This window comes from Nocardioides cremeus (assembly GCF_030518195.1).
GTDB lineage: Bacteria > Actinomycetota > Actinomycetes > Propionibacteriales > Nocardioidaceae > Nocardioides > Nocardioides cremeus.
The window spans coordinates 1-56,581 of record NZ_JAULSC010000012.1 but is presented as its reverse complement, the minus strand read 5'-3'; the positions used below and the strand labels follow the sequence as shown (position 1 = coordinate 56,581).

The 56,581-nt window shown below is 72.7% G+C and carries 55 protein-coding genes (1 of these 55 cut by a window edge); 49 read left to right on the top strand and 6 right to left on the bottom strand.

The window, feature by feature from the left end:
* The 3 genes from QWJ41_RS12845 to QWJ41_RS12835 all read left to right on the top strand — a co-directional run.
* Positions 1-497, top strand: partial view of a TetR/AcrR family transcriptional regulator gene (locus QWJ41_RS12845; protein WP_302708743.1) — the 3' portion only. The gene continues 223 nt to the left of window position 1, outside the view; 497 of the gene's 720 nt are visible here — the last part of the coding sequence; its start codon lies off the left edge, out of view; the stop codon is at positions 495-497.
* Positions 498-629: 132 nt separating this feature from the next.
* Positions 630-1,244: a putative quinol monooxygenase gene (locus QWJ41_RS12840; protein ID WP_302708741.1), complete on the top strand. Its 615-nt coding sequence runs from the start codon at positions 630-632 to the stop codon at positions 1,242-1,244.
* Between the two features lie 24 nt (positions 1,245-1,268).
* Entirely contained in the window at positions 1,269-1,808 is a 540-nt protein-coding gene (locus QWJ41_RS12835; RefSeq protein ID WP_302708740.1) for an HIT family protein, read from the top strand.
* 15 nt (positions 1,809-1,823) lie between these two features.
* Here QWJ41_RS12835 and QWJ41_RS12830 read toward each other — a convergent pair whose 3' ends face one another.
* Entirely contained in the window at positions 1,824-1,958 is a 135-nt protein-coding gene (locus QWJ41_RS12830) for a hypothetical protein (protein ID WP_302708738.1), read from the bottom strand.
* 109 nt (positions 1,959-2,067) lie between these two features.
* Between QWJ41_RS12830 and pgsA the strand changes: the two genes are divergently transcribed.
* Both pgsA and pdxS read left to right on the top strand, forming a co-directional pair.
* On the top strand, positions 2,068-2,724 hold the full coding sequence (pgsA, locus tag QWJ41_RS12825; protein WP_302708737.1) for a phosphatidylinositol phosphate synthase: 657 nt from the start codon (positions 2,068-2,070) through the stop codon (positions 2,722-2,724).
* A gap of 20 nt (positions 2,725-2,744) precedes the next feature.
* Positions 2,745-3,662: a pyridoxal 5'-phosphate synthase lyase subunit PdxS gene (gene pdxS / locus QWJ41_RS12820; protein ID WP_302708736.1), complete on the top strand. Its 918-nt coding sequence runs from the start codon at positions 2,745-2,747 to the stop codon at positions 3,660-3,662.
* A 74-nt stretch (positions 3,663-3,736) separates the two neighbouring features.
* Here the strand turns inward: pdxS and QWJ41_RS12815 are convergent, their stop codons facing one another.
* Positions 3,737-4,516: a hypothetical protein gene (locus QWJ41_RS12815; RefSeq protein WP_302708735.1), complete on the bottom strand. Its 780-nt coding sequence runs from the start codon at positions 4,514-4,516 to the stop codon at positions 3,737-3,739.
* Between the two features lie 56 nt (positions 4,517-4,572).
* On the opposite strand from QWJ41_RS12815, the gene pdxT reads away from it, so the two are divergent.
* The 10 genes from pdxT (at position 4,573) to QWJ41_RS12765 (ending at position 14,694) form a co-directional block, all read left to right on the top strand.
* The gene (gene pdxT, locus QWJ41_RS12810) at positions 4,573-5,193 is read left to right on the top strand and encodes a pyridoxal 5'-phosphate synthase glutaminase subunit PdxT (protein WP_302708734.1); all 621 of its coding nucleotides are present in this window, start codon (positions 4,573-4,575) and stop codon (positions 5,191-5,193) included.
* A 12-nt stretch (positions 5,194-5,205) separates the two neighbouring features.
* Positions 5,206-5,979 carry a YebC/PmpR family DNA-binding transcriptional regulator gene (locus QWJ41_RS12805; protein WP_302708733.1) on the top strand — a complete coding sequence of 258 codons (774 nt, stop codon included), beginning with the start codon at positions 5,206-5,208 and terminating at the stop codon, positions 5,977-5,979.
* Positions 5,980-6,076: 97 nt separating this feature from the next.
* Positions 6,077-6,646 carry a crossover junction endodeoxyribonuclease RuvC gene (gene ruvC / locus QWJ41_RS12800; protein WP_302708835.1) on the top strand — a complete coding sequence of 190 codons (570 nt, stop codon included), beginning with the start codon at positions 6,077-6,079 and terminating at the stop codon, positions 6,644-6,646.
* Positions 6,643-7,254 carry a Holliday junction branch migration protein RuvA gene (gene ruvA, locus QWJ41_RS12795; RefSeq protein ID WP_302708731.1) on the top strand — a complete coding sequence of 204 codons (612 nt, stop codon included), beginning with the start codon at positions 6,643-6,645 and terminating at the stop codon, positions 7,252-7,254. Before ruvC ends, ruvA begins: the two co-directional genes overlap by 4 nt.
* Before the next feature lie 54 nt (positions 7,255-7,308).
* Positions 7,309-8,340, top strand: coding sequence for a Holliday junction branch migration DNA helicase RuvB (ruvB, locus tag QWJ41_RS12790; RefSeq protein WP_302708833.1), 1,032 nt, complete (start codon positions 7,309-7,311; stop codon positions 8,338-8,340).
* A 120-nt stretch (positions 8,341-8,460) separates the two neighbouring features.
* Positions 8,461-8,760 (top strand): preprotein translocase subunit YajC, encoded by a 300-nt coding sequence (gene yajC / locus QWJ41_RS12785; RefSeq protein WP_302708729.1) that lies wholly within the window; start codon positions 8,461-8,463, stop codon positions 8,758-8,760.
* Position 8,761: 1 nt separating this feature from the next.
* The gene (secD, locus tag QWJ41_RS12780; protein ID WP_302708728.1) at positions 8,762-10,534 is read left to right on the top strand and encodes a protein translocase subunit SecD; all 1,773 of its coding nucleotides are present in this window, start codon (positions 8,762-8,764) and stop codon (positions 10,532-10,534) included.
* Complete coding sequence (gene secF / locus QWJ41_RS12775) at positions 10,534-11,790, top strand: protein translocase subunit SecF (protein ID WP_302708726.1); 1,257 nt, start codon at positions 10,534-10,536, stop codon at positions 11,788-11,790. The genes secD and secF overlap by 1 nt, the downstream gene beginning before the upstream one ends.
* On the top strand, positions 11,787-12,359 hold the full coding sequence (locus QWJ41_RS12770; RefSeq protein WP_302708724.1) for an adenine phosphoribosyltransferase: 573 nt from the start codon (positions 11,787-11,789) through the stop codon (positions 12,357-12,359). The genes secF and QWJ41_RS12770 overlap by 4 nt, the downstream gene beginning before the upstream one ends.
* A 91-nt stretch (positions 12,360-12,450) precedes the next feature.
* Complete coding sequence (locus tag QWJ41_RS12765) at positions 12,451-14,694, top strand: RelA/SpoT family protein (RefSeq protein WP_302708831.1); 2,244 nt, start codon at positions 12,451-12,453, stop codon at positions 14,692-14,694.
* Between the two features lie 935 nt (positions 14,695-15,629).
* Here the strand turns inward: QWJ41_RS12765 and QWJ41_RS12760 are convergent.
* Complete coding sequence (locus QWJ41_RS12760; protein WP_302708723.1) at positions 15,630-16,871, bottom strand: DUF349 domain-containing protein; 1,242 nt, start codon at positions 16,869-16,871, stop codon at positions 15,630-15,632.
* A gap of 116 nt (positions 16,872-16,987) precedes the next feature.
* On the opposite strand from QWJ41_RS12760, the gene QWJ41_RS12755 reads away from it, so the two are divergent.
* From QWJ41_RS12755 to QWJ41_RS12625, 27 genes are all read left to right on the top strand, one after another.
* Positions 16,988-17,659: an MBL fold metallo-hydrolase gene (locus QWJ41_RS12755; RefSeq protein ID WP_193669356.1), complete on the top strand. Its 672-nt coding sequence runs from the start codon at positions 16,988-16,990 to the stop codon at positions 17,657-17,659.
* Positions 17,660-17,665: 6 nt separating this feature from the next.
* Positions 17,666-19,021, top strand: coding sequence for a histidine--tRNA ligase (hisS, locus tag QWJ41_RS12750; RefSeq protein ID WP_302708720.1), 1,356 nt, complete (start codon positions 17,666-17,668; stop codon positions 19,019-19,021).
* On the top strand, positions 19,018-20,862 hold the full coding sequence (gene aspS / locus QWJ41_RS12745) for an aspartate--tRNA ligase (protein WP_302708718.1): 1,845 nt from the start codon (positions 19,018-19,020) through the stop codon (positions 20,860-20,862). The genes hisS and aspS overlap by 4 nt, the downstream gene beginning before the upstream one ends.
* 233 nt (positions 20,863-21,095) lie before the next feature.
* A complete protein-coding gene (locus QWJ41_RS12740) occupies positions 21,096-22,079 on the top strand; it encodes an ABC transporter permease (RefSeq protein WP_302708717.1) in 984 nt (327 codons plus the stop codon).
* Between the two features lie 62 nt (positions 22,080-22,141).
* Positions 22,142-23,905, top strand: coding sequence for an ABC transporter substrate-binding protein (locus QWJ41_RS12735; protein WP_302708715.1), 1,764 nt, complete (start codon positions 22,142-22,144; stop codon positions 23,903-23,905).
* Between the two features lie 148 nt (positions 23,906-24,053).
* Positions 24,054-25,061, top strand: coding sequence for an ABC transporter permease (locus tag QWJ41_RS12730; RefSeq protein WP_302708713.1), 1,008 nt, complete (start codon positions 24,054-24,056; stop codon positions 25,059-25,061).
* Positions 25,058-26,116, top strand: a complete 1,059-nt coding sequence (locus QWJ41_RS12725; RefSeq protein ID WP_302708711.1) for an ABC transporter ATP-binding protein — start codon at positions 25,058-25,060, stop codon at positions 26,114-26,116. The genes QWJ41_RS12730 and QWJ41_RS12725 overlap by 4 nt, the downstream gene beginning before the upstream one ends.
* A gap of 188 nt (positions 26,117-26,304) precedes the next feature.
* On the top strand, positions 26,305-27,414 hold the full coding sequence (locus QWJ41_RS12720; RefSeq protein WP_439117326.1) for an ABC transporter ATP-binding protein: 1,110 nt from the start codon (positions 26,305-26,307) through the stop codon (positions 27,412-27,414).
* Between the two features lie 23 nt (positions 27,415-27,437).
* Positions 27,438-28,793 carry a replication-associated recombination protein A gene (locus QWJ41_RS12715; RefSeq protein WP_302708708.1) on the top strand — a complete coding sequence of 452 codons (1,356 nt, stop codon included), beginning with the start codon at positions 27,438-27,440 and terminating at the stop codon, positions 28,791-28,793.
* 11 nt (positions 28,794-28,804) lie between these two features.
* Positions 28,805-29,341: a hypothetical protein gene (locus QWJ41_RS12710; protein WP_302708707.1), complete on the top strand. Its 537-nt coding sequence runs from the start codon at positions 28,805-28,807 to the stop codon at positions 29,339-29,341.
* Positions 29,338-29,622: a DUF6167 family protein gene (locus QWJ41_RS12705; RefSeq protein ID WP_302708706.1), complete on the top strand. Its 285-nt coding sequence runs from the start codon at positions 29,338-29,340 to the stop codon at positions 29,620-29,622. The genes QWJ41_RS12710 and QWJ41_RS12705 overlap by 4 nt, the downstream gene beginning before the upstream one ends.
* Entirely contained in the window at positions 29,622-32,297 is a 2,676-nt protein-coding gene (gene alaS / locus QWJ41_RS12700) for an alanine--tRNA ligase (RefSeq protein ID WP_302708704.1), read from the top strand. Before QWJ41_RS12705 ends, alaS begins: the two co-directional genes overlap by 1 nt.
* A gap of 5 nt (positions 32,298-32,302) precedes the next feature.
* Positions 32,303-32,773 (top strand): Holliday junction resolvase RuvX, encoded by a 471-nt coding sequence (gene ruvX / locus QWJ41_RS12695; RefSeq protein WP_302708702.1) that lies wholly within the window; start codon positions 32,303-32,305, stop codon positions 32,771-32,773.
* Entirely contained in the window at positions 32,770-33,993 is a 1,224-nt protein-coding gene (mltG, locus tag QWJ41_RS12690) for an endolytic transglycosylase MltG (protein WP_302708700.1), read from the top strand. Before ruvX ends, mltG begins: the two co-directional genes overlap by 4 nt.
* Positions 33,994-34,001: 8 nt before the next feature.
* Positions 34,002-34,859 (top strand): shikimate dehydrogenase, encoded by an 858-nt coding sequence (locus QWJ41_RS12685; protein WP_302708698.1) that lies wholly within the window; start codon positions 34,002-34,004, stop codon positions 34,857-34,859.
* Between the two features lies 1 nt (position 34,860).
* On the top strand, positions 34,861-35,574 hold the full coding sequence (locus QWJ41_RS12680; RefSeq protein ID WP_302708696.1) for a prepilin peptidase: 714 nt from the start codon (positions 34,861-34,863) through the stop codon (positions 35,572-35,574).
* Between the two features lie 13 nt (positions 35,575-35,587).
* Positions 35,588-36,775 carry a chorismate synthase gene (gene aroC / locus QWJ41_RS12675; protein ID WP_302708694.1) on the top strand — a complete coding sequence of 396 codons (1,188 nt, stop codon included), beginning with the start codon at positions 35,588-35,590 and terminating at the stop codon, positions 36,773-36,775.
* A gap of 29 nt (positions 36,776-36,804) precedes the next feature.
* The gene (locus QWJ41_RS12670) at positions 36,805-37,287 is read left to right on the top strand and encodes a shikimate kinase (protein WP_302708829.1); all 483 of its coding nucleotides are present in this window, start codon (positions 36,805-36,807) and stop codon (positions 37,285-37,287) included.
* On the top strand, positions 37,284-38,402 hold the full coding sequence (gene aroB / locus QWJ41_RS12665; protein WP_302708692.1) for a 3-dehydroquinate synthase: 1,119 nt from the start codon (positions 37,284-37,286) through the stop codon (positions 38,400-38,402). The genes QWJ41_RS12670 and aroB overlap by 4 nt, the downstream gene beginning before the upstream one ends.
* Positions 38,399-38,836 carry a type II 3-dehydroquinate dehydratase gene (locus tag QWJ41_RS12660; RefSeq protein ID WP_302708690.1) on the top strand — a complete coding sequence of 146 codons (438 nt, stop codon included), beginning with the start codon at positions 38,399-38,401 and terminating at the stop codon, positions 38,834-38,836. The genes aroB and QWJ41_RS12660 overlap by 4 nt, the downstream gene beginning before the upstream one ends.
* 60 nt (positions 38,837-38,896) lie before the next feature.
* Positions 38,897-39,460, top strand: a complete 564-nt coding sequence (gene efp, locus QWJ41_RS12655) for an elongation factor P (protein WP_193669369.1) — start codon at positions 38,897-38,899, stop codon at positions 39,458-39,460.
* 7 nt (positions 39,461-39,467) lie between these two features.
* Positions 39,468-39,881: a transcription antitermination factor NusB gene (gene nusB, locus QWJ41_RS12650; RefSeq protein ID WP_302708687.1), complete on the top strand. Its 414-nt coding sequence runs from the start codon at positions 39,468-39,470 to the stop codon at positions 39,879-39,881.
* Between the two features lie 61 nt (positions 39,882-39,942).
* Positions 39,943-41,343, top strand: a complete 1,401-nt coding sequence (locus tag QWJ41_RS12645; protein WP_302708685.1) for a dihydrolipoyl dehydrogenase family protein — start codon at positions 39,943-39,945, stop codon at positions 41,341-41,343.
* Entirely contained in the window at positions 41,343-42,161 is an 819-nt protein-coding gene (locus tag QWJ41_RS12640; RefSeq protein ID WP_302708683.1) for a DUF1206 domain-containing protein, read from the top strand. The genes QWJ41_RS12645 and QWJ41_RS12640 overlap by 1 nt, the downstream gene beginning before the upstream one ends.
* Positions 42,158-43,531, top strand: coding sequence for a dihydrolipoyl dehydrogenase family protein (locus tag QWJ41_RS12635; RefSeq protein WP_302708681.1), 1,374 nt, complete (start codon positions 42,158-42,160; stop codon positions 43,529-43,531). Before QWJ41_RS12640 ends, QWJ41_RS12635 begins: the two co-directional genes overlap by 4 nt.
* A gap of 86 nt (positions 43,532-43,617) precedes the next feature.
* Positions 43,618-44,799: a MinD/ParA family ATP-binding protein gene (locus QWJ41_RS12630; RefSeq protein ID WP_302708679.1), complete on the top strand. Its 1,182-nt coding sequence runs from the start codon at positions 43,618-43,620 to the stop codon at positions 44,797-44,799.
* 38 nt (positions 44,800-44,837) lie between these two features.
* Positions 44,838-45,872, top strand: a complete 1,035-nt coding sequence (locus QWJ41_RS12625) for an NADPH:quinone reductase (protein WP_302708677.1) — start codon at positions 44,838-44,840, stop codon at positions 45,870-45,872.
* A gap of 1 nt (position 45,873) precedes the next feature.
* Here QWJ41_RS12625 and QWJ41_RS12620 read toward each other — a convergent pair whose 3' ends face one another.
* Positions 45,874-46,293 carry a PPOX class F420-dependent oxidoreductase gene (locus QWJ41_RS12620; protein WP_302708675.1) on the bottom strand — a complete coding sequence of 140 codons (420 nt, stop codon included), beginning with the start codon at positions 46,291-46,293 and terminating at the stop codon, positions 45,874-45,876.
* 45 nt (positions 46,294-46,338) lie between these two features.
* On the opposite strand from QWJ41_RS12620, the gene QWJ41_RS12615 reads away from it, so the two are divergent.
* The 7 genes from QWJ41_RS12615 to QWJ41_RS12585 all read left to right on the top strand — a co-directional run bounded on the left by QWJ41_RS12615 (position 46,339) and on the right by QWJ41_RS12585 (position 54,684).
* The gene (locus tag QWJ41_RS12615; protein WP_302708674.1) at positions 46,339-48,105 is read left to right on the top strand and encodes an ATP-binding protein; all 1,767 of its coding nucleotides are present in this window, start codon (positions 46,339-46,341) and stop codon (positions 48,103-48,105) included.
* Between the two features lie 63 nt (positions 48,106-48,168).
* Positions 48,169-48,768, top strand: coding sequence for a bifunctional pyr operon transcriptional regulator/uracil phosphoribosyltransferase PyrR (pyrR, locus tag QWJ41_RS12610; protein ID WP_302708672.1), 600 nt, complete (start codon positions 48,169-48,171; stop codon positions 48,766-48,768).
* A complete protein-coding gene (locus QWJ41_RS12605; RefSeq protein ID WP_302708670.1) occupies positions 48,765-49,697 on the top strand; it encodes an aspartate carbamoyltransferase catalytic subunit in 933 nt (310 codons plus the stop codon). Before pyrR ends, QWJ41_RS12605 begins: the two co-directional genes overlap by 4 nt.
* Entirely contained in the window at positions 49,697-51,001 is a 1,305-nt protein-coding gene (locus QWJ41_RS12600) for a dihydroorotase (protein ID WP_302708668.1), read from the top strand. The genes QWJ41_RS12605 and QWJ41_RS12600 overlap by 1 nt, the downstream gene beginning before the upstream one ends.
* 1 nt (position 51,002) lies before the next feature.
* Positions 51,003-53,507 carry an ATP-dependent helicase HrpB gene (gene hrpB / locus QWJ41_RS12595; RefSeq protein WP_336623293.1) on the top strand — a complete coding sequence of 835 codons (2,505 nt, stop codon included), beginning with the start codon at positions 51,003-51,005 and terminating at the stop codon, positions 53,505-53,507.
* A gap of 9 nt (positions 53,508-53,516) precedes the next feature.
* Entirely contained in the window at positions 53,517-54,011 is a 495-nt protein-coding gene (locus tag QWJ41_RS12590; protein WP_302708666.1) for a hypothetical protein, read from the top strand.
* A gap of 112 nt (positions 54,012-54,123) precedes the next feature.
* Positions 54,124-54,684 (top strand): hypothetical protein, encoded by a 561-nt coding sequence (locus QWJ41_RS12585; RefSeq protein WP_302708664.1) that lies wholly within the window; start codon positions 54,124-54,126, stop codon positions 54,682-54,684.
* On the opposite strand, the gene QWJ41_RS12580 is transcribed toward QWJ41_RS12585, so the two are convergent.
* Both QWJ41_RS12580 and QWJ41_RS12575 read right to left on the bottom strand, forming a co-directional pair.
* On the bottom strand, positions 54,675-55,244 hold the full coding sequence (locus QWJ41_RS12580) for a hypothetical protein (protein WP_302708663.1): 570 nt from the start codon (positions 55,242-55,244) through the stop codon (positions 54,675-54,677). The genes QWJ41_RS12585 and QWJ41_RS12580 overlap by 10 nt on opposite strands.
* Before the next feature lie 46 nt (positions 55,245-55,290).
* Positions 55,291-56,472, bottom strand: coding sequence for an HNH endonuclease (locus QWJ41_RS12575; protein WP_302708661.1), 1,182 nt, complete (start codon positions 56,470-56,472; stop codon positions 55,291-55,293).
* Positions 56,473-56,581: the final 109 nt, after the last annotated feature.

Below are 56,581 nucleotides of genomic sequence, written 5' to 3'. Positions count from 1 at the left end.
AGGCCGAGATCGTCGACGCGCTCTACGCCGAGCTGCTGCCCGAGGTCACCCTCGAGGGCACGATCCCGCAGATCGTCGAGCGGATCGTGGCCACCTACGTCGGCTGGGCGGTCACCCACCCCGCCCTGCACCGCCTCGCCGAGCAGGACTCCTCCACCAGCGGGCCCGGTCCGCTGCAGCACGGCATCGAGCGGATCGCGCTGGCCGTGGCCGAGCTGATCACCACCGCCTTCGACCTGCTCGAGGTCGAGCTCGGCGAGGACGAGCGAGCCTCGGTCGACCCCCTGGTCTTCGGGCTCGTCGGCGCCGTGTTCAGCGCCGTACGCCGCTGGATGTCGCGGCCCGACCGGGTGCCCCCGGCGCCGGTCATCGTCTCCCTGGTCACCGACTCGGTGTGGTACCTGCTGCAGGGCCACGCCCGCACCCTCGGGGTGCCGCTCGAGCGCGACGAGCCGATCGAGGTGCTGCTCGCGCGCTCCCGCTCGACGTCCGGCTGAGGGCCCACCGAGAGCCCGCCCGGAATCCCCACAACGGGGCATCCCGTCGGCCTTGCCGCGGGCCGGGTCGGCGAGGAGAGTCGAGAGGTGGCGTGCCACCCGGGTGCGCCCGTGGAGGAGTGGAGTCCAGTCATGCATGCACGTTCCACGACCATCACCGGTGACCCCGGTGCCGTCGACGCGGCGGTCGCGTTCGTCCGCGACGAGGTGATGCCCTCGTTGACCGGGATGGACGGCTGCGTGGGCCTGTCGCTGGTCGCCGACCGGGACCTGGGCCGGATCATCGCCACCAGCTCGTGGCGGGACGAGGAGGCGATGCACGCCGCCGACCAGCACCTCGGCCCGATGCGCGCCGAGGGCGGCAAGATCCTCGGGGGCAGTCCGCACGTCGAGGAGTGGGAGGTGGCGGTGATGCACCGTGACCACGCCACCCACGAGGGCAGCTGCTGCCGGATCACCTGGGCCCGGGGCAAGGACCTCGACCAGATGGTCGAGACCTGGCGCGAGCGGATCATGCCGGGCGTCGAGCAGTTCCAGGGCTTCTGCAGCGCCAGCCTGTTGATCGACCGGTCCACCGACCGCGGCTGCGCCACGGTGGTCTTCGACGACCGCAGCGCCCTGGAGGGCACCCGCGACCAGGCGATGGCGATGCGCCAGCGCGCCACGGACGAGATGGGGCTCGAGATCCTCGCCTTCGGGGAGTTCGACCTCGAGATCGCCCACCTGAGGCTGCCCGAGCTCGTCTGAGCGCGCGCTCCTAGGATCGGTGGGGTGAGTGACGAGACGCTGCACCAGGACGGCATCGGCCATCCCGACGAGCTCGACCGGCTGTGGACGCCGCACCGGATGGCCTACATCCGGGGCGAGAACAAGCCGGCCGACGGCTCGTCGGGGGAGTGCCCCTTCTGCAGGGTGCCGCGCCTCGACGACGCCGAGGGGCTGGTGGTCCGGCGCGGTGAGCTGGCCTTCGTGCTGCTCAACCTCTACCCCTACGCCCCGGGGCACCTGATGGTCTGCCCCTACCGCCACATCGCCGACTACACCGAGACCACCGACGAGGAGGCGGCCGAGATCGCCGACCTCACCCGGGCCGCGATGCGCACCGTGCGCGCCACCTCGGGCGCCGGCGGCTTCAACATCGGGATGAACCAGGGCCACATCGCGGGCGCCGGCATCGCCGCCCACCTGCACCAGCACGTCGTGCCGCGTTGGCCCGGCGACCAGAACTTCATGCCGATCATCGGGCGCACCAAGACCCTGCCCGAGCTGCTCGACCAGACCCGTGCGCTGCTCGCAGCGGCGTGGGCGTGACCGAGCAGCCCCGACCTAGCGCTTCTTGCCCGGCACCTCCAAGGAGGTCGCGGTGGCGCCCGACGCCTTGTCGCGCTTCTCCGCCCGCTTCTCCTTGATGGACTTGCTGGACTTGGGGGACTTGCCGTGCCGCGGCGACTTGTCGCTCATGTGCGGACTCCCTGATGGCGGGCCTGGATGGCCCGATCCGTCGACTGTACGCCCCGTTGCGTGCACCGGGCGCCGCGCCGAGCCGTCGTACCGATAGCCTGCGCCCACCATGTTGGACAGGTTCAAAGGCTTCTGGCAGGGCGTCGTGCTCGCCCCCTTCGTCACGCTCTTCATCAGGCTGGGCATCAGTCCCGACGCGGTGACCCTCGTGGGCACCATCGGCGTCGCCGCCGGAGCGCTCGTCTTCTTCCCCCAGGGCGAGCTGCTGATCGGGGTCCTGGTCATCACCGCGTTCGTCTTCAGCGACCTCATCGACGGCCAGATGGCCCGCCGGCTGGGGCGCTCCTCGAAGTTCGGGGCGTTCTGGGACTCCACGCTCGACCGGATCGGTGACGGGGCCGTCTTCGGCGGCCTGGTGCTCTACTTCGCCGGGCCCGGCGACTCGATGCTCTACCTGTCGCTGTCGCTGTACTGCGTGGTGATGGGCTCGGTGACCTCCTACGCCCGGGCCCGCGCCGAGTCCCTGGGCATGGACGCCAAGGGCGGCCTGGCCGAACGCGCCGACCGGCTGGTGCTGATCCTGGTGGCCACCGGGCTGGGGGCGATCTTCGGCGTCCCCGTGCTGATGTACGCCGCCCTGTGGATCCTCGCGTTCGCCAACACCGCCACCGTCGTCTACCGGGTCGAGAAGGTGCGCAAGCAGGCCGTCGCGGCCGACGCCGCCGTCGGTGACCAGGGCCCGACGCAGAATCGGTCGGTTGGGTAAACGCCCGTAGAATCGGGGGCATGACGCAGACGCCCCAGCAGCCCGCCACCGACCAGCCCACGACCGGCACCGACCGGGTCAAGCGGGGCATGGCCGAGATGCTCAAGGGCGGCGTGATCATGGACGTGGTGACCGCCGAGCAGGCGCGCATCGCCGAGGACGCCGGCGCCGTCGCGGTGATGGCCCTCGAGCGGGTGCCCGCCGACATCCGCGCCCAGGGCGGCGTCTCCCGCGCCTCCGACCCCGACATGATCGACTCGATCATCGATTCCGTCTCGATCCCGGTGATGGCCAAGGCCCGCATCGGCCACTTCGTCGAGGCCCAGGTCCTGCAGAGCCTCGGTGTCGACTACGTCGACGAGTCCGAGGTGCTCACCCCGGCCGACTACGCCAACCACATCGACAAGTGGCAGTTCGACGTGCCCTTCGTGTGCGGCGCCACCAACCTCGGCGAGGCGCTGCGCCGCATCACCGAGGGCGCGGCGATGATCCGCTCGAAGGGCGAGGCCGGCACCGGCGACGTCTCGAACGCGGTCACCCACATGCGCACCATCCTCGGCGAGATCCGCCGCCTGTCCGCGCTGTCGAAGGACGAGCTGTACGTCGCCGCGAAGGAGCTGCAGGCGCCCTACGACCTGGTGGCCGAGGTCGCCGAGCGCGGCAGCCTGCCCGTGGTCCTCTTCACCGCCGGCGGCATCGCCACCCCCGCCGACGCCGCGATGATGATGCAGCTCGGCGCCGACGGTGTCTTCGTGGGCTCGGGCATCTTCAAGTCCGGCAACCCCGCCCAGCGCGCCGAGGCGATCGTCAAGGCCACCACCTTCCACGACGACCCCGCGATGGTCGCCAAGGTCTCCCGCGGCCTGGGCGAGGCGATGGTCGGCCTCAACGTCGACGAGATCCCCGCCCCCCACCGCCTCTCCGAGCGCGGCTGGTGACCCACCCCGCACGCTGACCCGGCCTGTACTTCGCGCCGACCCGGCCTGAACTTCGCGCCGACCCGGCCCGGATCTCACCTGAGCTCGGGGCAGTCCAGCTGGTCGCGGTCGGCGGCGCCGAGGGCGTCGTAGTCGCCGACCAGGTCGAGCACCCGGCCCCGGGCGTCGAGGTAGGCGCGGAAGTCGTACTGGTCCTGGGCCCACCACAGCTGCGGCTCGCCGCCGTTGTCGAGGGTGTACTCGCCGGAGGGCTCGCCCATCCGCGCGACGACGTCGCCGCGCTCGGCGCCGACCTCGAGGTCGCACCACTCGCGCACCCAGCGCTGGGGCGCCCCGTCCGTCGCGCCGGGGCGGGGGTCGGTGCGGTTCGCCGTGCTCAGCAGTCGCCACTGCGCCCGGTGGTAGACCAGCTGCGCGGTCTCGGAGCCCCCGTCGAAGCGTGCGGCCACCGTCGCCTTCTCCTCGGTGGCCCGCGTCGTCTCCAGCTCGACCGGGTCGAGCTCGCGCAGCGGGTCCTCCCAGAGCAGCGCGACGAACCCGGTGCAGGGGTCACCCAGCTCGGCGCGGTCGAGCAAGATCGCCTCGTAGCGCAGCTCGATCGTCAGCTCGGGCGCGTGCTGCTCGCACGCCGCCTCGGCGTCCTGCGCCTCGAGCGCGTCGAGCCAGGCCAGGTACGCCGCCTGGGGCTCGTCGGTGGCCTCCACCGCGGCCTCGCTGCTGGTCGTGGTCGGCGAGGTGCTGCTGACCAGGCCCCTCGGCTGCTCGTCGCCGTCGCCGTCGCCGTCGCCGTCACCACAGGCGCCGGCGGCGAGCACGACGACGACCAGGGGCACCGCCAGGTTCGCTGCACGCATGCGACCACTGTGCCACCGGCCGGGAGTGCTCACGCACCGGTCTCTAGACTCCGCGCGTGCCCGCAGCCCCCCAGCCGACCGTCGGTGTCCTCGCCCTGCAGGGCGATGTGCGCGAGCACGTCGCCGCCCTCGAGCTGCTCGGCTGCGCCACCGTGCGCGTACGCCGCCCCGAGGAGCTGGCCGCCTGCGACGCGCTGGTGCTGCCCGGCGGTGAGAGCACGACGATGGCGCGGCTGGCGCACACCTTCGGGCTGCTGGAGCCGCTGCGCGCGGCCGTCGCCGGCGGGTTGCCGACCCTCGGCACCTGCGCGGGGATGATCCTGCTCGCCGAGCGGGTGCTCGACGGCGTCGAGGGCCAGGAGACGATCGGCGGCATCGACATGACGGTGCGGCGCAACGCCTTCGGCCGCCAGGTGGCCTCCTTCGAGGGGCCGGTCACGATGAGCGGCCTCGACGAGCCCGTGCACGGGGTCTTCATCCGGGCGCCGTGGGTCGAGGAGGTCGGCCCCGGGGTCGAGGTGCTCGCCCGTGTCGACCACGGCGAGGCCGCGGGTAGGATCGTCGCGGTCCGTGAGGGCCACCTGATGGCGACGTCGTTCCACCCCGAGGTGGGGGGCGACTCCCGGGTCCACCAGCTGTTCGTGGACCTGGTGCGGCCACGCAGCAGAGTCGAGTAGACGGGAAGACGCATGTCTGGACACTCCAAGTGGGCGACCACCAAGCACAAGAAGGCGATCGTCGACGCCAAGCGCGGCAAGATGTTCGCCAAGCTGGTCAAGAACGTCGAGGTCGCGGCCCGGATGGGCGGCGGTGACCCGACGGGCAACCCGACGCTCTACGACGCCATCCAGAAGGCCAAGAAGTCCTCGGTCCCCAACGACAACATCGACCGCGCCGTCAAGCGCGGCTCCGGTGCGGAGACCGGCGGCGCCGACTACCAGACGATCATGTACGAGGGCTACGGCCCCAGCGGCGTGGCGATGCTCATCGAGTGCCTCACCGACAACAAGAACCGGGCCGCGATGGAGGTCCGCACCGCGATGACCCGCAACGGCGGCTCGCTGGCCGACCCCGGCTCGGTCTCCTTCCTCTTCCACCGCAAGGGCGTGGTGGTCGTGGCCAAGGAGCAGGAGGGCCGCACCGTGGCCGAGGACGACCTGCTCGAGGCGACCCTCGACGCGGGCGCCGAGGACGTCAACGACCTGGGGGACTCCTTCGAGGTCGTCTCCGAGGCCACCGACCTGGTCGGCGTGCGCACCGCGCTGCAGGCCGCCGGCATCGACTACGACTCCGCCGAGGCGCAGTTCGTGCCCGACATGCAGGTCGCGCTCGACAAGGACGGCGCGGCCAAGATGTTCCGTCTCGTCGACGTGCTCGAGGACCTCGACGACGTGCAGAACCTCTACGCCAACTTCGACGTACCCGACGTCGTGATGGCCGAGCTCGAGGACAGCGAGGACTGACCCCCCGCCGCGTGTCGTACGCCGCGCGGCCGGGGCGGTCGCGTACCGTCGACACGTGCGAACAGACGTTCGACGGGAAGGTGGTCCGATGCGCGTGCTGGGGATCGACCCCGGGCTGACCCGCTGCGGGATGGGCGTGGTCGACGGCTCGGTCGGGCGTCCGCTGAGCCTGGTCGACGTCAACGTGCTGCGCACCAGCAGCGACCTGCCGGTCGCCCAGCGCCTGGTGACCATCGAGAAGGGCGTCGAGGCCTGGATCGAGGAGCACCGCCCGGACGCGGTCGCGGTCGAGCGGGTCTTCGCCCGCTCCGACGTCTCGACCGTGATGGGCACCGCCCAGGCCAGCGGCATCGCCATGGTGGTGGCCGCGCGCCGGGGCCTGCCGATCGCGCTGCACACGCCCAGCGAGGTCAAGGCGGCCGTCTCGGGCAGCGGGCGGGCCACCAAGCAGCAGGTGGGCGCGATGGTGACCCGCATCCTGCGCCTCGACGCCCCGCCCAAGCCGGCCGACGCCGCCGACGCGCTGGCGCTGGCCATCACCCACATCTGGCGCGGGGGAGCGCAGGCCCGCCTCGAGGAGGCCGTCGCCCGCCAGACCCGCGCCCTCCCAACCCGCTCCGTCCCCACGCGCGCCGCCGCCCGCACGCTCCCCAGGAGGACCCCGTGATCGCCTACGTCCGAGGCCCCGTGGCCGCGGTGACCCTCAACAGCGCCGTGCTCGAGGTCGGCGGTGTCGGCCTCGAGCTGATGTGCACCCCCGGCACCCTCGCGACGCTCTCGCCCAAGATCGGCACCGGCCAGCAGGCCACGCTGCCGACCTCGATGGTGGTGCGTGAGGAGTCGCTGACCCTCTTCGGCTTCCTCGACGACGACGAGAAGGCCTGCTTCGAGCTGCTGCAGACCGCCTCGGGCGTGGGGCCCAAGCTGGCCCAGGCGATGCTCGCGGTCCTGGCGCCCGACGACCTGCGGCGCGCGGTCGGCACCGAGGACGTCAAGACCCTGACCCGGGTGCCCGGCATCGGCCAGAAGGGCGCCCAGCGGATCATCCTCGAGCTCAAGGACCGCCTCGGCGCACCCGTCGGCGCCCGCGGTGCGGCCGTCCCGGCCGCCAGCGCCGAGCCCTGGCGCGACCAGGTGCACCAGGGCCTGGTCGGGCTCGGCTGGTCGGCCAAGGACGCCGACCGGGCGGTCGACGAGGTGGCACCCCAGGCGGCGGAGAGCCCCGACGTCGCGACCCTGCTGCGCTCGGCCCTGCGCATGCTCTCGAAGGCCTGATCGCCGGTGCACGAGGACCCCTACGACGAGTACGCCGCTGCCGAGGAGAGCCACCTGCGCTCGCTGACCGTGGCCGAGGCCGACGGTGACGAGCGCGCCGTCGAGGCCGCGCTGCGTCCCCGCACCCTCGACGAGGTGGTGGGCCAGCAGCGGGTGCGCGACCAGCTCGGCCTGGTCCTCGAGGCGGCCCGGATGCGGGAGCGCGCTCCAGACCACGTGCTGCTCTCCGGCCCCCCGGGGCTGGGCAAGACGACGCTGGCGATGATCATCGCCCACGAGATGAGCGTGCCGCTGCGCCTGACCAGCGGCCCGGCCATCACCCACGCCGGCGACCTCGCGGCCATCCTCTCGGGGCTCAACGAGGGCGACGTGCTCTTCATCGACGAGATCCACCGGATGTCCAGGCCAGCCGAGGAGATGCTCTACATGGCGATGGAGGACTTCCGGGTCGACGTCGTCATCGGCAAGGGCCCCGGTGCCACCGCGATCCCGCTGGAGATCCCGCCGTTCACCCTGGTCGGCGCCACCACCCGCGCCGGGCTGCTGCCCGGCCCGCTGCGCGACCGCTTCGGCTTCACCGCCCAGCTCGAGTTCTACGAGCCGCGCGACCTCGACACGATCGTGCACCGCTCGGCCGGTCTGCTCGGGGTCGACCTGACCAGCGAGGGCTCGGCCGAGATCGCGTCGCGCTCGCGCGGCACCCCGCGCATCGCCAACCGGCTGCTGCGCCGGGTGCGCGACTTCGCGCAGGTGCGCGCCGACGGCGTGGTGACCCTCGAGGTCGCCGAGGCCGCGCTCGACCTCTACGAGGTCGACGCGCTGGGTCTCGACCGGCTCGACCGCGGCGTCATCGACGTGCTGTGCCGCCGCTTCGGTGGCGGACCCGTGGGCGTCTCGACGCTCGCTGTCGCTGTGGGGGAGGAGCGCGAGACGGTCGAGGAGGTCGCCGAGCCGTTCCTGGTGCGCATCGGCTTCCTGGCCCGCACCCCGCGCGGCCGGGTCGCCACCCCGGCGGCCTGGTCGCACCTGGGGCTCGCGCCCCCGGCGGGCGGCGAGGAGACGTTGTTTGGCGTCGAGCCCGACTGAGCAGGCCGGGCGCGCCACGGCGATGCCGTGCGTCACAGCCGCGCGGCTACACTTTCGCGCGGCCGTCCCCGGGCCAGCTCCCGGCGGTCACCCCTGTCGTCGTACGTGGAGAGGTCCTTCGTGGAGGCCATCGCCCCAATCCTGCCCTTCCTGGGTCTGGCGCTCGTGTTCTGGCTGCTGATCATCCGTCCGCAGTCCCGGCGCAACCGTGAACTCGTCTCGATGCAGCAGTCGCTGTCGGTCGGTGACGACGTGATGCTGACCTCCGGCATCCAGGGCACCGTGCGCGGGCTCGCCGAGGACACCTTCGAGCTCGAGGTCGCCCCCGGGGTGGTGCTGCGCGTCGCGCGCGGTGCCGTCGGCCGGATCGTCCCGCGCGAGAGCGCGTACGACGAGCCCGCCGGCCCCGAGGAGCTCTGAGGTGGCCCGACGCACCTCCGGCCCCGGCCGGACGCTGGTCGCCTTCTTCGTCTCCACCGCCGTCCTCTTCGGCCTGGTGGCCCTGGCCGGCAGCTGGACGCCCCAGCTGGGCCTCGACCTGCAGGGCGGCACCAGCATCACGCTGCGCGCCGAGGGCGACCCGAGCGAGGAGTCGCTCGAGGAGGCCCGCAAGATCATCGACGACCGCGTCAACGGCTCGGGCGTCGCCGAGGCCGAGGTGACCACCCAGGGCGGCCAGGACATCGTCGTGGAGGTGCCCGGCGAGAACCGGCGCGACCTGCTCGACACCGTCCAGCGCACCGCCCAGCTGCGCTTCCGCCTCGTCGCCTGCTCGCAGGTCGACGGGCGCTGCCAGAGCACCACCGGCCTGCCCGAGGGAGTGATCCCCGAGGCGCCGTCGACCGATGGTCCGGGCGGCTCCACCGGCGGCCAGCAGCAGGGTGACCAGCAGGGTGACCAGCAGCTCGAGCAGTCGGAGCAGCCGCAGGGCAACAACCGGCCCACGGTCGGCTTCGGCGTCAAGACCGGCGGCGAGTCCGGCGGCGAGAGCGAGCAGCCGACCGAGCAGCCCTCCCAGCAGGACGGCGGCAACGGCAACGACAAGCAGGGCAACAAGCAGGGCGACGTCTACGAGCAGTGCGTTACCGCCGCCGCCGACGACCCGCTGACCGACGACCCGCTGCAGTGGATCGACCAGCCGACGTCGGAGTGCGTGGCCGCCTTCAGCCAGTACCAGTGCCCCGCCGACGGCCCGGCCTCGCCGATGACCGACGACCCCGACGCGCCGCTGGTGACCTGCGACGAGGACGGCGTGGCCTACCTGCTCTCGCCGGCGATGATCGAGGGCACCGAGCTCTCCGACGCCTCGGCCGCGATCCCGCAGGGCGAGATCGCCTACGTCGTGCAGCTCTCCTTCGACGGTGGCGGCACCAACACCTTCGCCGAGATCTCCCGCTCGCTGTTCGGCACCGAGAAGCAGTTCGCCATCGTGCTCGACGGCGAGGTGCTCTCGGCGCCGACCATGAACGGCGTCATCGTCGACGGCAACGCCCAGATCAGCGGCGACTTCAACGAGGAGGGCGCCAGCAGCCTGGCCACCAGCCTGAAGTTCGGTGCGCTGCCGATCGCCTTCGAGGACGACCCGCTGACCCAGGTCGTGGGCCCCACGCTGGCCGGTGACCAGCTCTCGGCCGGCCTGCTGGCCGGCGGCATCGGCCTGGGCGTCGTGATGCTCTACTGCCTGCTCTACTACCGCGGGCTCGGCACCGTGGTGATCGCCTCGCTGGTGGTGGCCGGTGCCATCACCTACGGCATGGTCCTGCTGCTCAGCGAGACCGCCGGCTTCACGCTCACCCTGCCCGGCATCGCCGGCCTGATCGTGGCCGTGGGCATCACCGCCGACTCCTTCATCGTGCTCTTCGAGCGCATCCGTGACGAGATGCGCGACGGCAAGTCGATGCGGGTCGCGGTCGAGTCGGGCTGGAAGCGGGCGCGCAACACCGCGGTCGCGGCCGACGCCGTCTCGATCCTGGCGGCGGTGATCCTCTACATCTTCGCCGCCGGCGTGGTGAAGGGCTTCGCGTTCGCGCTGGGCCTGACCACCATCATCGACCTGGTCGTGTTCTTCTTCTTCACCAAGCCGGCCGTCTCGTGGCTGGCCCGCTTCCCGTTCTTCCACAGCGGCCACAAGCTCTCGGGCCTCAACGCCGAGACGCTCGGTGTCGACCGCGCCCCGGCAGGAGGGACCGCCTGATGGGCAGGTACTCGCGACTCGGCAACGCTCTCTACACCGGCGAGCGCTCGATCGACTTCGTCGGTCGCAAGTGGGCCTGGTACGCCATCTCGGCGGTCCTGGTCGTCGTCGCGGTGCTCGGCATCAGCGTGCGCGGCCTCGACCTGGGCATCGAGTTCACCGGCGGCACGCAGTACCGCGTCAGCGTCGGTGCGGAGGCGACCCAGGAGAACGCCGACGAGCTGCGCGAGGTCGTCGCCGACAGCGGCGTCGAGGGCGCGGCCTCGCCCGTGGTCAGCACCCTGGGCGACGACGCGCTGCTCGTGCAGACCGGCCAGCTCTCCCAGGAGGAGAGCACGACGGTGGCCCAGGTCATCGTCGAGGCCACCGGCGTCGACGCGGCCGCCGACCTGTCCCAGGAGGACATCGGGGCGAGCTGGGGCGCCGACGTGGCGCGTTCCTCGCTGATCGGCCTGGCCGTCTTCCTGTTCTTCGTGGTGCTCTTCATCTGGGCCTACTTCCGTGAGTGGAAGATGTCGGTGGCGGCCCTGGTCGCGCTGGCCCACGACGTCGTGATCACCGTCGGCGTCTACGCCTGGTCCGGCTTCGAGGTCACCCCGGCCACCGTCACCGGCCTGCTCACGATCCTCGCGTTCTCGCTCTACGACACGGTCGTGGTCTTCGACAAGGTGCGCGAGAACACCGCCGGGCTGGGCCGCGGCGGCACGACGTACGCGCGCGCCGCCAACCTGGCCGTCAACCAGACGCTGGTGCGCTCGATCAACACCTCGCTGGTCGCGCTGCTGCCGGTCGGGGCGATCCTGTACGTCGGTGCCGTCCAGCTCGGTGCCAGCTCGCTGCAGGACCTGGCCCTCGCGCTCTTCGTGGGCATGGCGGCCGGCACCTACTCCTCGGTCTTCATCGCCACCCCGGTGCTGGTGGACCTGAAGTCGGGGGAGACCGAGGTCGTGATGGCCGAGCGCCGGGCCAAGGCGCGGGCCCGCCAGGGCGACCGCTACGCCGCGGTGCCCGGCTACCGCGAGGACCTGCCGATCGCCGACGAGCCGGCCGCCCGCCCGGGCGCCGGTGCCCCGGTGCCGGCCGCGCTGACCGGCGAGCCGCGCCAGGCCCCGCCGCGCACGGCGCCGCCGCGCGCGCAGGAGCCGATGGGTCGCGGCCGCACCCTGCCGCAGGCCCGCGGAGAGGTCCGCCGCAGCGGCGCCTCCGGGCGTCAGCAGCCCAGCCGGCAGACCCGCTCGAAGCGAGGCAAGAAGTGAGCCTCGCCGGCGCCCGCGAGGCGCTCGACCGGCTGGTCCGCGACGTGCCCGACTACCCCGAGGCAGGAGTGGTGTTCAAGGACATCACCCCGCTGCTCGCCGACCATGCCGGGCTCGCCGCGGTCGTGGCCGGGCTCGCTGAGGCCGGCCGCGACGCTGCCGGCCGGCCGGTCGTCGACGTCGTCGTCGGCATGGAGGCACGCGGCTTCATCCTCGGCGCCCCCGTGGCCCTGGCCCTGGGTGCGGGGTTCGTCCCGGTGCGCAAGGCCGGCAAGCTGCCGCGCGAGACCCATGCGGTCTCCTACGACCTCGAGTACGGCTCGGCGACCCTGGAGATGCACACCGACGCGGTGCCCGCGGGCAGCCGGGTGCTCCTGGTCGACGACGTGCTGGCCACCGGCGGCACCGCCCGCGCCACCGTCGACCTGGTCGAGCGCTGCGGCGCCGAGGTGGTCGGCGTCGCGGTGCTGATGGACCTGGCGTTCCTGCCCTGGCGCGAGACGCTCGGCGACGTCGCGGTGACCACCCTGATGAGCGTCGGCGCCGAGCCCTCCCTCGACGCGCCCTAGACTGGTCGACGTGAGCCAGGACCGACCCGCCCCGACCCCCGAGGCGGGATCGGAGCGCGCCCACGACGCCGTCCCGGCCTCGGCCCGGAGCATGCGCGCGCGCCTGGCCCGGATGGGTCACCGCAGCCAGGGCGCCAACCCGGTCCTCGACCCGCTCTTCCGCGCGGTGCGCGCCAACCACCCCAAGGCCGACCTGGCGCTGCTGGAGCGGGCGTACACGACGGCCGAGCGGCTGCACGGCACCCAGATGCGCAAGAGCGGTGACCCCTACATCACCCACCCGCTGGCGGTCACCACGATCCTGGCCGGCATCGGCATGACCGAGCCGACCCTGGCCGCCGCGCTGCTGCACGACACCGTCGAGGACACCTCCTACACGCTGGAGGAGCTGACGGCCGACTTCGGCGAGGAGGTGGCGCTGCTCGTCGACGGCGTCACCAAGCTCGACAAGGTCGTCTACGGCGACTCGGCCCAGGCCGAGACGATCCGCAAGATGATCGTCGCGATGTCGCGCGACATCCGGGTCCTGGTGATCAAGCTCGCCGACCGGCTGCACAACATGCGCACCCTGCGCTTCGTGCCGCAGAAGAGCCAGGAGCGCACCGCCCGCGAGACCCTCGACATCTACGCCCCGCTGGCCCACCGGCTGGGCATGAACACGATCAAGTGGGAGCTCGAGGATCTCGCGTTCGCGACCCTGCACCCGAAGATCTACGACGAGATCGTGCGGATGGTCGCCGAGCGGGCGCCCTCGCGCGAGCAGTTCATGGCCCAGGTGATCACCCAGGTCGAGAACGACCTGCGCGAGGCCCGCATCAAGGCGAAGGTCACCGGCCGGCCCAAGCACTACTACTCGATCTACCAGAAGATGATCGTGGGCGGGCGCGAGTTCTCCGACATCTACGACCTGGTCGGCATCCGGGTGCTCGTCGAGGAGGACCGCGACTGCTACGCGGTGCTGGGCATCCTGCACTCGCGGTGGAACCCGGTGCTGGGGCGGTTCAAGGACTACGTCGCGATGCCGAAGTTCAACATGTACCAGTCGCTGCACACCACGGTGATGGGCCCGCAGGGCAAGCCGGTCGAGATGCAGATCCGCACCTTCGCCCAGCACCGCCGCGCCGAGTACGGCGTCGCCGCGCACTGGAAGTACAAGGAGGACGGCCGCGCCGGCGTCGACACCGACAAGCGCGCCGACCAGGTCACCGGCGCCGGCGACATGTCGTGGGTGCGCCAGCTGCTCGACTGGCAGAGCGAGGTCGAGGATCCGGGCGAGTTCCTGGAGTCGCTGCGCTTCGAGATCAACCGGGCCGAGACCTACGTCTTCACCCCGCGCGGCGACGTGATCGCGCTGCCGGCGGGATCGACCCCCGTCGACTTCGCCTACGCCGTGCACACCGAGGTCGGCCACCACACCATCGGCGCGCGGGTCAACGGCCGCCTGGTGCCCCTGGAGTCGAAGCTCGAGAACGGCGACGTGATCGAGGTCTTCACCTCCAAGTCGGTCAACGCCGGCCCCTCGCGCGACTGGCTGGGCTTCGTGAAGTCGCCCCGCGCGCGCAACAAGATCCGCCAGTGGTTCACCAAGGAGCGGCGCGAGGAGGCGATCGAGCAGGGCAAGGACCAGATCGCCAAGCTGATGCGCAAGGAGGGCCTGCCCCTCAAGCGGCTGCTCTCCCACGAGTCGCTGACCCTGGCCGCCGAGCACTTCAAGATCGCCGACGTCACCGCCCTCTACGCGGCGGTGGGGGAGAACAACCTCTCCGCTCAGGCCGTGGTCAAGCAGGTGCTCGAGCTGCACGGCGGCGCGCAGGGCGCCGAGGAGGACCTGGCCGAGGCGGTCACGATCACCGGGCGCCGCGCCCACCGGCGTACGTCGGGCAGTGGCGACGCCGGTGTGGTCGTCAAGGGCGCCTCCGACCTGTGGGTCAAGCTGGCCAAGTGCTGCACCCCCGTGCCGCCCGACCCGATCCTGGGCTTCGTCACCAAGGGCGGCGGCGTCTCGGTGCACCGGCAGGACTGCACCAACGCCTCCTCGCTGCAGGCCCAGCCCGAGAAGCTCCTCGACGTCGAGTGGGCGCCCACCACCACCTCGACGTTCCTGGTCAACATCCAGGTCGAGGCGCTCGACAGGGCCCGCCTGCTCTCCGACATCACCATGGCGCTCTCCGACGCCCACGTGAACATCCTCTCGGCCCAGCTGGCCACCAGCCGCGACCGCGTGGCCAAGAGCCGGTTCACCTTCGAGATGGCCGAGACCAAGCACCTCGACACGGTGCTGCGCGCCGTGCGCGGCGTCCCCGGCGTCTTCGACGCCTACCGCGTCACCCAGTAGCCGCCGCTCCGCCGGGCGAGGCGCCGAGTCGGCCGGTTCGAACGAGCCGGCTCGCGGTGGTCCGTTGGTCGAGCAGTGACGAGCGCCAGCGAGGAGCGTCGTCGAGACCGGGTGACGTGCCCGCGCGCCGTACGCCGGGTGGTTGCGGGGTCTCGGCGTCGCTCGAGCCTTCGGCCCTCGCTGCTCGACCAACGGCGGTGCGCTCCGTTGGTCGAGCAGTGACGAGCGCCAGCGAGGAGCGTCGCCGAGACCGGGTGAGGTGCCCGCGCGCCGTACGCCATGGGCTCACGGGGTCTCGGCGTCGCTCGAGCCTTCGGCCCTCGCTGCTCGACCAACGGCGGTGGTCGATGGTCGAGCAGTGACGAGCGCCAGCGAGGAGCGTCGCCGAGACCGGGTGACGTTCCCACTCGCCGTACGCCGGGTGGTTGCGGGGTCTCGGCGTCGCTCGAGCCTTCGGCCCTCGCTGCTCGACCAACGCTGGTGCTCGTTGGTCGAGCAGTGACGAGCGCCAGCGAGGAGCGTCGCCGAGACCCGGCGACGCGCCCACTCGCCGTACGCCGTGGAGTCACGGGGTCTCGGCGTCGCTCGAGCCTTCGGCCCTCGCTGCTCGACCAACGGCGTTCGTTGGTCGAGCAGTGACGAGCGCCAGCGAGGAGCGTCGTCGAGACCCGGTGACGTGCCCGCGCGCCGTACGCCGGGTGGTTGCGGGGTCTCGGCGTCGCTCGAGCCTTCGGCCCTCGCTGCTCGACCAACGGCGTTCGTTGGTCGAGCAGTGACGAGCGCCAGCGAGGAGCGTCGCCGAGACCGGGTGAGGTGTCCGCTCGCCGTACGCCGGGTGGTCGCGGGGTCTCGGCGTCGCTCGAGCCTTCGGCCCTCGCTGCTCGACCGACGGGGGTGCCCTCGACCTACGGTCGGCCGACGGTGGTGGGGGAGGGTCAGCCGCCGTACTCGGCGGAGGCGCGGCGGGCCATCTCGAGGAAGGCCTGGCGGGAGGCGAGGTTCTCCTCGAGCTCGGTGACCTTCTTCTGGTTGCCGGCGGCGCGGGCCTTCTCGAGGTTCGCCTCGACCTCGTCGATGGCCGCCTGCAGCTTGGCGACCATGTCGTCGGCGCGGGCGGACTTCTCGGGGTCGGAGCGGCGCCACTGCTCGTCCTCGTGACCGCGGATGGTCTGCTCGACCTTGCGGATGCGGGCCTCGAGCTCCTTCATCCGCGAGCGCGGCACCTTGCCGGCGGCGTCCCAGCGGTCGGCGATGTCGCGGAAGGCGCGCTTGGCGGCCTCGATGTCGCCGCTCTGCTCCAGCGCCGGCAGCAGCGCCTCGGCCTCGACGAGCAGCGCGTCCTTGACCTCGGCGTTGGCGGCGAACTCCTCGTCGAGCGCGGCGTTGGCGGCGTCGCGGGCGCCGAAGAAGCGGTCCTGGGCGCCGCGGAAGCGCTTCCACAGCTTGTCGTCGATGTCCTTGGGGGCCGGGCCGGCGGCCTTCCAGTCACGCATCAGGTCGCGGTAGCGGCCCGCGGTCGGGCCCCAGTCGGTGGAGTCGGCCAGGGCCTCGGCCTCGGTGGCCAAGCGCTCCTTGACGGCCTTGGCGCCCTCGCGCTGCTCGTTGAGCTGGGCGAAGTGGGCCTTGCGGCGCCGCGTGTAGCTGGTGCGGGCGGTGGAGAAGCGCCGCCACAGCGCGTCGTCGGAGGCGCGGTCGATGCGCGGGATGGCCTTCCACTGCTCCAGCAGGTCGCGCAGCCGGTTGGCGCCGTGGCGCCAGTCGTCGCCCTCGGCGAGCTTCTCGGCCTGGGCGACCAGCTTCTCCTTGGCCTCGCGGGCCTCGGCGCTGCGCTTCTCCTTCTCCGCGCGACGGGCGTCGCGCTGGATCGCCAGGATCGGCGCCAGCGCGTCGAGACGGGCCTCGAGACCGGCCAGGTCACCGACGGCGTTGGCGTCGTGGACCTGGGCACGCACCGTGCGCACCGACTCCGCGGCCTCCTCCGGCGACATCACCCCCGAGTTCACGCGCTTCTCGAGCAGCTCGACCTCGAAGGCCAGCGCTGCGAAGCGCTCGGTGAAGAAGTCGAGCGCCTCCTCGGGCGTGCCGGCGGGGTAGGACCCCACCGCCCGCTCGCCGTCGTTGGTGCGGACGTAGACGGTCCCGTCGTCGGCGACGCGTCCCCACTGGTGGCTCGTCACAAAGATTCCCTGTGTCCTCGGTGCCCCGGTGCGAGAGGCAGGTGCAGATGTGAGGTCACATGCTAGTGGCGCGGTCCTGGTTCGGCTCCCGGCGCCCCGGTCGATAGTGTGGCGCCGTGTTCATCGCCGGCTTCCCCGCAGGTCCCTGGGGCACCAACTGCTACGTCGTCGCCACCGGTCCGGGCTCCGAGTGCGTGGTGGTCGATCCCGGCAAGGACGCCGCCCAGGGCGTCGCCGAGGTGGTGCGAGAGCACCGGCTCAAGCCGGTCTCGGTGCTGGTCACCCACGGCCACGTCGACCACATGTGGTGCGTGGCCCCGGTGGCCGGCAGCTACGACGCGACGGCGTGGATCCATCCCGCCGACCGGCACCTGCTGACCGACCCGATGGCCGGCATGTCGCGCGAGACCACCCAGATGCTGCTGGGCGGCTCCTACGAGTGGGCAGAGCCCGACGACGTGCGCGAGCTCTCCGACACCCAGGTGCTCGAGCTGGCGGGGCTGCGCTTCGTCGTCGACCACGCGCCCGGCCATACCGAGGGGTCGGTCACCTTCCGCACGCCGTACGACGCCCAGGACGTCTCCGAGGTGATGTTCTCGGGCGACCTGCTCTTCGCCGGCTCCATCGGGCGCACCGACCTGCCCGGCGGCGACCACCCCACGATGCTGCGCAGCCTGGCCTCGAAGGTGTTGCCGCTGGCCGACGACATCGTGGTGCTGCCCGGCCACGGCGAGCAGACCTCCATCGGCCGCGAGCGCGCGACCAACCCGTACCTGCAGGACCTCTGAGGACACATGAGCGCCAAGATCCGCCCGCTGAGCGGGTTCCCCGAGCTGCTGCCCGCACAACGCGTCGTCGAGCAGCAGGTCATCGACACCCTGCGGCACACCTTCGAGCTGCACGGCTTCGCCGGCATCGAGACCCGTGCCGTCGAGCCGCTCGACCAGCTGCTGCGCAAGGGCGACACCTCCAAGGAGGTCTACCTGCTGCGCCGGCTGGCTGAGGAGTCGCCCGAGGGCCACGCCGGCCTCGGCCTGCACTTCGACCTGACGGTGCCCTTCGCCCGCTATGTCCTCGAGAACGCGGGCAAGCTGGAGTTCCCCTTCCGGCGCTACCAGATCCAGAAGGTCTGGCGCGGTGAGCGGCCCCAGGAGGGCAGGTACCGGGAGTTCACCCAGGCCGACATCGACATCGTCGGTCGCGACACCCTGGCCCTCCACCACGACGTGGAGGTCGCGCGGGTGATGCTCGACGCGCTGTCGCGCCTCGACCTCCTGCCCGGGCTCCGGCTGCAGGTCAACAACCGCAAGCTCATCCAGGGCTTCTACGCCGGGCTCGGCATCGACGACGTCGACGAGGTGATGCGCCTGGTCGACAAGCTCGACAAGCTGCCGGTCGAGCAGGTCCGGACCCTGCTCGTCGACGAGGCCGGCGCCACCGAGGCCCAGGCCGAGCAGGTGCTGGCGCTGGCGACGATCCGCAGCAGCGACGACTCGTTCGTCGACCGGGTGCGCGCCCTGGGCGTGGAGCACCCTCTCCTCGAGGAAGGGCTCACCGAGCTCGCCGCGCTGGTGGCCGGCTGTGCCGACCTGGTCGACGACCGGGTCCGCATCGAGGCCGACCTGTCGATCGCCCGCGGGCTCGACTACTACACCGGCACGGTCTTCGAGACCCGCCTCGACGGCTACGAGTCGCTCGGCTCGATCTGCTCGGGCGGGCGCTACGACGCCCTCGCCACCGACGGTCGCACCACCTACCCCGGTGTCGGCATCTCGTTGGGCCTGAGCCGGCTGGTGGTGACGCTGCTGGCCCGCACCGGCATGGCGGCCGACCGTGCCGTGCCCAGCGCGGTGCTCGTGGCGGTCACCGACGAGGCGAGCCGGCCCGAGTCCGATGCCATCGCCACCGCGCTGCGCGCCCACGGGGTGCCCTGCGAGGTGGCGGCCAGCGCCGCGAAGTTCGGCAAGCAGATCCGCTACGCCGAGCGGCGCGGCATCCCCTTCGTCTGGTTCACCGGCGAGTCCGGCCACCAGGTCAAGGACATCCGCACGGGGGAGCAGGTGGACGCCGACCCGGCCACCTGGGCCCCGCCCTCCGACGACCTCCGACCGAAGGTCGTCTCCCGCACAGATCAGGAGCAGAAGCAGTGATCCGCACCCATGACGCCGGCGCCCTCCGCGCCGAGCACGTCGGCCAGACCGTCACCCTCGCCGGGTGGGTGGCGCGGCGGCGCGATCACGGCGGGGTCGCCTTCCTCGACCTGCGCGAGGCCAGCGGCGTCGTGCAGGTGGTCGTGCGCGACGAGGCCGTGGCCCACCAGCTGCGCAACGAGTACTGCATCAAGGTGACCGGCGAGGTCGGGCTGCGCCCCGAGGGCAACGCCAACCCCAACCTGCCCACCGGCGAGATCGAGGTCGTCACCACCGACCTCGAGGTGCTGAGCGCCGCCGCGCCGCTGCCGTTCCCGATCGACGAGCACGTCGAGGTGGGGGAGGAGGTGCGGCTCAAGCACCGCTACCTCGACCTGCGCCGCGCGGGCCCCGCGCACGCGCTGCGCCTGCGCAGCAAGGTCAACAAGGCCGCGCGCGACGTGCTCGACCGCCATGCCTTCGTCGAGGTCGAGACCCCGACCCTGACCCGCAGCACCCCCGAGGGCGCGCGCGACTTCCTGGTGCCGGCCCGCCTGCACCCGGGCAGCTGGTACGCGCTGCCGCAGAGCCCGCAGCTGTTCAAGCAGCTGCTGATGGTCGGCGGCATGGAGCGCTACTACCAGATCGCGCGCTGCTACCGCGACGAGGACTTCCGCGCCGACCGCCAGCCCGAGTTCACCCAGCTCGACATCGAGATGTCCTTCGTCGAGCAGGAGGACGTCATCGCGCTGATGGAGGACGTCCTCTCGGCGATGTGGGCGCTGATCGACGTCGAGATCCCGCGCCCGATCCCGCGGATGACCTACGCCGACGCGATGGCGCGCTTCGGCTCCGACAAGCCCGACCTGCGCATGGGTCAGGAGCTGGTCGAGTGCACCGAGTACTTCGCCGAGACCCCGTTCCGGGTCTTCCAGGCCGAGTACGTCGGCGCGGTGGTCATGCCGGGCGGCGCGTCGCAGCCGCGCAAGCAGCTCGACGCCTGGCAGGAGTGGGCCAAGCAGCGCGGCGCGCGCGGCCTGGCCTACGTGCTGGTCGGTGAGGACGGGACCCTGGGGGGCCCCGTCGCCAAGAACCTGAGCGACGCCGAGAAGGACGGCCTGGCCGCCCACGTGGGCGCCGAGCCGGGCGACTGCGTCTTCTTCGCGGCCGGTGCCACCAAGTCCAGCCGGGCGCTCCTCGGCGCGGCGCGCCTCGAGATCGGTCGTCGCTGCGAGCTGATCGACGAGTCGGCCTTCGCCTTCACCTGGGTCGTCGACGCGCCGCTCTTCGAGCCGGCCAGCGAGGCGGTCGCCAGCGGCGACGTCGCCGTGGGCGCCGGCGCGTGGACCGCGGTCCACCACGCTTTCACCAGCCCGCAGCCCGCGTTCATGGACTCCCTCGAGTCCGACCCGGGCGCGGCGCTGGCCTACGCCTACGACATCGTCTGCAACGGCAGCGAGCTGGGCGGCGGGTCGATCCGTATCCACCGCGAGGACGTGCAGAAGCGCGTCTTCTCGGTGATGGGCATCGGCGAGGACGAGGCGGCCGAGAAGTTCGGGTTCCTGCTCGACGCCTTCAAGTACGGCGCGCCCCCGCACGGCGGCATCGCGGTGGGCATGGACCGCATCGTCGCGATCCTGGCGGGCGCCGACTCGATCCGCGACGTCATCGCCTTCCCCAAGTCCGGCGGCGGCTTCGACCCGCTCACCGCCGCGCCGGCCCCGATCACGCCCGAGCAGCGCGCCGAGGCCGGCGTCGACGCCGAGCCGGAGGCCGACGACGAGGCCGCTGACGAGGCTCCTGACAAGGCTGGCGACAAGGCCGGCGACAAGGCCGGCGAGCCGCAGCAGCAGGGCGCCTGAGCCCCGCTGAGCCCGCTTCTCCACGACCCCTCTGCGCCCGTGGCGCAGGGGGGTCGTGGCGTCTCGGCGCCTGAGACCAGATCGTTACTCCCGAGTGACCGACGACGCGTCACGTGTCACATAGAGTCCCCCTCGGCGCGCAGGGAGCGCGCGCCGGGAGACCCCCGGCGAACCAACCAGATGGGGTGAGCATGTCGTCGGCACAGACCGCCGGACCCGAGACGCTGGGTCGGATGAGCGACGAGCCCCAGGGCAAGGACCCGAGCACCAAGAAGGCCAAGTCGATCACCGGCAAGTCGCCGATGCGGATCGCGATGGGTCGCCTGATGCGCGACAAGATCGCGGTCGTCTGCCTGGCCACCGTGGTCTTCTTCGTGCTCATCGCGATCTTCTCCGGAGTGCTGCAGCGCCTCTTCGGCGTCGACACCGACACGGTGCTGCCCAGCCAGTTCCTCGACCTCGACGGCATCCCGCGGCCCGAGTACGGCCCGCCCTACGGCGCCTTCACGATGGAGCACCCCTTCGGCATCGCGCCGCGCACCGCGACCGACAACCTCGCCTACTGGCTCGAGGGCGCTCGCAACTCGCTGCAGATCGCCACCCTGGCGACCGTCGTGGCCACCATCGTCGGCATCACCCTGGGCCTGCTGGCCGGCTTCCTCGGCGGCGTCGTCGACAAGGTGATCTCCTTCATCACCGACTTCTTCCTGACCCTGCCGTTCCTGCTGGCCGCGCTGACCATCGCCCCCATCGTCAGCGAGCGCTTCCGCGACAACCCCAACTACGTGACGATCCAGGTCACCCAGCTGGTGCTGGTGCTGGCCTTCTTCGGCTGGATGGGCCTGGCCCGCCTGATCCGCGGCGAGGTGCTCTCGCTGCGCGAGCGCGAGTTCATCCAGGCCGCCCGGGTGCTGGGCATGCCCACCCACCGGGTGCTGCTGCGCGAGCTGATGCCCAACCTCGCCGCGCCGATCGTGGTCAGCACCTCGCTGATGCTGCCGGCCTTCGTCTCCGCCGAGGCGGGCCTGGCCTTCCTCGGCATCGGCATCACCTCGCGTCCCTCGTGGGGCCAGACCCTGACGCAGGCGACCAGCTTCTTCAACGACTACTCCCTCTACCTGTGGCAGCCGCTGCTCGGCATCGTGGCGCTCGTGCTGGCACTCAACCTCTTGGGCGACGCGGTTCGTGACGCGCTCGACCCGAAGACCCGTCGCTGACGGGGCTCGACGTGGCGCGAATCCTCCTCGCGCCACGACCAAGTAACAAGAAAGGCTGGACAATGAGACGGACCAAGCCGCTGGCGGTTGTCGCCGGCGCTGCGCTGTTGACCCTTGCCGCGTGTGGTGGCTCGGGCGATGGCGGCGAGACCAACGCGGGCGAGCGTGAGTTCGACAACGCCTCCGAGACCATCGACAAGGACCCCGAGGCCCAGGGCCCGGCCGAGGACATCGAGGGCGCCACCGCTGGTGGCACCATCACCGTCTTCCTGCCCGGCGACCCCGGCCCGGACGACCTCGACCCCACCAACGGCTGGTCGGTCACCGGCAACTCGATCCAGCAGGCGCTCACCAGCCGCTCGCTGACGCAGTACAAGCGCGACCCCGAGTCGACCACCGGTGAGATGATCCTGGTCCCCGACCTGGCCGTCGACCTCGGTCAGCCCAACGAGGACTTCACCGAGTGGACCTTCGAGATCCGCGACGACGCCACCTGGGAGGACGGCTCCCCGATCACCGCGGAGGAGGTCGCCTGGGGCATCAACCGGTCGATGGACTCCGAGCAGTTCCCGTCGGGCCCGGGCACCGAGTACTCGCAGCAGTACTTCCTGGGTGCGGGCGAGTACGAGGGCCCCTACACCGACAAGAACACCGACTGGGAGGGCGTCGAGTTCGACAACGACGCCTCGACCGTCACCATCAAGATGGCCAAGACCTTCCCCGACATGGACTACTGGGGCGCCTTCATGGCGATGGGCCCGGCTCCGCTCGGCAAGGAGAGCCAGCCCCCGGCCTACGGCCAGAACATCAAGTCGAACGGCCCCTACAAGGTCGACTCGTTCCGCCCCGGCGACGAGCTGGTGCTGGTCAAGAACGACCAGTGGAACCCCGAGTCCGACCCGGCGCGCCACCAGTACGCCGACAAGTGGGTCTTCAAGTTCAACGCCGACGGCGACCAGACCGACCAGATCATGCTCAGCGACAACACCGAGTCGCAGACCGCGCTGTCCACGCAGCTCGGCTCGAGCAGCTACACCGACGGCTCCGAGGTCCTCGGCGACCGCCTGGTGCAGCAGTCCTCGCAGTGCACCAGCTTCCTGTACCCCGACTACGAGTCGACGGACCTGAACTGGCGCAAGGCCGTGGCCTACGCCTACCCCTACGAGGACGCGTGGCAGGCCGGCGGTGAGGTGCCGGGCGTGACCCGCGTGCCCGCCAACTCGATCATGCCCCCGGGCATGTCCGGCAAGAGCGACTACTTCGTCGACGGTGAGCAGTTCACCTTCGACCCGGAGAAGGCCAAGGAGCTCCTCGCGGAGTCCGACACGCCCGCCGAGATCTCGATGATCTTCTACGAGGCCGACCCGCTGGCCGTCGCGACGCAGAAGGTCATCACCGAGGGCTTCGAGCAGGCCGGCTTCACGGTCAAGGCGACCGGCGTCCAGGAGTCCCCGTACTCCACCTGGACCAACCCGGACGACAAGCTCAACAAGAGCCTGAACCTGCGTGGCGTCAACTGGTGCTCGGACTGGCCCTCGGGCCTGACCATGGTCCCGCCGCTGACCCGCACGGGCGCGACCTACAACACCGGTTTCTTCTCCGAGTCCGCCATGGACGACCGCATGGACGAGATCCCGAACATGGAGCTCGAGGAGCAGGCCGAGGCATGGGGCCAGCTCGACGAGGACATGTCCACCGAGTTCTTCCCGATCATCCCGACCGCGTTCCGCAACGACCTCTACGCGTTCGGCTCCAAGATCGGCAACCCGACCGGTGACGGCTCGATCGGTGCCCCGAACTACAAGGATCTCTTCGTGATGCAGTGATCGACCCCGTCGATCAGCACCACGTGAGCCCTTCGGTTCACCGCACCACCAGCTAGTGCACGACCAATAGCACGACAGTGGCGGGGACCCCCGAGACCCGGGGGTCCCCGTCGCCCCGCACGACCTCCCCACGGAAGAGAGATCCTCGATGTTCGCCTACGTCGTCAAACGGCTCCTGGCCGGTGTGCTGGTGCTGTTCCTGGTGTCGATGTCGATCTTCCTGCTCTTCTGGTACGGGCCCAACGAGCCCGCCCGGGTCATGTGCGACACCAAGACCTCCAACCGCTGCAACGCCGAGCGCCTCGACCGCTTCACCGAGGAGCTGGGCTACAACAACGCCTGGTACGCCGAGTACGGCGACTACGTCAAGGGTGTCTTCGTCGGGCGCGACATCACCGTCGCCGCCCAGACCACCCGCTGCGACGCGCCCTGCTTCGGGCTCTCCTACAAGAACGGCAAGCCCGTCTGGGAGGACATGAAGGACCGCCTGCCGGCGACCTTCTCCGTGGCCATCGGCGGCGCGACCCTCTACCTGCTGCTCGGAGTGCCACTAGGGGTGGCCGCCGCGCGAAGACGCGGCACCGTGCAGGACAAGGCCCTGGTCTCCAGCTTCCTGTTCCTCAGCTCGGTGCCCTACTACCTCTTCGCCCTGCTGACCTGGCTCTTCTTCTCGCTGAAGTGGGAGGTGCCACTCATCGGCGACACCGGCTACGTGCCACTGACCGAGTCACCCACCGCCTGGTTCGGCGGGCTGGCGCTCGCCTGGATCTGCCTGGGCATCTTCGGGTGCACGCAGTACACCCGCTACGCCCGTGGCGCGATGGTCGAGGCGCTGAGCGAGGACTACATCCGCACCGCCAAGGCCAAGGGCCTGCCCACCCGCACCGTGGTCTACCGGCACGGCCTGCGCGCCGCGCTGGTGCCGATCGTGACGATCTTCGGCATCGACTTCGGCACCCTGCTGGCCGGCACCATCTTCACCGAGCGCATCTTCGACATCGAGGGCATCGGCCTGTGGAGCCTGCGCGCAGTGATGCAGCGCGACCTGCCGATCGTCTCGGCCACCGCGCTGTTCAGCGCCGTCGTGCTGATCATGGCCAACCTGATCGTCGACCTCGTCTACTCCATCCTCGACCCGAGAGTGAGGCTGTCGTGAGCAGCACCGAACCGTTCCTCGTGGTGGAGGACCTCACGGTCCGCTTCCCGACCGAGGACGGCCTGGTCACGGCCGTGCAGGACCTGAGCTACTCCGTCGAGAAGGGCAAGACCCTCGGCATCGTGGGGGAGTCGGGCTCGGGCAAGTCGGTCTCGTCGATGGCCGTGCTGGGCCTGCACGACGCCCGCACCGCCCGCATCACCGGCTCCATCCGGGTCGACGGCCAGGAGGTCGTCGGGCTCAACGAGGCCGGGCTGCGCAAGCTGCGCGGGCGCCAGATCGCGATGATCTTCCAGGACGCCCTGGCCGCGCTGCACCCCTTCTACAAGATCGGTGGCCAGCTGGCCGAGGCCTACCAGGTCCACCACCCCAAGGCCACCAAGCGCGAGGCCCGCCGCAAGGCCGTGGAGATGCTCGACCGCGTCGGCATCCCGCAGCCCGACCGCCGCGTCGACGACTTCCCGCACCAGTTCTCCGGCGGCATGCGCCAGCGCGCGATGATCGCGATGGGCCTGATCAACGACCCGTCGCTGCTGATCGCCGACGAGCCGACGACCGCGCTCGACGTCACGGTCCAGGCCCAGATCCTCGACCTGCTGCAGGACCTGCAGAGCGAGTTCAACTCCGCGGTCATCATCATCACCCACGACCTCGGCGTGATCGCCGAGATGGCCGATGACGTGCTGGTCATGTACGCCGGTCGCGGCGTGGAGTACGGCCCGGGCAAGGAGATCCTGACCCGGCCGCAGATGCCCTACACCTGGGGCCTGCTCTCCTCGGTGCCCGACGTCACGGGTGACACCGACTCCAAGCTGATCCCGATCCCCGGCAACCCGCCGAGCCTGCTGAACCCGCCCACCGGGTGCGCCTTCCACCCCCGCTGCGTGCACTCCGACAAGGTCGAGGGCGACCTGTGCGCCACCACGATGCCCGCCTTCGAGCAGGGCAACAGCGGCGTCAGGCACCTCAAGCGCTGCCACCTGCGTGACCCCGAGGTGATCTTCGAGCGCGAGGTCCTGCCCGTCATCGCCCCTGAGCTGCTCGAGGAGAAGTGATGTCGAACATCAACCTGGACACCGACCCGGAGCGCAACCCCGAGAACCCGGAGACCCGGCACGCCCCCGAGCTGGCCAAGCCCGACGACGTCTCACACCTGAGCTTCGCCGAGATCGCGGCCCAGGGCCACGGCGCCACCCGGCTCGACCCCGACGCGCCGGCCGTGCTGTCGGTCGACAACCTGAAGATGTACTTCCCGGTGAAGTCCTCGGGCGTCGTGCGCCGCACCATCGGCCACGTGCAGGCCGTCGACGGCATCAGCTTCGAGGTGCCCAGGGGCGGGTCGCTGGGCCTCGTGGGGGAGTCGGGCTGCGGCAAGTCGACCACCGGTCGCCTGATCACCCGCCTCTACGAGCCGACCGGCGGCTCGATGCACTTCGGCGAGGACCGCGTCGACCTGGCGAAGGTCTCGAACCGGGCCATGAAGCCGCTGCGCCGCGACGTGCAGATGATCTTCCAGGACCCCTACACCTCGCTGAACCCGCGCCACACCGTCGGCTCGATCGTCGGGGCACCGCTGTCGGTGCACAAGGTGGTGCCCAAGGACAAGATCAAGGACCGGGTCAAGGAGCTCCTCGAGGTCGTCGGCCTCAACCCCGAGCACTACAACCGCTACCCCAACGAGTTCTCCGGCGGCCAGCGCCAGCGCATCGGCATCGCCCGCGCGCTCACCCTGAACCCCAAGCTGCTGGTGGCCGACGAGCCGGTCTCCGCGCTCGACGTCTCGATCCAGGCACAGGTCATCAACCTGCTCCAGGAGCTGCAGGCCGAGATGGGCATCGCGTTCCTCTTCATCGCCCACGACCTGGCGATCGTGCGGCACTTCTGCCCCGAGGTCGCGGTGATGTACCTGGGCAAGATCGTCGAGATCGCCGACCGCGAGACGATCTACGGCTCGGCCCACCACCCCTACACCCAGGCGCTGCTCTCGGCCGTGCCCGACGTGAAGCAGGCGGCCATCGGGGGCCGCCGCGAGCGGATCCGACTCGAGGGCGACGTGCCGAGCCCGATCAACCCGCCGTCGGGCTGCCGCTTCCGCACCCGCTGCCACCTGGCCCAGGACATCTGCGCCAAGGTCGAGCCGCCGCTGCTGCAGATCGGCCCGCGCCACAAGGTGGCCTGCCACTTCGCCGGCGAGCTGGGCGACGCGCCGCGCACGCCGGTCACCGCCGGCCTGCTGGGCGTCGACGGCCAGGGCAGCCCGGACCCCTCGGTCACCCCCGAGGACATCCCCACGGGCCCCGGCTACGAGAAGCGCTGGTTCGACGTGAAGTCGAGGCAGATGGTCTCGGCCTGAGCACCGGCTCCTAGGCTGTCGGGGTGGACGCACTGTTCGACGCCCCGACGGCCGGCTCCGGCCGCACAGGCGGCGGCTCCCTGTCAGCCAGCTCGCACGCCTCGGCGCCGCTGGCGGTGCGGATGCGCCCGCGCACGCTCGAGGAGCTGGTGGGCCAGTCACAGCTGCGCGAGCCGGGCTCGCCGTTGCACCAGCTGATCGAGGACCAGCGCTCGCTCTCGCTGCTGCTGTGGGGCCCGCCCGGCACCGGCAAGACCACCATCGCCTCGATCCTGAGCCAGCAGACCGACCGTCGCTTCGTCGAGGTCTCGGCGGTCTCGGCCGGGGTCAAGGAGGTCCGGGCAGCCATCGACAGCGCCCGCGCCGAGCTGGTCGCCACCGGCAACGAGACGGTGCTCTTCGTCGACGAGGTGCACCGCTTCAGCAAGGCCCAGCAGGACGCGCTGCTGCCCGGCGTCGAGAACCGCTGGGTCACCCTGGTGGCCGCCACCACCGAGAACCCGTTCTTCTCGGTCATCTCCCCGCTGCTGTCGCGCAGCCTGCTGCTGCGCCTGGAGTCGCTCAGCGACGCCGACGTGCGCGCGGTCATCGACCAGGCGCTGGTCGACGAGCGCGGACTCGCGGGGGAGTACACCCTGGCCGAGGACGCCGCCGAGCACCTGGTGCGCCTGGCCGGCGGCGACGCGCGGCGCAGCCTGACCTACCTCGAGGCGGCGGCCGGCGCGGCCCGTGCCCGCGGCGCCACCGAGGTCGACCTGGCCACGGCGGAGACGGCGGTCGACCAGGCCGCGGTGCGCTACGACCGGCAGGGCGACCAGCACTACGACGTGACCAGCGCCTTCATCAAGTCGGTGCGCGGCTCCGACGCCGACGCCGCCATGCACTACCTGACCCGGATGATGGAGGCCGGCGAGGACCCGCGCTTCATCGCCCGCCGGCTGGTGGTCCTGGCCAGCGAGGACATCGGCCTCGCCGACCCGACGGCCCTGACCACCGCGGTGGCCGCCGCCCAGGCGGTGCAGCTGATCGGGATGCCCGAGGCGAAGTTCAACCTGGCCCACGCCACCATCGCGCTGGCCGTCGCGCCCAAGTCCAACGCCGTCACCACCGCCCTGGCCGAGGCCTCGGGCGACGTGCGCGCGGGCAAGGTCGGACCGGTGCCGGCGCACCTGCGCGACGCCCACTACGCGGGCGCCAAGGACCTCGGCCACGGCCGCAGCTACACCTACAGCCACGACGAGCCCTACGGGGTGGCCGAGCAGCAGTACGCCCCCGACGTGGTCGCCGACGCGACGTACTACCGGCCCAAGGAGATCGGTGCCGAGGCGGCGATCAAGGAGCGGTGGGAGCGAGTTCGTCGCATCATCCGCGGACGGTAGGGTCGGGCACCATGACCGAGCAGTGGAGCGTGCCCGCGTGGGCACTCGTCGCCACCACCGTCGCCGTGCTCCTGCTCGGGCTGCTCGCCGCCACCGCGCTGGTGGCTGTGGGGCGCGCCCGACGCAGGGCCGCGGCCGAGCTCGACGCCGTACGGCGTACCGCCGAGCAGCTCGTGGCGAGGGTCGAGGACGTCGAGCACCGGCTGGCCCGCCAGCAGCGGCGCGAGTCGCTCGACGGGCACGAGTACGTCATCACGCACGTGGGCGAGGAGCCCGAGGCGCCGCCGGAGGCCCGCGACGCGCAGGACGCGCCGACCGTCCCGGCCCCGCTCTTCGCCGACCTGGTGCTGCGCGAGAGCGCGGTGCAGGCTGCGTCGTTGGCCCACGGGCTGCGCCGGGCGCTCGCGCCGGAGACCCGCCACCGCATCCGCTTCGAGATGCGCCGCGAGGTCAAGCGGGCGCGCAAGCAGCGCCGTGCCGACCTGCGCGCCGCGCGTCGCGAGTGGCAGGCCCGGGGCCGCGCCGACCAGGCGGAGCCGGCCGCATGAGCCGCGGGCTCTGGTTCGTGGCCGGAGCCGGCGCCGGGGTCTACGCGATGGTGCGTGGTCGTCGTGCCGCCGAGGCGCTGACCGCCGACGGCCTGCGCGACCGCGCCGGCGCCCTGGCGCTCGGCGCCCGGCTCTTCCGCGACGAGGTCGCCCAGGGCCGGGCCGAGGTGCAGGACGAGCTGCGCGAGCGGCTCGCCGCCGCCGGTCCCCGGCAGATCCAGGCCGCCCCCGACCACCCCGACACACCCCCACCGACAGCAGGACAGGAAGGCAGCAGCTGATGGAGACCGCGGAGATCCGGCGCAGGTTCGTGGCGCACTTCGAGCGTCACGGGCACACGGTCGTGCCGTCGGCCTCGCTGCTGCTCGACGACCCCAACCTGCTGTTCGTCAACGCCGGCATGGTGCCCTTCAAGCCCTACTTCCTGGGCCAGGAGAGCCCCAAGTGGGACCGGGCCACGAGCGTGCAGAAGTGCGTGCGCACCCTCGACATCGAGGAGGTCGGCAAGACCACGCGCCACGGCACCTTCTTCCAGATGTGCGGCAACTTCTCCTTCGGCGACTACTTCAAGGAGGGGGCGATCCGCTTCGCCTGGAGCCTGGTCACCGGCTCCGTCGACGACGGCGGCTTCGGCTTCGACCCCGAGAAGATCTGGGTCACCGTGCTGCCCAGCGACGACGAGGCCAAGCAGCTGTGGCACGAGGTCGCGGGCCTGCCCTTCGAGCGCATCCAGGAGCGTGGGCTCGAGGACAACTACTGGAACATGGGCGTGCCGGGCCCCGGCGGGCCGTGCTCGGAGATCTACGTCGACCGCGGGCCGGAGTACGGTCCCGACGGCGGCCCGAACGCCGACGAGGACCGGTTCCTGGAGATCTGGAACCTCGTCTTCATGCAGGAGTCGCTGAGCCAGGTCCGCTCGAAGGCCGACTTCGACGTCGAGGGGCCGCTGCCGGCCAAGAACATCGACACCGGCATGGGCCTGGAGCGGGTGGCCTACCTGCTGCAGGGCAAGGAGAACCTCTACGAGATCGACGAGGTCTTCCCGGTCATCGAGCGCGCCGCCGAGCTGAGCGGCAGGAAGTACGGCGCCGACCCGGCCGACGACGTGCGCTTCCGCGTGGTGGCCGACCACGTGCGCAGCGCGCTGATGCTGATCAGCGACGGCGTCACCCCCGGCAACGAGGCCCGCGGCTACGTGCTGCGCCGGCTGCTGCGCCGCGCCATCCGCTCCATGCGCCTGCTCGGCTACGACGGCCCGGCGCTGCGCGAGCTGCTGCCGGTCAGCCGCGACCGGATGAAGCTGTCCTACCCCGAGGTGGAGACCGGCTTCGACCGGATCAGCCGGGTCGCCTACGCCGAGGAGGACGCGTTCGCCAAGACGCTGCTCGCCGGCACCCAGCTCTTCGACCGCGCCGCCGAGGAGGTCCGCAGCGCCGGGCAGTCCCGGCTCTCCGGCGCCCAGGCGTTCACCCTGCACGACACCTACGGCTTCCCGATCGACCTGACCCTCGAGATGGCCTCGGAGGCCGGTCTGGGCGTCGACGAGCAGGGCTTCCGCGGTCTGATGGCCGAGCAGCGCGAGCGCGCGAAGGCCGACGCGAAGGCCAAGAAGGGCCAGCACGCCGACACCGGCGTCTACCGCGGCATCCTCGACGCCCACGGGCCGACCGACTGGCTGGCCTACGAGACGCTGCAGACCGAGTCGCGGGTGCTCGCGGTCCTCTCCGGCGGTGCCGGGGTGCCGGCGCTGGGTGCCGGCGAGGTCGGCGAGGTCGTGCTCGACCGCACCCCGTTCTACGCCGAGTCCGGCGGCCAGGCCGCCGACGCGGGCGTCCTGGTCAGCGACGGCGCCCGGCTCGAGGTGCTCGACGTGCAGCGCCCGGTGCGCGGGCTCGTGGTGCACCAGGTGCGCGTGCTCGAGGGCGAGCTCGTGCAGGGCGCGCCGCTGGCCGCGGAGGTCGACCCCGAGTGGCGCACCGGCGCGCGCCAGGCCCACTCGGGCACCCACGTGGTGCACGCCGCGCTGCGCGAGGTGCTCGGGCCCTCGGCCCTGCAGTCGGGCTCTTACAACCGCCCCGGCTACCTGCGCCTCGACTTCGGCTGGACCAGCTCGCTGAGCCCCGAGCAGGTGCGCGACATCGAGCAGGTCTCCAACCAGGCGCTGCGCGCCGACCTGCCTGTCGGGTGGCAGTACATGACGCTCGAGCAGGCCAAGGAGTGGGGCGCGATCGCGCTCTTCGGCGAGACCTACGACGACACCCAGGTGCGCGTCGTCGAGATCGGCGGCCCGTGGTCGCGCGAGCTGTGCGGCGGCACGCACGTCGAGCACTCCTCCCAGATCGGCACCGTGGTGGTGACCGGCGAGTCGTCGGTGGGCTCGGGCAACCGGCGCATCGAGGCCTTCACCGGCGTTGAGGGCTTCGCCTACCTGGCCCGCGAGCGCGACGTGGTCGCCCAGCTCACCGGCCTGCTCAAGACGCAGCCCGACGACCTCGTGCCGCGGGTCTCCGACCTCGTCGAGCGGCTGCGCTCTGCGGAGAAGGAGGTCGAGAAGGCGCGCCTGGCCCAGCTGCTCTCCGGCGGCGCGACCTTGGCCGCCGGCGCCCGCGACGTGCACGGGGTCGCCGTGGTGGCGCACCGCGTCGACGGCGCGGGCGGCGGCGACGTACGCACCCTGGCCACCGACGTGCGCGGCCGGCTGCCGCAGGACCGCCCCGGCGTGGTGGTCGTGCTCGGCGTCCTCGACGGCAAGGTGTCGGTGGTCGCGGCGACCAACGACGCGGCCCGCGCCCGCGGGCTCAGCGCCAACGACCTGGTGCGCGCGGTCGGTCCGTTCGTCGGCGGCAAGGGCGGCGGCAAGGCCGACGTGGCCCAGGGCGGTGGCGCCGACACCACCCGTCTCGACGAGGCGCTCACCGCGGTCGAGGCCGAGGTCGCCCGCGCGGCCGGGGCCTGAGCCGGGTGCGCCACGGCACCCGCCTGGGCATCGACCCGGGCGACGCCCGGATCGGGGTGGCCCGCAGCGACCCCTCGGGCTTCCTGGCCACGCCGGTCGAGACGGTGCGCCGCGGTGGCGGCGACCTGCGTCGGCTGGGTGCCATCCTCAAGGAGGTCTCGGAGGACTCCGAGGTGATCGAGGTGGTCGTCGGGCTGCCCCGCTCGCTGAAGGGCGGCGAGGGTCCGGCGGCGGTGAAGGTCCGTGAGTTCGCGGCCTCGCTGGCGCGCCGGGTCGCCCCGGTGCCGGTGCGGCTGGTCGACGAGCGGCTCACCACCGTGTCGGCGGAGGCTATGCTGCGCGACCGAGGACGCAAGGGCAGCAACCGGCGTGCGGTGGTGGACCAGGCTGCGGCCGTGGTGATCCTCCAGCACGCACTGGACACCGAACGCGCCACGGGCACCGCTCCGGGCGAGATCGTCGAGGAGCAGGCATGACCGAGCAGCAGCCCGACGGGGTCCACGACGATGGGGACGACGGCGCCCACGCGGACGGCGAGACCGTCGACGCCGCCACCGTGCTCCCGGCCGAGCCGGAGTACGTCGCCGGCGGCTCCCGGCGCCGCAAGCGCAACCGGCTGCCCGGCTGCCTGGCGGTGCTCGTCGCGCTCGGGCTGATCGGCGGCGGCCTGTGGTTCGCCGGCACCAAGGTGACCGACTTCGTCTCCGACCGCTTCTCCTCCGCGCCCGACTACGACGGCCCCGGCCGCGGCCGGGTGCTCTTCGAGGTCAGCAGCGGCGACACCGCCGCCGCGATCTGCCGCGGGCTCAAGGACGAGGACGTCGTCGCCTCCGTCGACTCCTGCATCTCCGCCGCCCAGGCCGACAGCGAGTCGGCCGGCATCCAGGTCGGCTTCTACGAGCTGCAGAAGGAGATGGCCTCCGCCGACGCCATCGACGTGCTGGTCGACCCCGCCAACCTGCTGACCAGCTCGGTCACGGTGCCCGAGGGCCTCAACGTCGACCAGGTGGTCGACGTGCTGGCCAAGGGCACCGAGTTCGGCGCCGGACGCTTCCGCAACGTGCTCGAGCAGCCCGAGAAGATCGGGCTGCCCGACTACGCCGACGGCAACCCCGAGGGCTACCTGTTCCCCTCCACCTACGCCTTCGGCCCGAAGGACAAGCCCAAGGACATGCTCAGCGCGATGGTCGACCGCTGGGAACGGGCCGCCGAGGAGGCCGACCTCGAGGGCGCCGCCGAGAAGCTCGGCTACACGCCCCACGAGCTGATGACCGTGGCCAGCCTGGTCGAGGCCGAGGGCCGCGGCGACGACATGCCCAAGGTCGCCCGGGTGATCTACAACCGCCTGGAGAACCCCGAGAACGGGGTCACCAACGGCCTGCTGCAGATCGACGCGGCCGTCAACTACGCCCTCGACAAGTCGCCCATCGCCCGGCTCACGCTCGACGAGATCGACTCCGTGGCCGACTCGCCGTACAACACCTACACCCAGCAGGGGCTGCCGCCCGGTCCGATCGAGGCCCCCGGTGACGCGGCCATCGAGGCCGCCGCCGCCCCGGCCGACGGGCCCTGGCTGTTCTACGTGACGGTCAACCTCGAGACCGGCGAGACGAAGTTCACCGAGTCCTACGACGAGTTCCTCGGCTTCCGCCGTGAGCTGGACGAGTACTGCGACACCCAGTCGGACCGCTGCTGAGCACGACGGTGGCTCCTGTGCGCTGCGCCGTGCTCGGCGACCCCGTCGACCACTCGCTATCGCCGGTGCTGCACCGCGCGGCGTACGACGCACTGGGGCTGGCGGGCTGGGCCTACGAGGCGGTGCGGGTGCCGGGCGGGACCCTCGCCGACTTCCTGCGCGGCCTCGACGGCTCGTGGCGCGGGCTGTCGCTGACCATGCCGCTCAAGCGCGAGCTGCTCGACCTCGCCGGCGAGGTCACCGACCGGGCCCGCCTGGTGGGGGCCGCCAACACCCTCGTGCTCGGCGACGACGTCGCCGCCGGCGGGCTGGCAGACAACACCGACCTGCCCGGTGCGGCCGCGGCGGTGCGCGAGCGCTGGGCCGGCGCCGTCGACGACGTGGTCGTGCTGGGCGGCGGGGCCACCGCCGCGTCGACCGCGCTGGCGCTCGTCGAGGAGGGCGCCACCCGGGTGCGGGTGCTGGCCCGCTCGCCGCAGCGTGCGGCGCAGACCGTCGACGCGGTCCGGGCGCACCCCTCGGCGCCCCGGGTCGAGGCACTGGCGCTGCCCACGCAGCCGGTGCACGCCGACGTGGTGGTCTCCACCGTCCCGGCGGACGCCCAGGGGCCCGACCTGCTCGCGCTGCTGCACGCACCCGTGTTCTTCGAGGTGCTCTACGACCCCTGGCCCACCCCGCTGGCGAAGGCCGCCGGGGAGCGTGGAGCCGTGCTCGTGGGTGGCCTCGACCTGCTCGTCCACCAGGCCGCGCTGCAGGTCGAGCTCTTCACCGGTGCCTCCACCGACCCCTCCACCGACCGGCCCGCCCCGCTCGCGGTGATGCGCGAGGCCGGCGAGCGCGCGCTGCTCGCCCGGGCGCGGGGCTGACGTGGAGCTGCTCGTCGCGCTGGCGGCCGTCGCGCTCGCCGCCGCCGGCGGCGCCCTGGGCCCGTCCGTCCTGCGCCGGCTGCCCGACCCGCCGCCGGGCGACCACCCGGCCGACGAGCCCGACCCGCCGTCGTACGCCGACGTCGCGGCCACGCGGTCCCTCGGCCTGCCCCTCGGCGCAGGGCTCGCGCTCGTCTCGGGCGCGGTGGTCGCCCTGGTCGCGGCGCTGCTGGGCACCGGCTGGCTGCTGGCCTACGTCACCGTGGCGACCCCGGTCTGCGCGCTCCTGGCCCACGTCGACGCCCGCACCCGGCTGCTGCCCAAGCGGGTCGTGCTGCCGGCCACGGGCGCCCTGGTGCTGCTGGCGCTGGGGGAGTGGGCGGTCACCGGCGAGCACACCGACGTGCTGCGCGCGGGCGTGGCGATGCTGGCGCTGCGCTCGTTCTTCTGGGTCCTGTGGTTCGCGCACTCGGCCGGCATGGGCTTCGGCGACGTGCGCCTGGCCGCGCTGGTCGGTCTCGTGCTCGGCCGCGCCGGCGTTGCGGAGACGCTGGTGGGCGCCTACGCGGGCTTCCTGGTGCTGGCCCTGCCGGCGCTCGTCGTGGCGGTGGTGCGTCGTGACCGGTCGCGGCTGCGCCAGGCCAAGCCGTTCGGCCCGGCGATGATCGTGGGCGCCCTGGTTGGACTCCTGGCAGGACCCCTCCTGCTGCCGTGAAAGACTGGGCCACATGCTGCGTTGGCTCACCGCGGGCGAGTCCCACGGCCCCTCTCTTGTCGCGATCCTGGAAGGGCTCCCCGCCCATGTCCAGGTCACCTCCGACGACGTCGCCGAGTCGCTGGCCCGGCGCCGCCTCGGCTACGGCCGCGGAGCCCGGATGAAGTTCGAGCAGGACGAGGTCACCTTCACCGGCGGCGTCCGCCACGGCCGCACCCAGGGCGGACCGGTCGCGATCATGGTCGGCAACACCGAGTGGCCGAAGTGGGAGAAGGTGATGTCGGCCGACCCGGTCGACCAGGCCGAGCTCGACGCGCTGGCCCGCAACGCCGCCCTGACCAGGCCCCGTCCGGGCCACGCCGACCTGGCCGGCATGCAGAAGTACGACTTCGACGAGGCCCGCCCGGTGCTCGAGCGCGCCTCGGCCCGCGAGACCGCGGCCCGCGTGGCCCTGGGCCGCGTGGCCACCAACTTCCTCGAGCAGGCCTGCGGCGCCGGCGTGGTCTCCCACGTCGTCGAGCTCGGCGGCGTCCGCGCCCCCGACGGCTCCTGGCCCGCCGACGCCTCGGCGGCCACCGTCACCGCGCTCGACGACGACCCGGTGCGCTGCTTGGACCCCGGCACCTCGCAGGCGATGGTCGAGCGCATCGACGCCGCCCACAAGGACGGCGACACCCTCGGCGGCGTCGTCGAGGTCGTCGTGCACGGCCTGCCGCCGGGCCTGGGCTCGCACGTGCACTGGGACCGTCGCCTCGACTCGCGGCTCGCGGGCGCCCTGATGGGCATCCAGGCGATCAAGGGCGTCGAGGTCGGCGACGGGTTCGCGCTGGCCGCGACCCCCGGCTCGCTGGCCCACGACGAGATCGTGGCCGGCCCCGACGGCATCCGGCGCACCAGCGGACGCGCGGGCGGCACCGAGGGCGGGATGACCACCGGCGAGGCGCTGCGCGTGCGGGCGGCGATGAAGCCCATCGCGACCGTGCCCCGTGCCCTGCGCACCATCGACGTCGCCACCGGCGAGGAGGCCGTGGCCCACCACCAGCGCTCCGACGTCTGCGCCGTGCCGGCCGCCGGCATCGTCGCCGAGGCGATGGTGGCGCTGGTCGTCGCCGACGCGCTGCTGGAGAAGTTCGGTGGCGACTCGGTCGCCGAGACCCGGCGCAACGTCGAGGGCTACCTGCAGGCGCTGAGGTACCGGTGAGCGCTCCCCGCGTGGTCCTCGTGGGCCCGATGGGCGCCGGCAAGACCACCGTGGCCACGCTGCTGGCCCAGCGCTGGGGCGTGGCCGTGCGCGACACCGACCACGATGTCGAGGCGGGCGCCGGGCGGGAGATCTCCGAGATCTTCGTCGACGACGGCGAGGCGGCCTTCCGCGAGCTCGAGCGCGCCGCCGTCGCCACCGCGCTGGCCGAGCACGACGGCGTGCTGGCCCTGGGCGGGGGAGCGGTGCTCGACCCCGCCACCCGCGAGCAGCTCGCCGGGCACACCGTCGTCTTCCTGCGCGTGGGCCTGAGCGACGCCGTCAAGCGCGTCGGCCTCGGCGTGGGTCGCCCGCTGCTGCTGGGCAACGTGCGGGCCCGCATCAAGGCGCTGCTCGACGAGCGCACCCCGGTCTACGAGTCGGTCGCCACGCACACCGTGACCACCGACGCCCGCAGCCCCGAGGAGGTCGCCGACGAGGTCGTCGCGCTCCTCGAGGAGGCATCCCGGTGAGCACCCCCGCCGCCCCGCCCACCACGCTGCACGTCGGCGGCGCGTCGCCGTACGACGTGGTGGTCGGGCACGGCGTCGCCGACCGGCTCGTCGGGCTGCTCGGCGAGCAGCCCCGCCAGGTCGCGGTGGTGCTGCCCGAGACCCTGCGCACCCTCGCGGCGCCGGTGCTCGAGGCGCTGCGCGGCGCCTACCTCGTCACCGAGCTCGTGGTGCCCGACGGCGAGGCCGCCAAGACCGCGGAGAGCGCCGCCGGCTGCTGGGAGCAGCTCGGGACGGCCGGCTTCACCCGCTCCGACGCCGTGGTGACCTTCGGCGGCGGCGCCACCACCGACCTGGGCGGCTTCGTGGCCGCCACCTGGCTGCGCGGGGTCCGCGTCGTGCACGTGCCGACCACGCTGCTGGCGATGGTCGACGCGGCGGTGGGCGGCAAGACCGGCGTCAACACCGCCGCCGGCAAGAACCTGGTCGGCTCCTTCCACGAGCCCGCCGGGGTGCTCTGCGACCTGTCCCTGCTCGAGACGCTGCCGCGCCCCGACCTGGTGGCCGGGCTCGGCGAGGTCGTCAAGTGCGGCTTCATCGCCGACCCGCGCATCCTCGACCTGGTCGAGGGCACCGATCCCGAGGAGCTGCTGGCCGCGGGCTCCCCGGTGCTGCGCGAGCTGGTCGAGCGCTCGGTGCGGGTCAAGGTCGACGTCGTGGTCGCCGACCTGCGCGAGACCGGCGGCGCCGGCGGGCACCCCGGTCGCGAGGCCCTCAACTACGGCCACACGATGGGCCACGCGATCGAGCGGGCCGAGGACTACACGATGCGCCACGGCGAGGCGGTGGCGATCGGCTGCGTCTTCGTGGCCGAGCTGGCCCGGCGCGCGGGGCGCCTCGACGACGCGACGGCCGAGCGGCACCGCACCGCCTTCGCCCGGGTCGGCCTGCCCGTCTCCTACGCTCGCGCCGACTACGACACGCTGCGCGCCGCGATGGCGGTCGACAAGAAGTCGCGCGGCGACCAGCTGCGCTTCGTGGTGCTCGAGGAGGTCGGGCGACCGGTCGTGCTGGCCGGGCCCGACGAGGAGCACCTGCGCGGCGCCTACGAGACGATGACGGGAGCAGGCCGGTGAAGGTCCTGGTGCTCAACGGGCCCAACCTCGGCCGGCTGGGCCGCCGGCAGCCCGAGATCTACGGCACCACTACCCACGCCGAGCTCGTCGAGCGCTGCGTGGCCTGGGGGGCCGAGCGCGGGATGCAGGTCGAGGTGCGCCAGACCAACCACGAGGGCGTGCTGGTCGACTGGCTCAACGCCGCCGCGGACGACGAGACGCCCGTCGTGCTCAACGCCGCCGCCTGGACCCACTACTCGTACGCCGTCCACGACGCCTGCGCCCAGCTGGTGGCGCCGCTCGTCGAGGTGCACCTCTCCGACCCGCGCACCCGGCCCGAGGAGTTCCGGCACCACTCCGTGGTGACCGCCCACGCCGTCGAGGTCGTCGCCGGGCACGGGGTGGAGGGCTACCGGATGGCCCTCGACGTGCTCGCGACCCGCGCGGCGACGTAGACTCGCGCGCTGTTGTCCCGCCCCTCCAACGACCCTCGACGAAAAGGCTGACGTACGCGCATGGCATCGACCAACGACCTGAAGAACGGCATGGTTCTCTCCATCGACAACGGGCTGTGGTCCGTCGTGGAGTTCCAGCACGTCAAGCCGGGCAAGGGCCCCGCCTTCGTGCGCACCAAGCTGAAGAACGTCGAGTCCAACAAGACCGTCGACAAGACCTTCAACGCCGGCACCAAGGTCGAGACCGCCACGGTCGACCGCCGCACCATGCAGTACCTCTACAACGACGGCACGTCCTACGTGTTCATGGACATCAGCACCTACGACCAGCTCGAGATCGCGCCCGAGATCGTCGGCGACGCCGCGAACTTCCTGCTCGAGAACAACGAGGCCATCGTGGCCACCCACGAGGGCCGGGTGCTCTTCATCGAGCTGCCGCCGTCGGTCGAGCTCGAGATCACCTTCACCGAGCCCGGCCTGGCCGGCGACTCGGCGACCGGTCGCACCAAGCCGGCCACCCTCGAGACCGGCCACGAGATCCAGGTCCCGCTCTTCATCAACCAGAACGAGAAGGTCAAGGTCGACACCCGCGACTCCTCGTACCTGGGCCGCGTCAAGTCGTGACCGCCTGATGTCGGCACGCACCAAGGCCCGCAAGCGCGCCCTCGACGTGCTCTTCTCCTGCGAGCTGCGCGACGAGACGCCGCTCGAGGCGCTCGAGCGCGTCCTCGCCGAGGGCGAGCGCCCCACCACCGAGTACACCGTCACCCTGGTGCGCGGTGTCGCCGAGCACCAGGCGCAGATCGACGAGCTGCTGTCGTCGTACTCCGAGGGCTGGACCCTGTCCCGGATGCCCGCGGTCGACCGCAACGTGCTGCGCCTGGGTGTCTTCGAGCTGCTGCACGTCGACGACGTCCCCGACGCGGTCGCGGTCTCGGAGGCGATGTCGCTGGTGCGCGAGCTGTCGACCGACGAGTCGCCGCAGTTCGTCAACGGCGTGCTGGGCACCATCCAGCGCAACAAGGTGAGCATCCTCGGAGGCTGAAGGGCTTCATCCCTCCGGGCGGGTGACCCTGGGTGTCGTCGGCAGCGGGCATGCTGTCCTGATGAGCGAACCGACACCCGACAGCACCCAGGTCGACCTCGTGGTGGTCGGGCTGGGCCCCGGGGCCGAGTCCCTGGCCACCGGTGCCGCCGAGGCGGGCCTGCGCGTCGTCGCGGTCGACAAGCACCTGGTCGGCGGGGAGTGTCCCTACTACGGCTGCGTGCCGTCGAAGATGATGCTCCGCGCGGCCGACAGCCTGGCCGAGGCCCGGCGCGTCTCCGAGCTCGCCGGCGAGGTGCAGGTGGTGCCGTCGTGGGCCCCGCTGGCCGAGCGGATCTCCACCGAGGCCACCAGCGGCTGGGACGACCAGGTCGCCGTCGACCGGCTCGAGGCCGCCGGGGTCACCTTCCACCACGGGGTCGGGCGTCTGGACGGACCGGGCCGGGTGGTCGTCGAGCTGCCCGACGGCTCGACGCGGGCCTACGAGGCCGACCGGGGCGTCGTGCTGAACCCCGGCACCCGCCCGGCCGAGCTGCCGATCGAGGGCCTCGCGGGCACGCCGTACTGGACCAACCGCGACGCGGTGCAGGTCACCTCGCTGCCCGGCTCGCTCGTCGTCATCGGCGGCGGACCCATCGGCGCCGAGATGGCGCAGGTCTTCCAGCGCTTCGGCGTGCGGGTCACGCTGCTCGAGGCCGGCCCGCGCATCCTGGGTCCCGACGAGCCCGAGGCCTCGCAGGTCCTCGAGGAGGTCTTCGTCGCCGAGGGGATGCGGGTGATGACCGGCGTCGAGATCACCTCGGTCGGCCACGCCGACGGCGGCTTCGAGGTCGCCCTCGGCTCCGGTGACGTGCTGCACGCCGACCGGCTGCTGCTGGCCGCCGGCCGCACGCCCAACCTCGACGACGTCGGGCTCGAGACGGTCGGTCTCGACCCCTCCGCGCGCACCGTCGAGGTCGACGAGCGGATGCGGGCCGGCGACAAGCTCTGGGTCGTCGGCGACGTCACCGGCAAGGGCGCCTTCACCCACGTCGCGATGTACCAGTCCGCGATCGCGCTGCGCGACATCACCGGTCAGGACGGCGCCCCCGCGCAGTACCACGCCGTGCCGCACACCACCTTCACCGATCCCGAGGTCGCCGGCGTCGGGATGACCGAGCAGCAGGCCCGCGACGCCGGGCTGCGCGTGCGCGTCGGAGCCGCGCCCCTGGAGTCGTCCTCCCGGGGCTGGCTGCACGGCCCTGGCGGGCGCGGCTTGATCAAGGTCGTCGAGGACGCCGACCGCGGCGTGCTCGTCGGCGCCACCGCGATGGGGCCCTCGGGCGGCGAGGTGATCGGCTTCCTGGCCGTCGCCGTGCACGCCGAGGTCCCGGTCGCCACCCTGCGCACCATGATCTACGCCTACCCGACGTTCCACCGCACCATCGAGACCGCCCTCGGCGACCTGGAAGAGGCTTCCTGATGAGCTCCGCAACAGACTTCGGCAAGGCCGCCGAGGGCCACCGGTGGGTCGACCACGCCGCCCGCGCCGGGATGATCGCCTACGGCGTGGTCAACCTGCTGATCGCCTGGCTGGCGCTGCAGCTGGCCTTCGGCGACCGTGAGGGCAGCACCACCAGCACCGGCGCGATGAGCCAGCTGGCCCAGCAGCCCTTCGGCAAGGTGCTCGTGTGGCTGGTCGCGGTCGGCATGCTGCTGCTCGTCGGCTGGCGAGTCCTGGAGGCCGCCTTCGGCCACGACAGCGAGGACGGCGCCAAGCGCACCGGCAAGCGGGTCTTCAGCGCCGGCAAGGCCCTGATCTACCTCGCGATCGCGATCAGCGCGATCCGCGTCGCCACCAGCTCCGGCGGCGGCGGCGGCAAGGGCGGCGGCACCGACTCGACCACCAGGACCCTGATGGACCTTCCCGGCGGACAGGTCCTGGTCTTCCTGCTCGGTGCGGGGATCATCGGCTACGGCGTCTTCCAGATCTACCACGCCTGGAGCGAGGGCTTCCGCAAGAACCTCACCTCGGAGGGCAAGAGCGGCGACTCAGGCTCGGCGTACGTCGCCTTCGGCAAGGCCGGCTACACCGCCAAGGGCATCGCCGTCGGGATCGTGGGCGGGTTGTTCATCTACGCCTCCGTCACCCACTCGGCGAAGAAGTCCGGCGGTCTCGACGTGGCGCTGCAGAAGGTGCTGCAGCAGCCCTACGGCCCGTTCCTGCTCGGGGCGCTGGCCCTCGGCATCGGTGCCTACGGGCTCTTCTGCTTCGCGCGCGCTCGGCACCTGTCGCGGTGAGCACCACCCACCGTGTCGTCGACGTCGTCGTGCTCGGGGTCGGCTCCGGTGGTGAGCACGTGGCCCGCAAGCTCGGGGCGGCCGGCCTGCGGGTCGTGGCGGTCGACTCGGGCCTCGTGGGCGGGGAGTGCCCCTTCCACGGCTGCACGCCCTCCAAGCTCCTGATCCGCGCCTCCGACGCGCTCGCCGAGGCCCGGCGGGCCGGCGAGCTCGGGGGCAAGGTCGACGTGCAGGCGTCCCTGGGCCCGGCCGCCCAGCGGGTGCGCGAGTCGACCCACGACTGGCACGACGACGCCCACGTCGACTCCCTCGAGGAGGCCGGCGTGCGGCTGGTGCGCGGGCACGGGCGCCTGGCCGGCCCCGGGGTCGTCGAGGTCGACGCCCCCGGCGGGCTGACCCGCCTGGTCGCGACGCGCGGGGTCGTCCTCAACACCGGCACCGAGCCGGCCGTGCCGCCCGTCGACGGCCTGGCCGGCACGCCGTACTGGACGAACCGCGACGTGCTGGCGATCTCGGAGGCCACGGTCTCGTTGGCCCTGGTCGGCGGCGGGCCCATCGGGGTCGAGCTGGCACAGGCCCTGCGTCGCTTCGGTACCGAGGTCACCATCATCGAGGCGGGTCCGCGCCTGCTCGGGCCCGAGGAGCCCGAGGCCGGCGAGCTGCTGGCCGAGGTGCTGCGTGACGAGGGCGTCGACGTGCGCACCGGCGCCGAGCTGGCCCGGGTCGCCCACGACGGCGAGCAGTTCCACCTCGACGTCGACGGCGAGCAGGTCGTCGTCGAGCGCCTCCTGGTCGCCACCGGGCGCTCGGAGAACATCCACGACATCGGCCTCGAGACCGTGGGGCTCGACCCCGGCGCCGACCACGTCGAGGTCGACGAGCGGATGCGCGCCGGCGAGCGCCTGTGGGCCGTCGGCGACATCACCGGGCTCGGTCCGTGGACCCACGTCTCGCTCTACCAGGGCGAGCTCGCGGTGCGCGACGTGCTCGGTGACACCGACGGTCCCTGGGCCGACTACCGAGCGGTGAGCCGGGTGACGTTCACGGACCCCGAGGTCGGGGCGGTCGGGCTGACCGAGGCGCAGGCGCGCGAGCAGGGCATCGACGTGGTCGTCGGCACCGCCGACATCGGCAGCGACCCGCGCGGGTGGATCCACCAGGCCCGGGGCCTGGTCAAGGTGGTCGCCGACCGGCAGACCGGGGTGGTGGTCGGCGCGACCACGATGGCGCCGTACGGCGGCGAGGTGCTGGGCCTGCTCAGCACCGCGGTGCACGCGCAGGTGCCGGTCTCGGTGCTGCGCACGATGCACTTCGCCTACCCGACCTTCCACCGCACCATCGAGGTGGCGCTGAGGGAGACCGGGCTCTAGGCAGCCGACCGGCGCGACGGGCCGGGGTGTGACGGGTCGGGGATCGGGGAAGGAACCCCGGCAGCATCCCTGCTCGAGGAGGAACCATGACCCAGGGCCAGTTCCAGGACCGCTCGGACACCAGCGACCGGCTCTACACGCGCGACGAGCTCGACCGGTTCGCCGCCGGGGTCGGCGACCCCCTCACCGACCCGCTGGGCCCGCCGCCCGCCTGGACGCCGGAGCCGGCGGCCGAGGCGACCCGCGAGGTGCAACCCGTCCCAGCCGCTCCGGCCGCTCCAGCCGTCCCAGCGGCCCCGGCCGACGTCGCCCGGGCCGACGAGCCGCGCCGGTTCATGACCGCCACCGACTTCCTCGACCGCCGCGCCGAGGAGAGCGGGCAGGGGCCCGCGACCTGGGGCTGGCGCGGGGCGCTGAACCGGATGGGTGGCGGGCTCGTGCGCCTGTCGATGGGCCCGGCCGAGCAGGCCCACGAGCAGCAGCGCTCGGCGATCCAGCGTGACTTCGACGGCCCGCGCACCATCGCCTTCATCAACCCCAAGGGAGGCGCGGCCAAGACCACCGGTGTGCTCGCGGCCGGCTACACCTTCGGCACCGTGCGCGGCGGCGGCGTGGTGGCCTGGGACAACAACGAGACCCGCGGCACCCTGGGCATCCGCGGCACCCGCAGCTCGCACCGCAACACCACCCGCGAGCTGCTCGAGGACCTCGGCCGCTTCAGCGACGTCTACCAGTCGCGCATCGGCGACCTGGGCGCGTTCGTGCGCTCCCAGGGCGACGCGCACTTCGACGTGCTGGCCTCCGACGAGCGCCCCGACGTCACCGGGATGATCCACGCCGACGACTTCGCCGCCGTGCACTCGCTGCTCGAGCGCTTCTACCGGATCATCCTCGTCGACACCGGCAACAACATGCGCGCCGAGAACTGGCTGGCCAGCGCCGAGCAGGCCGACCTGCTCGTGGTGACCAGCACGGTGCGCGAGGACACCGGCTACTCCGGGCTGTGGATGCTCGACGCGCTGCAGGACGCCGGGCACACCGACCTCAAGCACAAGTGCGTGACCGTGCTGTCCGACCCCTCGCCGAAGGTGGACGCCAAGCTCGCCGCCGACCTCGTCGACGTCTACGAGCAGCGCACCCGCGCGGTCTACCGGGTGCCCTACGACGCCGCCCTGGTGTCCGGCTCCGTGGTGCCGTACGCCGAGCTGTCCCGCGCCACCCGCCGCTCCTGGCTCGAGGCGTGCGCCGGGATGGCGCAGGCGCTCTGAGCGGGAACAAGCGGGCCGCCCCCGGCGCTGAGACCCACATGCGAGCAGTCGTCTACAGCCAGACCGGTCCCTCCTCCGTGCTCTCCGTCGAGGAGCGCCCGCTGCCCGAGCCCGGACCGGGCGAGGTGCGGGTGCGCGTCGTGCGCGCCGGGGTGAACCCGACGGACTGGAAGTTCCGCGCCAACGCGAAGAACGGTCCCTGGGACGAGGTCGTGCCGGGCCAGGACGCCGCCGGCGTCGTCGACGCGGTCGGCGAGGGCGTCGACGGGTTCGCCGTGGGCGACCGGGTCTGGACGATCCTGGCGCAGTGGGCCCGCCCGGGCGGCACGGCCGCCGAGCACACGGTGCTGCCCACGGCCTGCGTGGTCCCGCTGCCGGCGGGGGCGTCGTACGACCTGGGCGCCTCGCTGGGGGTGCCCGCGGTGACCGCCCACCGCGCGCTGACCGCCGGTGAGGACGCCACACGCCTGGTTCCCGGCGCTCTCGAGGGCCGCACGGTCCTCGTCGCGGGTGGCGCCGGTGCCGTCGGCAACGCCGCGATCCAGTTGGCGGTCTGGTCGGGTGCGACTGTCGTGACCACCATCAGCAGCGACGAGAAGGCCGACCTGGCGCGCGCCGCGGGCGCCCACCACGTCGTGAACTACCGCACCGAGGACGCCGCTGCCCGCATCAAGGAGATCGTGCCCCAGGGTGTTGACCTGGTGGTCGAGGTCGCCCTGGCCGAGAACCTGGCGCTCGACGTCGAGGTGCTGCGCAACCGCGGGACGCTGGCCTACTACGCCGACAACGGTGGCGCCGAGGCGGCACTGCCGGTGCGGGCCAGCTTCGCCAAGAACCTGCGGCTGCAGGGCCTTCTGCTCTACACCCTCGGCGAGGACCTGCTGGCCGCCGCGGCCGAGGACGTCACCGCCGCCGTGGCCGCGGGTGCGCTCCGGGTCGGCGACGACGTCGGCGTGCCGCTGCACCACTACCCGCTCGAGGAGACCGCCGCCGCCCACGACGCCGTCGAGGCCGGCGCCGTCGGCAAGGTGCTCATCGACGTCGCTGCCGATCCCGAGAGCGACGCGGGCTGAGTCAGTCCTTCGCCTTGCCCCAGCCGTGCCAGCGGTCGATGCGCATCCAGGCGCTGGTGCGCGGCGACTCGCGGTCGGGGTAGGCGCGACCGGCGTAGTGCTGGGAGAGCCGGTCGATGTCGACCAGGCCCTCGTCGGGCTGGATCTCGACGACCTCGCCGATCAGGGTCACGTGGGTGTACCAGCTCTCCGCGTCGAGCACCGAGAGGCTCAGACGGGGGTCGCGGCGCAGGTGCCCGAGACGCACCCGGGTGTCGTCCATGTTCACCAGCACGGTGCCGGCGCGGGGGCCCTCGGTCTCCAGGAGGTACCAGGTGGGCACCGTGACGGGCGTGCCGTCCTTGCGCAGCGTCGCCACGACGCTCGGGTTGGGTCGACGCAGCAGGTCGACAACGTCGTCGGGCAGGGGAGCGGAGGTCATGGAATCCAGCCTAAGGCGGGGTCCGACCGGGCTAGGCTCCGGCTCGTGCTGCACCCACGGGACCGGACGGGCTGGTCGGACTCGTCGGCGCGCGACGTGCTGCAGCTGATGGTCGAGTCGGTCGCCGAGCTCGTCGGCTTCCGGGTCGCCGCCCTGTCGGTGGTGATCGGCGACGAGCTCGTCACCACCGCCTACACCGGGCCCCAGGAGCTCGACGAGGACGCGTGGGCCAGCGACCCGGCCGCGGTCCTCGAGGAGGTCCTGGAGGTCGCCGAGCCCCGGGGCCGCCTGCACTTCATCGACGGCGAGCGCCAGCACGACCTGGCCGGGCACTGGATCGTGACCCTGGAGGAGCCGGGGAAGGGCCCCGACGCGTGGCACCCGCTCGACGGGCTGCTCGCGGTGCTGCGCGACGACGACGAGGCCCCGGTGGGTGTCCTGTCGGTCGACCAGCCGGTCTCGGGGCGCCGGCCCGGGCCCGAGCAGCTGCGGCTGCTGGAGCGCTACGCCGCCCAGGCCGAGCGGGCCGTGGTCACGACCCTCGAGCGCGAGGCGCTGCTGGCACGCGTCGAGCACGCCGAACGAGCCCGCGGGCTGGTGCGCAGCGCGGCCCTGGGCACCGACGGCACCCTCGAGGACGTCGTCGAGAGCACCCACCGTCCGCTGGTCGAGGGCTTCGCGGCCTCGGCCTCATGGGTCCAGGTCGCCGACGGCGACGGCACCGCGGGTGGCCCGGCGCGGCTGCGTGACGGTACGCCGGTGACGCTGCCCGACGTGGTCGGCGAGGTGGCCCGTCGGATCGCGCCGACGCTGTGGGCCCGCCAGGAGGCGCTGGTCGTCGACCCCGGCCGCGACGGCGACCTGCCCGCCGGGCTGGAGCCGGAGCTGGTCGAGGCCGCCCGCGAGGGCCTGGCCTGGCTGGGGCCCGCCCGACTCCTGGGGGTGCCGCTCGGGGCCGGCCCGAAGGTGCTGGGGTTCCTGGTGCTGACCCGCCGCCCCGGCGACCCGGCCTGGTCGCCCGCGGAGACGGCAGCGGCGCTCGAGCTCGGCCACGACCTGGGTGCGGCCCTGGCGACGGCGTACGCCCTCGAGCGGGAGCGCCGGGTCGTGCACGAGCTGCAGGAGCTGGCCGAGGAGCGGGCCCGGCTCGTCGCGACGCTGACCCACGAGCTGCGCACCCCGTTGACGGTCGTGGCCGGCAACCTGGAGATGCTCGAGGACCTCGGCACCTCGCCCGAGGCGCAGCGCCACCACACGGCGCTGGCCCGGGGCACCGAGCGGATGCAGCAGATCGTCGACGACATGCTCCTGCTGGCCCGGGTCAGCGACCCGACCCACCCGCTGGTGGCCCGCGACGTCGACGTGGCGCTCGTGGTCGCCGACCTGCAGGCCCTGATCGCCCCCACCGCCCTGGCTGAGGGCCTGGCGCTGGTCGTCGACGTCGAGGGCGACGACCTGGTCGTCGCCGGTGACCACGACGAGGTCGACCGGGCGCTGGGCAACCTGGTCAGCAACGCCGTGAAGTACACCGGTCGCGGCGGCACCGTGCGCGTCAGCGCCCGGCGCGAGCGCGACCGGGTGGTCATCGAGGTCCGCGACGACGGGATCGGCATCAGCGACGACGACCAGCGCCGGCTCTTCCGGGCCTTCTACCGCAGCAGCAACCCGGCGGCGCTGCGCCAGCCCGGCACCGGGCTGGGCCTGGTCACCGTCGCCCACATCGCCGAGCGCCACGGCGGCAGCGTGACGCTGCGCTCCGAGCTGGGCGCCGGCACGGTCTTCACGCTCGGGCTGCCGGCGGCCCACTGCTAGGGTGCTCCCGATCGACATCCTTTAACGAGCCGTCCCGTGAGGCGGAGAAGGAGGTCCGGCCACGTGAGTGCGCCTCCCGAGACCACCGACGAGGGCCGCGTGGTCCTCGACGCCCGTGACATCGCCCGGGCGCTGACCCGCATCTCCCACGAGATCCTCGAGCGCAACAAGGGCTCCGAGGACCTGGTGCTGCTGGGCATCCCGACGCGCGGCGTGGGCCTGGCCCGGCGCATCGCCGAGCGGATCGCGGCCACCGAGGGCGTCCAGGTGCCCGTGGGCTCCCTCGACATCACCCTCTACCGCGACGACCTGCGCCAGCAGCCCGCCCGCGGCCCGCAGCACACCGAGGTGCCGCCTGGCGGCATCGACGGCCGCACCGTCGTGCTGGTCGACGACGTGCTCTACAGCGGCCGCACCGTGCGCGCCGCGCTCGACGCCATGCGCGACCTGGGCCGGCCCGACGTGGTGCGCCTGGCGGTGCTGGTCGACCGTGGCCACCGCGAGCTGCCGATCCGCGCCGACCACGTCGGCAAGAACCTGCCCAGCGCCCGCACCGAGCGGGTGATGGTGCGCCTCGACGAGTACGACGGCCACGACGAGGTCCGCATCGCCGGCACCGGCACCGGCACCGGCACCGGGCAGGACGAGGTGGGCGGCGCGTGAGGAAGCACCTGCTCTCGGTCGACGACCTGACCGTCGACGACATCGCCACCATCTTCGCCACCGCCGCCGAGATGCACGACGTGCAGCGGCGCGAGGTCAAGAAGCTGCCCGCGCTGCGCGGGCGCACCGTGATCAACCTGTTCTTCGAGGACTCCACGCGCACCCGGTCGAGCTTCGAGATCGCCGGCAAGTGGCTCTCGGCCGACACCATCAACATCACCGGCAAGGGCAGCTCGGCCTCCAAGGGCGAGAGCCTGCGCGACACCGTGCTGACCATCACCGCGATGGGCGTCGACGCCCTGGTGATGCGCCACTCCGCCAGCGGTGCGGCCCAGCAGGTGGCGCAGTGGGTCGATGCCAGCGTGATCAACGCCGGCGACGGCACCCACGAGCACCCCTCGCAGGCCCTGCTCGACGCCTACACGCTGCAGCGCTCCCTGGGCACGCTCGAGGGCAAGCGGGTGCTGCTGGTCGGCGACCTGACCCACAGCCGGGTCTTCCGCTCCAACGTCAAGTGCCTGACCCGGCTGGGGGCCGAGGTCACGGTCGTCGCGCCGCCCACCCTGATGCCCAGCGGTGTCGACACGTGGTCGCGCGAGGCCGGCTTCGCGACGTCGTACGACCTCGACGAGGCGCTGCCCAAGGCCGACGCGGTGATGATGCTGCGCGTGCAGCGCGAGCGGATGAGCGGCGGCTTCTTCCCCAGCGCGCGGGAGTACACCGTGGGCTACGGCCTGACCCGCGACCGGCTCGCGGTGCTCGGGCCCGACGTGCCGATCTGCCACCCCGGCCCGATGAATCGCGGCCTCGAGATCGCCGCCGACGCCGCCGACGCCGCGCAGTCGCTGGTGCTCGACCAGGTCTCCTCGGGTCTCGCGGTGCGGATGTCGATCCTCTACCACCTGCTGGCCGGCGAAGGAGCCTCCTGATGACCGAGCAGAACACGATCCTGCTGCGGGGTGCCTCGCTGCTCGGCGAGCAGGGCGCCGACGTGCTCGTCGTCGACGGCGTCATCGCCGAGGTCGGGTCGCCCTCGGCCGAGGGTGCGCGCGTCGTCGACGCCGACGGGCTGGTGGCCCTGCCCGGCCTGGTCGACCTGCACACCCACCTGCGCGAGCCCGGTCGCGAGGACGCCGAGACGGTGCTCACCGGTTCGCGGGCCGCGGCGATGGGCGGGTTCACCGCCGTGCTGGCGATGGCCAACACCTCCCCGGTCACCGACACCGCCGAGGCCGCCGAGCGCGTCCACGACCTGGGCCGAGCCGCAGGGCTGGTCGACGTGCACCCGGTCGGCGCGGTCACCAAGGCGCTGGCCGGCGAGGAGCTCGCCGAGCTGGGCCTGATGGCCCGCTCGCGGGCCCGGGTGCGGGTCTTCTCCGACGACGGACGCTGCGTCGCGAACCCGCGTGTCATGCGGCGCGCGCTCGAGTACGTCAAGGCGTTCGGCGGGGTGGTCAGCCAGCACGCCCAGGACCCCGACCTCGCCGGGCCGCAGTCGTGCTGCCACGAGGGCGAGCTGTCGGGCCGCCTCGGGCTGCCGGGCTGGCCCGGTGTCGCCGAGGAGGTCATCGTGGCCCGCGACGTGATGCTCGCGCGCCACACCGGCTCGCGGGTGCACGTCGCGCACGCCTCCACCGCCGGCACCGTCGAGGTGCTGCGCTGGGCGAGGTCGCAGGGGATCGCGGTGACCGCCGAGGTGACCCCGCACCACCTGCTGCTGACCACCGACCTGCTCGGCGACTACGACCCGACGTACAAGGTCAACCCGCCGCTGCGCCCGGCCGAGGACGTCGAGGCGCTGCGCGTCGCGCTCGCCGACGGCACGATCGACGCGGTGGCCACCGACCACGCGCCGCACGCGCGCCACGACAAGGAGCACGCCTTCGTCGACGCCGCCTTCGGCATGCTCGGGCTCGAGACGGCGCTGCCGGTGGTGGCCTCGGTGATGGTCGAGACCGGCCTGATGACGTGGGCCGACGTCGCCCGGGTGATGTCGACGACCCCCGCCGCCATCGCCGGGCTCAAGGGCCAGGGGCGCGGGCTCGAGGTGGGTGCGCCGGCCAACATCGTGCTGGTCGACCCCTCCGCCGACGTGACCGTCGACCGCGACGCCTCGGTCTCGCTCTCGCGCAACAACCCGTGGCACGGTCGCACGTTCGGCGCCTCGGTGCGCCACACGCTGCTGCGCGGTCGGCCCACCGTGCTCGACGGGTCGCTGGTGCAGGAGCACTGACCTGAGCGACGCGCTGCAGCGGCTGCTCGCCGACCCGCCCGACCTGCCGGTCGTCGGCGGGCTGGACGCGCTCCGGACGGCGCTCCGCGAGCGCGGTAGCGCGGTCGTGCAGGCGCCCCCGGGCACCGGCAAGACCACGATGGTGCCGCCCGCGGTGGCCCTGCTCTGCGAGGGCCGGGTCGTGGTGACCCAGCCGCGGCGCATCGCGGCGCGGGCCGCGGCCCGCCGGCTCGCGTCGCTGCTCGGCGAGCCCGTGGGGCAGACCGTGGGCTACGCGGTGCGCGGCGAGCGGCGTACGTCGGCGGCGACCCGCATCGAGGTGGTCACCACCGGGCTGCTCCTGCGCCGGCTGCAGCGCGACCCCGAGCTGCCCGGTGTCGGTGCGGTGGTGCTCGACGAGGTGCACGAGCGCCAGCTCGACGCCGACCTGACCCTCGCGCTGCTCGTCGACGTGCGCTCGGTGCTGCGCGAGGACCTGCTGCTGGTCGCGATGTCGGCGACCGTTGAGGCCGAGCGCACGGCCGCGCTGCTCGGCGACCCCGCGGTGCCGGTGGTCGACGTGCCCGGAGCCCTGCACCCCGTCGAGCGGCGCTGGGGGCCCCTGCCGCCCGGCGTGCTGCGGGTGGACGACCGGGGCGTGACGCCGGGGTTCCTCGACCACGTCGCGGCCACCACCCGCGCGGCCCTGGCCGAGGGAGACGGCGACGTGCTGGTGTTCGTGCCCGGCGTCGCCGAGGTCGACGGCGTCGTACGCCGCCTGGCCGGGGTCGAGGCCGACGTGCGGCCGTTGCACGGCCGGTTGCCGGGGGAGCAGCAGGACCTGGCGCTGAGCCCGGGGCCGCGCCGCCGCGTCGTCGTATCGACCGCGGTGGCGGAGTCGTCGCTGACGGTGCCCGGGGTCCGCTCGGTCGTCGACGCCGGGCTGTCGCGCGAGCCGCGCACCGACCACCGTCGCGGGCTCGCCGGGCTGGTGACCGTGCGGGTCTCGCGGGCCGCTGCCGCGCAGCGCGCCGGCCGTGCCGGTCGTGAGGGCCCGGGCCGGGTGCACCCGTGCTGGTCGGAGGCCGAGCACGCGCACCTGCCCGAGCACCCCGAGCCCGAGATCGCCGTCGCCGACCTGACCGGGCTGGCGCTCGAGCTGGCGGTGTGGGGCAGCCCCGACGGCTCCGGGCTGGCGCTGCTGGACGCGCCGCCGGCGCCGGCGCTGGCCACGGCCCGCGCCACCCTGGCCGACCTGGGTGCCGTGGACGGCTCGGGCCAGGTCACCGACCGCGGGCGCGAGGTCGCGGCCGTGCCGGTCGACCCGAGGCTGGCCCGGGCGCTGCTCGACGGCGCCGCGCTGGTCGGGGCCCGGCGGGCCGCCGAGGTGGTGGCGATGCTGTCGGAGGACGTCCGCCCGCCCGGGGGCGACCTGGTCGCCGGGCTGCGCCAGCTGCGCCGCGGCGGCCCCGGGTCGGGGCCGTGGAAGGCCGCGGTGCAGCGGTTGAACGGGTACGTCGAGAGGGCACCCCGCCCGGCCGAGCAGCTGACCGACGACCTGGCGGTGGGCCTCGTGGTGGCCCTGGCGCACCCCGACCGGGTGGCGCGCCGTCGCCCCGGCGGGGCGGCGTACCTGATGGTGGGCGGCACGGGCGCGGTGCTGCCACGTGGCGAGTCGGCGCTGGCCGGGCTGGAGTGGCTGGCGGTGGCCGACGTCGACCGGCGGGCGGGGGAGCGGGAGGCGCGGGTGCGCTCGGCGGCCCCGATCGATGCCGACCTGGCGCTCGAGGCAGCGGCCGCGCGGTGGGGCGAGGACGACGAGGTCGTCTGGCGCGACGGCCGCGTGGTCGCCCGGCGGGTGACCCGGCTGGGGGCGATAGAGCTGGCCTCGGCGCCGCTGGCCGAGCCGCCGGTCGAGGCCGTGGGTGCGGCGGTGCGTGAGGGCCTGCGCCGCGACGGGCTGGCCGCCCTGCCGTGGAAGGAGTCGGCCCGCGAGCTGCGGGCCCGGCTGGCGTTCCTGCACGCGGCGCTGGGGGAGCCGTGGCCCGACGTGGGTGACGAGGCGCTGCTCGAGGGGTTGGACAGCTGGCTCGACCTGTCGCGGGTGCGGTCGGGGCGCGACCTGGCCCGGCTCGACGTGCCGTCGGGGCTGCGGGGGCTGCTGCCCTGGCCCGAGGCCGCCCGCCTCGACGAGCTGGCGCCGGAGCGGGTCGCCGTACCGAGCGGGTCGTCGGTGCGCGTCGACTACGCCGACGCCCAGCAGCCGGTGCTGGCGGTGAAGCTGCAGGAGGTCTTCGGCTGGGCGAGCACACCCCGGCTCGCCGACGGACGGGTGCCGCTGCTGCTGCACCTGCTGTCGCCGGCTCGGCGGCCGCTGGCGGTGACCGCCGACCTGGCGTCGTTCTGGGAGTCGGCCTACCCGGCGGTGCGGGGCGAGATGCGCGGGCGCTACCCCCGACACCCCTGGCCGGAGGACCCGTGGAGCGCCCCGGCGACGGCGCGCACGAAACGGCGCGAGGGCACCTAGGCTGCGGCCATGATCTCGGTGCTGCTGGCCTTCTCGGGCCCGGATGATCCGCCCGCCAAGTGCTTCCGCACGAACGCCAACGGCGACCTGCCGACCTGCACCTACTCCGGGGGTGAGTGGACCCGCAGCTACCCCTCCGGGTTCGGTCCGTCGGGGGCCGGCGGCGGCGGGTTCGAGGGGCTGTTCGTGCTTCTCTTCGTGGTCGCCGTCGTGCTCGGCGTCGCAGGCACCATCTGGCGGGTCACCACCGCCCAGCGGATGGCCCGCGAGGCGGGGATGAGCGAGCGCGACGCCACGGCGATGACGCTGCTCAGCGACGACGGCTTCGAGGCGACGTACCTGGCCTCCAACCTGCGGGGCCGGCCGACGACGCCGATCCCGGCGCCGACCGCGGGCCGCTCGACGGCCGACCGGCTGCGCGAGCTCGACAAGCTGCGCGCCGAGGGGCTGGTCAGCGACGAGGAGCACGAGCGGGCGCGGCGGGCGATCCTCGAGGAGCTGTAGCCGCTCGATCTCCCCAGCCTGGGGCATTCCGGCCGGTCGGCCCGCGGGTCTAGTTTCGGTGGGTCAGGAGCTGTGGCCGAGTGCTCGACCACGATCGACGAGGGAGACAGCCATGACCACCCCACCTCTTCTGCGCGCCCTGCTGGGCGTGCTGCTCGCCTGCACGCTCGTGGCCGTCGCCGGGGCACCGGCATCGGCCAAGGTCGTGGAGCGCGAGAGCTTCCAGGACGACTTCTCGTTCGTCGACGACGACTTCTGCGGAGCGGGCATCGATGTCCTGGTCGAGGGGGTCGCCGATGTCCGCTACCAGGTCAACACCCGGGGCCCGGACAGCGAGGCCTACTACCTCGAGCACGTCAGGGTGCGGACCATCCTGACCGACCTGGCCACCGGTCAGACGGCCACCGACATCCAGCCCAACACGCTGGGCAAGGACCAGTCGGTCACCGACAACGGCGACGGCACCCTGACGATCGTCTTCCTCGGGACCGGGGGCGCTCGTCTGTACGGCGACGACGGTCGGCTCATCGCCAAGAACTCGGGCCAGGTCAGGTTCGAGATCATGGTCGACGCGGAGACCTTCGAGGAGATCTCGCGGGAGCTGATCTTCGGGTCGACCGGCACCAACGACGACTTCTGCGAGGCCGTGCTGACCGACTGGGGCTACCTCTGACGTGAGCGGTCGGCCGGGGCCCGCACGGTCACGTCGGCACCGGTCACTTGGGTGCCGCGGCGCAGGCCGTCGCGGTAGGACACCTCGATGCCCTCGACCCGGACCACGCCCGGCTGGGTCGTGCGCACGCGCAGGATGAGCTCGTGTCGAGGCTCGCCTCCGCCGGTCAGGAAGCGCATCCCGTCGCTGACGGGCTCGAAGACCCGGCAGATGTTGGTCGGCTCCCGCCTCTGGGCGCCGACGCCGGCAACCTCTGCTTCGGGATCGACCTCGCAGAGGAACACCTCGAGCTCTGCGTCGGCGGTGTCGGAGCGGACGACCGGTGTCGCTGACTTGAGCTCCAGGGTGCGGCGCTCGTCGCGCTCCGGGGTGATGACAGCCCCGAAGTACCACGTCCCGCCGGCGGGGAAGCCCTTGCCGCCGACGCCGAAGCCCCTGGCCTCGTCGAAGACGTCGGGGTGGGTGACCCACCACGCGGTGCTGCCGAGGGCCAGCACCAGGGCGCCGGCCACCGCGAGCGACCAGGCGCGGCGCTTGATCCAGCGCAGTGTGCCGCCCATGGTGCCTCCCGAGTCGAGGGTGGGCGCAGCGTAGCGCCTCGTCGGGTCAGGCGCTGAGGACCCAGTGGCCGGGTGACTGCTCTACCCAGGTGGGTTCGGGTGGGATGCGTCCGGGTGGGTCGGGGGCGCGGGAGTGGGCGGTCTGTCCGGCGGGTGAGGTGATCTCGACGTGGTGGGGGTCGAGGTCGTAGTGGTGCAGGACGCGGTGGTGCCAGCCGGGTTCTTCCTTGAGCTGGTTGCAGGCGGTGCAGAGGCCTTGGCCGTTGGGGGTGCTGGTGGGGCCGCCGGCCTGGTCGGGGGTGATGTGGTCGTGCTGGGCGATGGCGGCGTTGCACCACGGGGTGCGACAGGTGCGGTCGCGCAGGGTGATGAACTGGCGCAGCAGTCCGTCGAAGGTCCGCGAGGTGGATTCCATGGCGACGAGCTGGTCGGTGTCGGCGAAGAGGCGCCGGATCCGGGTGCCCATCTCGGGGGCGCAGGTGACGAGCTTGCGGGCGACGGAGGCGGGTATGGGTCCGCCGGCGCCGCCGTACATCGGCACCACCTCCGCCGGTTCGTCCCCGTCGCCGAGGAGGGTCTCGGCAGACATCACGAGGTTGATCGCGACGGGGCTGGCGGTGGCGGTGGTTTGGCCGGTGAGGCGGGAGACGAACAGGTCGGCCACGATCTGGGCGGTCGAGCGGTCCTCGTCGGGTTGGGTCTTGAGCTGGGCGGCGCGTTGGTGCAGGGACTGCATGATCGCGCTGGCGTGGACGTCGGAGACGATCGCGGTGATCTGGGTGGTGCCGTCGTCTCGGCGCCAGCTGGTGAGGTGGCGGTTGCGGTGGGCGCGTTCGCGGCGGCGGGTGGCGGCGTGGTCGTCGAGGCGCATCGCGATGCGTTGCGCGGCCAGGCGCAGCGCCCGGTCGCCCAGGGGTGCGCTGGTGGCCAGCAGCTCGCCGAGGGCGGTGTCGTAGTCCGGGCGCAGGGCGGAGTGGACGTGGTCGGCTTCGGTGCTGAGGATCTCGGCGCGGTGTTCGTTGATGAGCCCGTCGTCGAGAGCCGCCAGGACGTGAGGCAGGTCGTCGACCAGGGTGCAGGCCAACGACAGCAACCGACCCCCACGGTGCGGTGACTCGTGACGCGCCAGCGCCACCTGCGCACCGACCGAGCGGTCGGAGGCGTCGGGCTGCAGGTCGTCGAGGTGCGCGGTCAGCCTGGCCTGACGGGCAGCGAGGGAGCGTGTCAACTTTTCTGTGTAAGGCGGCCGATCTCTTTACTTTGAGTTGGGCTTACAGGTGGGGGTTGATGCGGTCGGGGTAGGCGATCGCGAGTTGGGCGAGGGCCTGCTTCCAGTT

Excerpts from the sequence above, each read along its gene's own strand:
- pgsA (WP_302708737.1), top strand. The coding sequence starts at position 2,068 with ATGTTGGACAGGTTCAAAGGCTTCTGGCAGGGCGTCGTGCTCGCCCCC.
- QWJ41_RS12640 (WP_302708683.1), top strand. The coding sequence starts at position 41,343 with ATGAGCTCCGCAACAGACTTCGGCAAGGCCGCCGAGGGCCACCGGTGG.
- QWJ41_RS12740 (WP_302708717.1), top strand. The coding sequence starts at position 21,096 with ATGAGCGACGAGCCCCAGGGCAAGGACCCGAGCACCAAGAAGGCCAAG.
- QWJ41_RS12840 (WP_302708741.1), top strand. The coding sequence starts at position 630 with ATGCATGCACGTTCCACGACCATCACCGGTGACCCCGGTGCCGTCGAC.
- QWJ41_RS12590 (WP_302708666.1), top strand. The coding sequence starts at position 53,517 with ATGATCTCGGTGCTGCTGGCCTTCTCGGGCCCGGATGATCCGCCCGCC.
- QWJ41_RS12730 (WP_302708713.1), top strand. The coding sequence starts at position 24,054 with ATGTTCGCCTACGTCGTCAAACGGCTCCTGGCCGGTGTGCTGGTGCTG.
- mltG (WP_302708700.1), top strand. The coding sequence starts at position 32,770 with ATGACCGAGCAGCAGCCCGACGGGGTCCACGACGATGGGGACGACGGC.
- QWJ41_RS12600 (WP_302708668.1), top strand. The coding sequence starts at position 49,697 with ATGACCGAGCAGAACACGATCCTGCTGCGGGGTGCCTCGCTGCTCGGC.
- QWJ41_RS12630 (WP_302708679.1), top strand. The coding sequence starts at position 43,618 with ATGACCCAGGGCCAGTTCCAGGACCGCTCGGACACCAGCGACCGGCTC.
- alaS (WP_302708704.1), top strand. The coding sequence starts at position 29,622 with ATGGAGACCGCGGAGATCCGGCGCAGGTTCGTGGCGCACTTCGAGCGT.
- QWJ41_RS12670 (WP_302708829.1), top strand. The coding sequence starts at position 36,805 with ATGGGCGCCGGCAAGACCACCGTGGCCACGCTGCTGGCCCAGCGCTGG.
- QWJ41_RS12625 (WP_302708677.1), top strand. The coding sequence starts at position 44,838 with ATGCGAGCAGTCGTCTACAGCCAGACCGGTCCCTCCTCCGTGCTCTCC.
- efp (WP_193669369.1), top strand. The coding sequence starts at position 38,897 with ATGGCATCGACCAACGACCTGAAGAACGGCATGGTTCTCTCCATCGAC.
- QWJ41_RS12705 (WP_302708706.1), top strand. The coding sequence starts at position 29,338 with ATGAGCCGCGGGCTCTGGTTCGTGGCCGGAGCCGGCGCCGGGGTCTAC.
- QWJ41_RS12645 (WP_302708685.1), top strand. The coding sequence starts at position 39,943 with ATGAGCGAACCGACACCCGACAGCACCCAGGTCGACCTCGTGGTGGTC.
- QWJ41_RS12765 (WP_302708831.1), top strand. The coding sequence starts at position 12,451 with ATGCGCGCGCGCCTGGCCCGGATGGGTCACCGCAGCCAGGGCGCCAAC.
- QWJ41_RS12720 (WP_439117326.1), top strand. The coding sequence starts at position 26,305 with ATGTACTTCCCGGTGAAGTCCTCGGGCGTCGTGCGCCGCACCATCGGC.
- QWJ41_RS12710 (WP_302708707.1), top strand. The coding sequence starts at position 28,805 with ATGACCGAGCAGTGGAGCGTGCCCGCGTGGGCACTCGTCGCCACCACC.
- QWJ41_RS12620 (WP_302708675.1), bottom strand. The coding sequence starts at position 46,293 with ATGACCTCCGCTCCCCTGCCCGACGACGTTGTCGACCTGCTGCGTCGA.
- QWJ41_RS12585 (WP_302708664.1), top strand. The coding sequence starts at position 54,124 with ATGACCACCCCACCTCTTCTGCGCGCCCTGCTGGGCGTGCTGCTCGCC.
- QWJ41_RS12805 (WP_302708733.1), top strand. The coding sequence starts at position 5,206 with ATGTCTGGACACTCCAAGTGGGCGACCACCAAGCACAAGAAGGCGATC.
- QWJ41_RS12580 (WP_302708663.1), bottom strand. The coding sequence starts at position 55,244 with ATGGGCGGCACACTGCGCTGGATCAAGCGCCGCGCCTGGTCGCTCGCG.
- QWJ41_RS12830 (WP_302708738.1), bottom strand. The coding sequence starts at position 1,958 with ATGAGCGACAAGTCGCCGCGGCACGGCAAGTCCCCCAAGTCCAGCAAG.
- nusB (WP_302708687.1), top strand. The coding sequence starts at position 39,468 with ATGTCGGCACGCACCAAGGCCCGCAAGCGCGCCCTCGACGTGCTCTTC.
- QWJ41_RS12815 (WP_302708735.1), bottom strand. The coding sequence starts at position 4,516 with ATGCGTGCAGCGAACCTGGCGGTGCCCCTGGTCGTCGTCGTGCTCGCC.
- hisS (WP_302708720.1), top strand. The coding sequence starts at position 17,666 with ATGAGCGCCAAGATCCGCCCGCTGAGCGGGTTCCCCGAGCTGCTGCCC.
- aroC (WP_302708694.1), top strand. The coding sequence starts at position 35,588 with ATGCTGCGTTGGCTCACCGCGGGCGAGTCCCACGGCCCCTCTCTTGTC.
- secF (WP_302708726.1), top strand. The coding sequence starts at position 10,534 with ATGGGCAGGTACTCGCGACTCGGCAACGCTCTCTACACCGGCGAGCGC.
- QWJ41_RS12735 (WP_302708715.1), top strand. The coding sequence starts at position 22,142 with ATGAGACGGACCAAGCCGCTGGCGGTTGTCGCCGGCGCTGCGCTGTTG.
- pdxS (WP_302708736.1), top strand. The coding sequence starts at position 2,745 with ATGACGCAGACGCCCCAGCAGCCCGCCACCGACCAGCCCACGACCGGC.